54 protein-coding genes (2 of these 54 cut by a window edge) are annotated in these 57,671 nt (G+C 35.3%); 29 read left to right on the plus strand and 25 right to left on the minus strand.

The window, feature by feature from the left end:
* From AC6CHK_RS00255 to flxA, 3 genes are all read right to left on the minus strand, one after another.
* Positions 1-692: the 5' portion of a beta-ketoacyl-[acyl-carrier-protein] synthase family protein gene (locus tag AC6CHK_RS00255; RefSeq protein WP_498092441.1), read on the minus strand. 529 nt of this gene lie to the left of the window's left edge; 692 of the gene's 1,221 nt are visible here — the first part of the coding sequence; its start codon is at positions 690-692; the stop codon falls past the left edge of the window.
* A 72-nt stretch (positions 693-764) separates the two neighbouring features.
* Complete coding sequence (flxB, locus tag AC6CHK_RS00260; RefSeq protein ID WP_498092442.1) at positions 765-1,496, minus strand: flexirubin biosynthesis SDR family reductase FlxB; 732 nt, start codon at positions 1,494-1,496, stop codon at positions 765-767.
* 42 nt (positions 1,497-1,538) lie between these two features.
* Positions 1,539-3,059, minus strand: a complete 1,521-nt coding sequence (gene flxA, locus AC6CHK_RS00265) for a flexirubin biosynthesis tyrosine ammonia-lyase FlxA (RefSeq protein ID WP_498092444.1) — start codon at positions 3,057-3,059, stop codon at positions 1,539-1,541.
* 96 nt (positions 3,060-3,155) lie between these two features.
* On the opposite strand from flxA, the gene AC6CHK_RS00270 reads away from it, so the two are divergent.
* Positions 3,156-4,400 (plus strand): NAD(P)/FAD-dependent oxidoreductase, encoded by a 1,245-nt coding sequence (locus AC6CHK_RS00270; protein WP_498092446.1) that lies wholly within the window; start codon positions 3,156-3,158, stop codon positions 4,398-4,400.
* A 38-nt stretch (positions 4,401-4,438) separates the two neighbouring features.
* On the opposite strand, the gene AC6CHK_RS00275 is transcribed toward AC6CHK_RS00270, so the two are convergent.
* A complete protein-coding gene (locus AC6CHK_RS00275) occupies positions 4,439-5,047 on the minus strand; it encodes a hypothetical protein (protein WP_498092448.1) in 609 nt (202 codons plus the stop codon).
* Positions 5,048-5,087: 40 nt separating this feature from the next.
* A complete protein-coding gene (gene flxY, locus AC6CHK_RS00280; RefSeq protein WP_498092450.1) occupies positions 5,088-6,380 on the minus strand; it encodes a flexirubin biosynthesis putative acyl-CoA ligase FlxY in 1,293 nt (430 codons plus the stop codon).
* 220 nt (positions 6,381-6,600) lie between these two features.
* On the opposite strand from flxY, the gene ileS reads away from it, so the two are divergent.
* The 7 genes from ileS (at position 6,601) to trpS (ending at position 13,324) form a co-directional block, all read left to right on the plus strand.
* Complete coding sequence (gene ileS / locus AC6CHK_RS00285; protein WP_498092452.1) at positions 6,601-9,990, plus strand: isoleucine--tRNA ligase; 3,390 nt, start codon at positions 6,601-6,603, stop codon at positions 9,988-9,990.
* 59 nt (positions 9,991-10,049) lie between these two features.
* The gene (locus AC6CHK_RS00290; protein ID WP_498092454.1) at positions 10,050-10,430 is read left to right on the plus strand and encodes a TraR/DksA family transcriptional regulator; all 381 of its coding nucleotides are present in this window, start codon (positions 10,050-10,052) and stop codon (positions 10,428-10,430) included.
* An 86-nt stretch (positions 10,431-10,516) separates the two neighbouring features.
* On the plus strand, positions 10,517-10,750 hold the full coding sequence (locus AC6CHK_RS00295) for a DUF6576 domain-containing protein (RefSeq protein WP_498092456.1): 234 nt from the start codon (positions 10,517-10,519) through the stop codon (positions 10,748-10,750).
* A 15-nt stretch (positions 10,751-10,765) separates the two neighbouring features.
* Complete coding sequence (locus AC6CHK_RS00300) at positions 10,766-10,957, plus strand: DUF2683 family protein (RefSeq protein ID WP_498092458.1); 192 nt, start codon at positions 10,766-10,768, stop codon at positions 10,955-10,957.
* Complete coding sequence (locus tag AC6CHK_RS00305; protein WP_498092459.1) at positions 10,957-11,595, plus strand: lipoprotein signal peptidase; 639 nt, start codon at positions 10,957-10,959, stop codon at positions 11,593-11,595. Before AC6CHK_RS00300 ends, AC6CHK_RS00305 begins: the two co-directional genes overlap by 1 nt.
* Positions 11,596-11,608: 13 nt before the next feature.
* Positions 11,609-12,253, plus strand: coding sequence for a SanA/YdcF family protein (locus tag AC6CHK_RS00310; RefSeq protein ID WP_498092461.1), 645 nt, complete (start codon positions 11,609-11,611; stop codon positions 12,251-12,253).
* Between the two features lie 102 nt (positions 12,254-12,355).
* On the plus strand, positions 12,356-13,324 hold the full coding sequence (gene trpS / locus AC6CHK_RS00315; RefSeq protein ID WP_498092463.1) for a tryptophan--tRNA ligase: 969 nt from the start codon (positions 12,356-12,358) through the stop codon (positions 13,322-13,324).
* Positions 13,325-13,411: 87 nt separating this feature from the next.
* Here trpS and AC6CHK_RS00320 read toward each other — a convergent pair whose 3' ends face one another.
* The 5 genes from AC6CHK_RS00320 to AC6CHK_RS00340 all read right to left on the minus strand — a co-directional run bounded on the left by AC6CHK_RS00320 (position 13,412) and on the right by AC6CHK_RS00340 (position 18,119).
* Positions 13,412-14,107: a YjjG family noncanonical pyrimidine nucleotidase gene (locus AC6CHK_RS00320; protein WP_498092465.1), complete on the minus strand. Its 696-nt coding sequence runs from the start codon at positions 14,105-14,107 to the stop codon at positions 13,412-13,414.
* Positions 14,108-14,305: 198 nt separating this feature from the next.
* Positions 14,306-14,893: an RNA polymerase sigma factor gene (locus tag AC6CHK_RS00325; protein WP_498092467.1), complete on the minus strand. Its 588-nt coding sequence runs from the start codon at positions 14,891-14,893 to the stop codon at positions 14,306-14,308.
* Between the two features lie 186 nt (positions 14,894-15,079).
* On the minus strand, positions 15,080-15,571 hold the full coding sequence (locus AC6CHK_RS00330; protein ID WP_498092468.1) for a hypothetical protein: 492 nt from the start codon (positions 15,569-15,571) through the stop codon (positions 15,080-15,082).
* 83 nt (positions 15,572-15,654) lie between these two features.
* A complete protein-coding gene (gene metK / locus AC6CHK_RS00335) occupies positions 15,655-16,935 on the minus strand; it encodes a methionine adenosyltransferase (protein WP_498092470.1) in 1,281 nt (426 codons plus the stop codon).
* 233 nt (positions 16,936-17,168) lie between these two features.
* Positions 17,169-18,119: a LysR substrate-binding domain-containing protein gene (locus AC6CHK_RS00340; RefSeq protein ID WP_498092472.1), complete on the minus strand. Its 951-nt coding sequence runs from the start codon at positions 18,117-18,119 to the stop codon at positions 17,169-17,171.
* 128 nt (positions 18,120-18,247) lie between these two features.
* Between AC6CHK_RS00340 and AC6CHK_RS00345 the strand changes: the two genes are divergently transcribed.
* From AC6CHK_RS00345 to AC6CHK_RS00365, 5 genes are all read left to right on the plus strand, one after another.
* On the plus strand, positions 18,248-19,735 hold the full coding sequence (locus tag AC6CHK_RS00345; RefSeq protein WP_498092474.1) for a catalase: 1,488 nt from the start codon (positions 18,248-18,250) through the stop codon (positions 19,733-19,735).
* A gap of 102 nt (positions 19,736-19,837) precedes the next feature.
* On the plus strand, positions 19,838-20,605 hold the full coding sequence (locus tag AC6CHK_RS00350) for an enoyl-CoA hydratase-related protein (protein WP_498092475.1): 768 nt from the start codon (positions 19,838-19,840) through the stop codon (positions 20,603-20,605).
* A gap of 31 nt (positions 20,606-20,636) precedes the next feature.
* Positions 20,637-21,071: a deoxycytidylate deaminase gene (locus AC6CHK_RS00355; RefSeq protein WP_498092477.1), complete on the plus strand. Its 435-nt coding sequence runs from the start codon at positions 20,637-20,639 to the stop codon at positions 21,069-21,071.
* A 6-nt stretch (positions 21,072-21,077) separates the two neighbouring features.
* Positions 21,078-21,995, plus strand: coding sequence for a site-specific tyrosine recombinase XerD (gene xerD, locus AC6CHK_RS00360; RefSeq protein WP_498092479.1), 918 nt, complete (start codon positions 21,078-21,080; stop codon positions 21,993-21,995).
* Positions 21,992-22,507: an NUDIX hydrolase gene (locus AC6CHK_RS00365; RefSeq protein ID WP_498092481.1), complete on the plus strand. Its 516-nt coding sequence runs from the start codon at positions 21,992-21,994 to the stop codon at positions 22,505-22,507. The genes xerD and AC6CHK_RS00365 overlap by 4 nt, the downstream gene beginning before the upstream one ends.
* Positions 22,508-22,509: 2 nt before the next feature.
* On the opposite strand, the gene AC6CHK_RS00370 is transcribed toward AC6CHK_RS00365, so the two are convergent.
* The 8 genes from AC6CHK_RS00370 to AC6CHK_RS00405 all read right to left on the minus strand — a co-directional run bounded on the left by AC6CHK_RS00370 (position 22,510) and on the right by AC6CHK_RS00405 (position 31,533).
* Positions 22,510-22,968 (minus strand): heme-binding domain-containing protein, encoded by a 459-nt coding sequence (locus AC6CHK_RS00370; protein WP_498092482.1) that lies wholly within the window; start codon positions 22,966-22,968, stop codon positions 22,510-22,512.
* Positions 22,968-24,728 (minus strand): Ig-like domain-containing domain, encoded by a 1,761-nt coding sequence (locus AC6CHK_RS00375; RefSeq protein ID WP_498092483.1) that lies wholly within the window; start codon positions 24,726-24,728, stop codon positions 22,968-22,970. The genes AC6CHK_RS00370 and AC6CHK_RS00375 overlap by 1 nt, the downstream gene beginning before the upstream one ends.
* 25 nt (positions 24,729-24,753) lie before the next feature.
* Positions 24,754-26,016: a serine hydrolase domain-containing protein gene (locus AC6CHK_RS00380; RefSeq protein ID WP_498092484.1), complete on the minus strand. Its 1,263-nt coding sequence runs from the start codon at positions 26,014-26,016 to the stop codon at positions 24,754-24,756.
* A 93-nt stretch (positions 26,017-26,109) separates the two neighbouring features.
* The gene (locus AC6CHK_RS00385) at positions 26,110-27,060 is read right to left on the minus strand and encodes a 2-hydroxyacid dehydrogenase (protein WP_498092486.1); all 951 of its coding nucleotides are present in this window, start codon (positions 27,058-27,060) and stop codon (positions 26,110-26,112) included.
* 30 nt (positions 27,061-27,090) lie between these two features.
* Positions 27,091-27,612, minus strand: coding sequence for an acyl-CoA thioesterase (locus tag AC6CHK_RS00390; protein ID WP_498092488.1), 522 nt, complete (start codon positions 27,610-27,612; stop codon positions 27,091-27,093).
* Positions 27,600-28,358 carry a hypothetical protein gene (locus AC6CHK_RS00395; RefSeq protein ID WP_498092490.1) on the minus strand — a complete coding sequence of 253 codons (759 nt, stop codon included), beginning with the start codon at positions 28,356-28,358 and terminating at the stop codon, positions 27,600-27,602. Before AC6CHK_RS00395 ends, AC6CHK_RS00390 begins: the two co-directional genes overlap by 13 nt.
* 135 nt (positions 28,359-28,493) lie before the next feature.
* Positions 28,494-30,599: a TonB-dependent receptor gene (locus tag AC6CHK_RS00400; protein WP_498092491.1), complete on the minus strand. Its 2,106-nt coding sequence runs from the start codon at positions 30,597-30,599 to the stop codon at positions 28,494-28,496.
* A gap of 172 nt (positions 30,600-30,771) precedes the next feature.
* Positions 30,772-31,533, minus strand: coding sequence for a WG repeat-containing protein (locus AC6CHK_RS00405; RefSeq protein WP_498092493.1), 762 nt, complete (start codon positions 31,531-31,533; stop codon positions 30,772-30,774).
* A 152-nt stretch (positions 31,534-31,685) separates the two neighbouring features.
* On the opposite strand from AC6CHK_RS00405, the gene AC6CHK_RS00410 reads away from it, so the two are divergent.
* On the plus strand, positions 31,686-33,953 hold the full coding sequence (locus tag AC6CHK_RS00410; RefSeq protein WP_498092495.1) for an aconitate hydratase: 2,268 nt from the start codon (positions 31,686-31,688) through the stop codon (positions 33,951-33,953).
* Between the two features lie 116 nt (positions 33,954-34,069).
* Positions 34,070-36,292, plus strand: coding sequence for an outer membrane beta-barrel protein (locus AC6CHK_RS00415; RefSeq protein WP_498092497.1), 2,223 nt, complete (start codon positions 34,070-34,072; stop codon positions 36,290-36,292).
* Between the two features lie 69 nt (positions 36,293-36,361).
* Here AC6CHK_RS00415 and AC6CHK_RS00420 read toward each other — a convergent pair whose 3' ends face one another.
* The 6 genes from AC6CHK_RS00420 to AC6CHK_RS00445 form a co-directional block, all read right to left on the minus strand.
* A complete protein-coding gene (locus AC6CHK_RS00420) occupies positions 36,362-38,839 on the minus strand; it encodes a fibronectin type III domain-containing protein (RefSeq protein WP_498092499.1) in 2,478 nt (825 codons plus the stop codon).
* A gap of 241 nt (positions 38,840-39,080) precedes the next feature.
* Positions 39,081-41,186: an NIDO-like domain-containing protein gene (locus AC6CHK_RS00425; RefSeq protein ID WP_498092501.1), complete on the minus strand. Its 2,106-nt coding sequence runs from the start codon at positions 41,184-41,186 to the stop codon at positions 39,081-39,083.
* A 141-nt stretch (positions 41,187-41,327) separates the two neighbouring features.
* Entirely contained in the window at positions 41,328-42,014 is a 687-nt protein-coding gene (locus AC6CHK_RS00430) for an RluA family pseudouridine synthase (protein ID WP_498093863.1), read from the minus strand.
* Positions 42,014-42,340: a hypothetical protein gene (locus AC6CHK_RS00435; RefSeq protein ID WP_498092503.1), complete on the minus strand. Its 327-nt coding sequence runs from the start codon at positions 42,338-42,340 to the stop codon at positions 42,014-42,016. The genes AC6CHK_RS00430 and AC6CHK_RS00435 overlap by 1 nt, the downstream gene beginning before the upstream one ends.
* Positions 42,340-43,155: a 3-methyl-2-oxobutanoate hydroxymethyltransferase gene (gene panB / locus AC6CHK_RS00440; RefSeq protein WP_498092505.1), complete on the minus strand. Its 816-nt coding sequence runs from the start codon at positions 43,153-43,155 to the stop codon at positions 42,340-42,342. Before panB ends, AC6CHK_RS00435 begins: the two co-directional genes overlap by 1 nt.
* Before the next feature lie 58 nt (positions 43,156-43,213).
* Positions 43,214-43,927 carry a Crp/Fnr family transcriptional regulator gene (locus AC6CHK_RS00445; RefSeq protein WP_498092507.1) on the minus strand — a complete coding sequence of 238 codons (714 nt, stop codon included), beginning with the start codon at positions 43,925-43,927 and terminating at the stop codon, positions 43,214-43,216.
* Between the two features lie 90 nt (positions 43,928-44,017).
* On the opposite strand from AC6CHK_RS00445, the gene AC6CHK_RS00450 reads away from it, so the two are divergent.
* The 8 genes from AC6CHK_RS00450 (at position 44,018) to AC6CHK_RS00485 (ending at position 52,860) form a co-directional block, all read left to right on the plus strand.
* Positions 44,018-46,396, plus strand: coding sequence for a heavy metal translocating P-type ATPase (locus AC6CHK_RS00450; protein WP_498093865.1), 2,379 nt, complete (start codon positions 44,018-44,020; stop codon positions 46,394-46,396).
* Between the two features lie 109 nt (positions 46,397-46,505).
* The gene (ccoS, locus tag AC6CHK_RS00455) at positions 46,506-46,727 is read left to right on the plus strand and encodes a cbb3-type cytochrome oxidase assembly protein CcoS (RefSeq protein WP_498092509.1); all 222 of its coding nucleotides are present in this window, start codon (positions 46,506-46,508) and stop codon (positions 46,725-46,727) included.
* 5 nt (positions 46,728-46,732) lie between these two features.
* Complete coding sequence (ccoN, locus tag AC6CHK_RS00460; protein WP_498092511.1) at positions 46,733-48,994, plus strand: cytochrome-c oxidase, cbb3-type subunit I; 2,262 nt, start codon at positions 46,733-46,735, stop codon at positions 48,992-48,994.
* A 13-nt stretch (positions 48,995-49,007) separates the two neighbouring features.
* Entirely contained in the window at positions 49,008-49,205 is a 198-nt protein-coding gene (locus tag AC6CHK_RS00465; RefSeq protein WP_498092513.1) for a cbb3-type cytochrome oxidase subunit 3, read from the plus strand.
* Positions 49,206-49,215: 10 nt separating this feature from the next.
* The gene (locus AC6CHK_RS00470; RefSeq protein WP_498092515.1) at positions 49,216-50,094 is read left to right on the plus strand and encodes a c-type cytochrome; all 879 of its coding nucleotides are present in this window, start codon (positions 49,216-49,218) and stop codon (positions 50,092-50,094) included.
* Positions 50,095-50,187: 93 nt separating this feature from the next.
* Positions 50,188-51,642 carry a cytochrome c oxidase accessory protein CcoG gene (gene ccoG, locus AC6CHK_RS00475; protein ID WP_498092517.1) on the plus strand — a complete coding sequence of 485 codons (1,455 nt, stop codon included), beginning with the start codon at positions 50,188-50,190 and terminating at the stop codon, positions 51,640-51,642.
* A 10-nt stretch (positions 51,643-51,652) separates the two neighbouring features.
* Complete coding sequence (locus tag AC6CHK_RS00480; RefSeq protein ID WP_498092519.1) at positions 51,653-52,105, plus strand: FixH family protein; 453 nt, start codon at positions 51,653-51,655, stop codon at positions 52,103-52,105.
* Positions 52,096-52,860: a sulfite exporter TauE/SafE family protein gene (locus AC6CHK_RS00485; protein ID WP_498092521.1), complete on the plus strand. Its 765-nt coding sequence runs from the start codon at positions 52,096-52,098 to the stop codon at positions 52,858-52,860. Before AC6CHK_RS00480 ends, AC6CHK_RS00485 begins: the two co-directional genes overlap by 10 nt.
* A 384-nt stretch (positions 52,861-53,244) precedes the next feature.
* Here AC6CHK_RS00485 and AC6CHK_RS00490 read toward each other — a convergent pair whose 3' ends face one another.
* The gene (locus AC6CHK_RS00490) at positions 53,245-53,607 is read right to left on the minus strand and encodes a helix-turn-helix domain-containing protein (protein ID WP_498092523.1); all 363 of its coding nucleotides are present in this window, start codon (positions 53,605-53,607) and stop codon (positions 53,245-53,247) included.
* Positions 53,608-53,884: 277 nt separating this feature from the next.
* Here AC6CHK_RS00490 and AC6CHK_RS00495 point away from each other — a divergent pair, with 277 nt between their 5' ends.
* From AC6CHK_RS00495 to AC6CHK_RS00520, 6 genes are all read left to right on the plus strand, one after another.
* A complete protein-coding gene (locus AC6CHK_RS00495; protein ID WP_498092525.1) occupies positions 53,885-55,264 on the plus strand; it encodes a hypothetical protein in 1,380 nt (459 codons plus the stop codon).
* Between the two features lie 11 nt (positions 55,265-55,275).
* Positions 55,276-55,842 (plus strand): DUF6705 family protein, encoded by a 567-nt coding sequence (locus tag AC6CHK_RS00500; RefSeq protein WP_498092527.1) that lies wholly within the window; start codon positions 55,276-55,278, stop codon positions 55,840-55,842.
* A complete protein-coding gene (locus AC6CHK_RS00505; RefSeq protein WP_498092529.1) occupies positions 55,842-56,408 on the plus strand; it encodes a DUF6705 family protein in 567 nt (188 codons plus the stop codon). Before AC6CHK_RS00500 ends, AC6CHK_RS00505 begins: the two co-directional genes overlap by 1 nt.
* A complete protein-coding gene (locus AC6CHK_RS00510) occupies positions 56,408-56,971 on the plus strand; it encodes a DUF6705 family protein (protein WP_498092531.1) in 564 nt (187 codons plus the stop codon). Before AC6CHK_RS00505 ends, AC6CHK_RS00510 begins: the two co-directional genes overlap by 1 nt.
* A gap of 253 nt (positions 56,972-57,224) precedes the next feature.
* Complete coding sequence (locus AC6CHK_RS00515; RefSeq protein WP_498092533.1) at positions 57,225-57,425, plus strand: hypothetical protein; 201 nt, start codon at positions 57,225-57,227, stop codon at positions 57,423-57,425.
* A 14-nt stretch (positions 57,426-57,439) separates the two neighbouring features.
* Positions 57,440-57,671, plus strand: partial view of a hypothetical protein gene (locus AC6CHK_RS00520; RefSeq protein WP_498092535.1) — the beginning only. It continues 386 nt past the right edge of the window; 232 of the gene's 618 nt are visible here — the first part of the coding sequence; it begins with the start codon at positions 57,440-57,442; its stop codon lies beyond the right edge, outside the window.

Below are 57,671 nucleotides of genomic sequence, written 5' to 3' on the forward strand. Positions count from 1 at the left end.
CTGGGAATCAAGCCGTCTCTTTCAGAATCAAAAGGTCTTGATGCTTTTGACGGTTCATTTTCTCTTACCGAAAAAACACCTAAACCGTCAAAGCTCGCCATCGAATATTTATTGGTTTCTTGGGCGCCTCCGCAAACGATCATGTTTTGTAAACCACTTTTAATCATTATGTAAGCCAATCCTAAAGAATGAGATCCGCTTGCACAAGCTGCACTTATGGTTAAGTTGATTCCTCTTAATTTAAATATTGTTGAAAGATTCATGGTAACGGTAGAATTCATGGATTTGAAAATCGCTCCTGAACCCATTAAAGTCGTGTCTTTTTTTTCTCTCGCAATATCAATAGATTCTACAACTGCCTGAGAAACGCTGTCGTTACCGTATAAAATTCCGACTTCGTTATTATCTAAAAAATCCTGATCAACTTTTGCCTGCTTTAATGCATCAATGGTCGCAAGATAAGCGTATTCGCTTTCCTCACCCATGCTTACACGTTGTCTTCTGTTTAGATGGCTTTTCAGATCAGGTTTTGGAACAACGCCTGTGAGGCCGGATCTGAAACCGAAATCTTTTCTTTCCTGAACTAAAGCAATACCGGATTTACCTTGATACAGCGATTCTTTAACCTCATCTAAAGAAATCCCTATACAAGAATAAATTCCCATTCCGGTAATTACAACTCTGTTTTCCATTTAAATTTTAGGTTATAGGTTGCAGGTTTTAGGTTGCAGCTAATCACTGTTACCTATTATCTGCCACCTGATTTATGAATAGATTCCGCCGTTAATATTAATCACTTCTCCTGTAATGTAAGAAGATTTTCTGGAAGCCAAAAATGCAACCAAATCTGCAACTTCTTCCGCTTCACCAAATCTGTTTGCAGGAATCATTGCTTTTAATTCATCTTCGTTGAAAGCCTGCGTCATATCTGTTCTGATAAATCCCGGAGCAACCGCATTTACGGTAATATTTCTTTTTGCAACTTCCTGAGCCAGAGCTTTTGTTGCTCCAACCAAAGCACCTTTCGCAGCAGAATAATTCGTTTGTCCGGCAGTTCCTTTTACTCCGGAAACTGAAACCATATTGATAATTCTCCCATATTTATTACGCAACAATTTCTGAATAAAGAAATTGGTGACGTTGAAAAAACCATTTAAGCTTATATTGATTACAGAATTCCAGTCTTCGATCGGCATCCACATGAATAGTCCGTCTTTTGTAATTCCGGCGTTATTGACGATAATTTCAACAATTGCATTTGGATTATTTTCCTGCCATTCAGTTAGAACTTTTACCGTTTCTTCTGTATTCCCAACATCAAACTTCAGAATTTCACCTGTAGCTCCCAACTCTTCAACTTTTGCTAAAGTTTCCTTTGCTGCTGCTTCGTTTGAAGTATAATTAATTAAAATATGTTCAATTTTTTCTTCCGCCAGTTTTATACAGATCGCTCTTCCAATTCCACGGGAGCCGCCTGTTACAATTGCACATTTCATCTCTAAATGTTTATTTGAATGATTAACAACTCTGTAAAGTAATTACGTTGTCTTTAAATATTTTTTCACCTCTTCCAAATATGGATACATCACCATATCGTCTGAAAAAGCGGGTATTATCTTTCTTATTTCGTCGTACAATTCTCTTGTAGAAGTTGAAACTTTATCTTTAAAATCAAGAAATTCAATCGCCTGAATAATTGTGATGGCTTCAATGGCCAAAACTTCAAAAGCATTCTCGATCACTTTTCTGCAAATCACCGCAGAATTGGTTCCCATGCTTACAATATCCTGGTTATCATTATTATTAGGAATACTGTGAACATACATCGGGTTTGCCAGCATCTGGCTTTCCGCTGTTGTAGAAGTTGCCGTAAACTGCACACCCTGCATTCCGAAATTGAAACCCAATTTACCTAAATTTACAAAAGGAGGCAAAATTTCGTTGATTTTTGAATTTAAAAGATAATTCAATTGTCTTTCTGCCAGCATTGTGAGTTTTGTGACCACGATTTTCAGCTTATCCATTTCCAAAGAGACATAATCTCCGTGGAAGTTTCCGCCGTGATAAACGTGCTGATCTTCAACATTGATAATCGGATTATCATTCGCTGAATTGATCTCGTTTTCAAGAACTTTTTCCGTGAATTCCAACGTATCCAAAACAGGTCCCAAAATCTGCGGAACACATCTTAAAGAATAATATTCCTGAACTTTCTCCTTAAATACAATTTCCTGCTCCTCAAAGTGAGTATAAAGATGATCTTCTCTTTTTCTGATTAATTTGCTGTCAGCCAAATGCGTACGCATTCTTTCTGCAATTTTTTGTTGGCCGTAATGTCTTTTTGTTCCGTTTAGGGCTTCAGATAAATGATCGTCATAAGCCTGAACAATCTCGTTGATTGCACAGGATAACTTAATTGAAATTTCAGTTAATTGGCTGGCTTTGTAAGCATTAACAATACCAATTCCCGACATCACTGAAGTTCCGTTCATTAAACCAAGACCTTCACGGATCTCAACTTTTATAGGTTCTAAACCTTCCGTTTCAAAAACTTCTTTTGTAGATTTCCTTTCTCCTTTATAGAAAACTTCGCCTTCACCAATTAAAACTAAAGCCAAATGGGCAAGCTGCACCAAATCGCCACTCGCTCCTACTCCGCCGTGTTCAAAAATCAATGGTGTAACATCTCTGTTTATCAATTCCTTAAGCAAATTAATAACAGACACATGCACCCCGGAATTTCCTCTTGATAAAGTATTTAGTCTTGCCAACATACAGGCTTTAACTTCTTGTGGCGGAAGCGGATTTCCAATACCTGAAGAATGGCTTCTTATCAAATTATATTGTAACTGATGCGTATCTTCATCACTGATCTTGAATTGTGCCATTGGCCCAAAACCTGTATTGACACCATAAATCACTTTATTTTTTGAAAATTCTTTCAAAAACTGAAAACTAGCATTCACCCTTTCGAGAAGTACTTCGTCAAGCTCAATTTTTTGATTTTCTATAATGATCTTCTGAAAATCACTCAGTTTTAAAAAGTTATTTATTTTCATCAATTAAAGTAATAATATATAATTTTGTAAAATATAATTAATTGTCACTAATTTAGCAGCAAAGATATAAGTTATTCTTAAAATAAAAAATCAAAGATGAGCAAAGAATTTGTTGACGTTCTTGTAATCGGGGCCGGACCTTCCGGATGCGTATCTTCTTCATTCTTAAAGAAGAACAACGTCAACGTAAAAGTGGTTGAAAAAACACTTTTTCCAAGACTTGTGGTTGGCGAAAGCTTGATACCAAGAGTGATGGATCATTTTGATGAAGCCGGGCTTTTCCCTGCTTTGGACAAAATGGGCTTCGAAAAGAAATTGGGAGCGCGTTTTTTGAGAGGTGATGAAGTTTGTCTTTTTGACTTTAGTGATAAGTTCGGAGAAGGCTGGGACTGGACATGGCAGGTTCCCAGAGCAGACTTTGATGATGTTTTGGCTAAGGAAGTTAAAAATAAAGGCGTTGACCTTGAATTTGAAACAGAAGTGATTGACATCAAATTTAACGGAACAGATTCTGTCACGACTGTAAAAAATAAGAATGGCGAAACCAAGGAAATCCATGCAAAATTCGTGATCGATTCTAGCGGCTACGGAAGAGTTTTGCCAAGACTTTTAGATTTAGAAAAACCTTCAAAACTTTCCCCGCATTCTGCGATTTTTTCTCACGTTGCAGATATGAACAGAGAAGAAGGAACAGAAGGAACCCTGATTTCTTTTGATATTATTGAAACTGAAGTCTGGCTTTGGGTAATTCCTTTTTCCAACGGAAATACAAGTGTAGGAATTGTAGGCCCGACTGATTATATTGAAAAATTATCCGAAAACGGAGATACAACAGAAGCTTTGAAAAAGGCGATTTCTCTTTCTGAATATTATGTAAACCGTTTTGGTGATGTTGATTTTCTTTTTGAACCAAAACATTTGAAAGATTATTCATGCTCGGTTAAAAGATTGTTCGGTGACGGATTTGCATTAACAGGTAATGCTTCAGAATTCCTGGATCCTGTTTTTTCTTCGGGAATGGCTTTTGCAACAGAATCCGGAATGTTGGCCGCAAAATTAGCTTTAAGACAATTAAATGGCGAAACAATCGATTGGCAAAAGGAATATTCAGATTATATTCTATACGGAGTTGATGTTTTCACAACTTATGTAAAAGAATGGTACACCGGAAATCTGCAGGAATTGTTTTTTCACAGGCCTGAAAATGAAGACGTAAAAAGAAAAATCTGTGCAGTTTTGGCTGGCTATGTCTGGAATAAAGAAAATCCTTTCGTAAAAAAACACGATACGGTTGTTAAAAACCTTGCAAATCTTATTAAAATGGAGAAGCAACAGTTATAAAAAAGCGGTCTGAATGATTCAGACTGCTTTTTCTTTTTTTATTTTAAAGCCTTTTTGATCTCTATACCTAATTTTTTACCTGTAACTTCATATGCGGCTGCGATTCTTCCGTATTCCCAAGCAAAATCTTTGTTCATCTTTTTTCCCTGAATTTTATCTGCTTGTAATTTCATAATTACATTTGAAGGATTATCCGTTTCTACAAATATAAGATTTGAAGTTAATTTTGCTTCTTGCGAACCAATCATTCCGCCGTACCAACCTGCATAAATCCATTTTGCATCGATGATTAAAGTATATTTTGCTTTTACATCGTTTTTAAAGTTCAGCTTTTTCAATTTACTGTTTATGCCTTTAAAGAAATACGTCAAGTATTCTGAAGTTTTAAAATTTTCCCATTGATAAGTCCAGTTTTGCCAAACTTTCTCGCCTTTTCTATTGGTAATATCTGCTTTTCTACCTTCAAGATATTGCGCTTCGGTCAAGTTTTTTTCCTGATAAACTGCATCATCGAACTTTAATTGAACATTTACTTCAGTTTGATCTTTCAGGAAATCAAAATTCCCGGATTCGAAATTAATTTTATCTTTTTGCGCAAAAACTGCCGTGGAAATTGCTAAAAATAGCATTAGAAATAATTTTCTCATAATTTGTTTAAATTTTTATCGCGTAAATATAGTTTTAAAATTATCTCAAATCAATAAATGTAATTGGTTTTCTACTGTTCGGATTATAAACTGTTTTAGACAAAATATCAAAATCTACGATATCAATTTTTGGGCTAACACGAAGTTTTGCCCTAAAATGATCTCTCACTTCTCCCTCAAAACTTTCATCATCTCTTTCTGTACTGATTTTAATGATAATTTCATCCAAACCAATTTCATCCGACTGAATAACGATTTGATAACATAAAATTCCATCAAAATCATTCAGAATATCATTCATTGCAGGCGGATACAAAGTCGTTCCTTTATATTTGATCATTTGTTGCTTTCTGCCAACAACAGGTCCCAGTCTCATCGTATTTCTTCCACATTTGCAAGGCTCGTAATGTGCTTTTACAATATCTCCCGTTTTGAATCTCAACAAAGGAAGTGCTTCAACACCTAAAGTAGTTATTGTTAATTCTCCACTTTCTCCATCTTTTACTGCATTTCCTTCGTCGTCGAGAATTTCTGTTATAATTAATTCCGGATGTTGATGACCACCAATTTGATGTTCACATTCAGTAAATGCAGTGCTCATTTCCGTGGAAGCATACGTCGAAAATAATTGAATATTCCACTTTTCCTTGATTTTTTGTGAAAGAATATTATCTGTAAAGTCTTGATTTTTGATGCTTTCACCAATACAAACAGCGCCGTAAACGCTCGAATTTTTATAATCAATCCCATGTTTTTCGGCGTAATCGATCATTTTTAAAAGAAAAGAAGGAACAGTAATCAGATATTTCGGTTTATATCTAAAAATAGAATCCCACTGAAGTTCAGGAATTCCAGGTCCCATCCTTACAACACTTGCCCCCATTTTTCTTAATCCTAAAAAATAAGCAAGCCCAGCCATAAATCTTTTATCAATCGTCGTAATCATCTGTACAACATCACCTTTCTGAATTCCTGCACAAGCGAAAGAAATCGCTTCATTGTAAGCCAGTCTTTCAAGATCGGCATCAGACAAACCGAAAGTTACAGGATCACCTAAAGTTCCGGAAGTCGTACTGTAATCAACGATTTGATTTTGTGGGATACAGAAAAAATCATCATTGTTTTGTTGAATATCATTTTTCGAGGTTGTTGGAATTTTCTTCAGATCTTCCAAAGTGCGGATGTCAGCAATATTGATATTATTCTCTTTAAATAATGTTTTATAAAAAGGCGAATGGTTTTGTAAATACGCCAAAAGTTTCTGAAGTTTTTGCTCCTGAAGTTTTTTTATTTCCTGAATACTTGATCTTTCGATGGTTGGGAAGAATTCCAATGATTATAAATTTAGAAGACAAATTTATTTAAATTAAAATTAAAAGATTGAAGCATTTAATAATTAAAAACCATCATTTATTATTTACTTTTCTTAACAAATCGTGCCCTTATTTTTGCTAACTTTTTAATAGATGCAATCAAAATAAAACATATATTATAACCCGACAAATTTTAGTAAATTTGCCAACTTGATTAATCAACAATATTGAGAAATTACAATGAGCCAATTTAAAGAATATAAAAACCTCAATCTTATAGACGTAGCCGACCATGTTTCGGAGTTCTGGAAAGCCAACAATACTTTTGAAAAAAGTGTTGAAACGCGTCAGGGAAACCCTGAGTTTGTGTTTTACGAAGGTCCGCCTTCGGCAAACGGAATGCCCGGAATTCACCACGTTATGGCAAGAGCGTTGAAAGATATTTTCTGTCGTTACCAGACGCAAAACGGGAAGCAGGTTTTCCGTAAAGCGGGTTGGGATACGCATGGACTTCCTGTAGAATTAGGAGTTGAAAAAGAACTTGGAATCACGAAGGAAGATATTGGTAAAAAAATTTCGATTGAAGATTACAACAAAGCTTGTCGTGAAGCGGTAATGCGTTACACCGATGTCTGGAATCACCTGACCGAGAAAATTGGATATTGGGTAGATTTGGAAGATCCGTATATCACGTACAAGTCAAAATATATGGAGACTGTTTGGTGGTTGCTAAAGCAATTGTACAGCAAAGAATTGTTGTATAAAGGCTATACAATCCAGCCTTATTCACCAAAAGCAGGAACCGGACTTTCTTCTCACGAATTGAATCAGCCTGGGACGTATCGTGATGTGACCGACACCACGATTGTTGCTCAGTTTAAGGTTAAAAAAGAATCTTCCGAATTATTCAACGATGTTGATGGAGATGTAAACGTTTTAGCTTGGACGACAACTCCCTGGACTTTGCCTTCAAACACAGCTTTGGCGGTAGGAAGAGATATTGAATACTATGTGGTAAAAACTTTCAACCAATATACTTTTGAACCTGTAACGGTTGTTTTGGCGAGAGTACTTTTAGAGAAGAATTTCGGTAAAAAATATGTTGAAGGAACTGATGAAGATTTGGCAAATTATACAGCAGACAGCAAAACGATTCCATATAAAGTTTTAAAAGAATTTACCGGAGAAAAATTAGCAGGAACGCAATACGAACAGTTAATTCCTTGGTTTAGCCCAAATGAAACTCCTGAAAAAGCATTCAAGGTAATCATCGGAGATTTTGTGACAACGGAAGACGGCACAGGTATTGTGCACATCGCTCCTACTTTTGGTGCGGATGATGCAAGAGTTGCGAAAGAAAACGGAGTTCCGCCAATGTTGGTGAAAGACGAAAATGATAATTTAGTTCCATTGGTTGATTTACAAGGTAAATTCATCAAAGGGGACAATGTTCCGGAAACTTTCTCGGGAAAATATATCAAAAACGAATATTACGACGAAGGCGCTGCTCCTGAAAAATCTTGGGATGTAGAATTGGCCATCGTTTTAAAAACAGAAAATAAAGCCTTTAAGGTTGAAAAATATGTTCACAGTTATCCTCATTGTTGGAGAACTGACAAACCTGTCTTATATTATCCGTTAGATTCTTGGTTTGTAAAAATGACGGCTGTAAAAGACCGTTTGGTAGATTTAAACAAAGAAATCAACTGGAAACCGAAAGCCACAGGAGAAGGCCGTTTTGCCAACTGGCTGGAAAATGTAAATGACTGGAATCTTTCCCGCTCAAGATATTGGGGAATTCCGTTGCCGATCTGGAGAACAGAAGATTTAAAAGAAGAAAAAATTATCGGTTCTGTAGAAGAATTATACAACGAAATTGAAAAATCAGTTGCTGCAGGATTAATGAAAGATAATCCGTTCAAAGGTTTTGAAATCGGAAATATGTCTGAAGATAATTATTCTTTGGTTGATTTGCACAAAAATGTAGTTGACAAAGTAGTTTTGGTTTCAGATTCAGGAAAAGCAATGAACCGTGAAAGTGACCTTATCGACGTTTGGTTTGATTCGGGAGCGATGCCTTACGCGCAGCTGCATTATCCTTTTGAAAATAAAGAATTGATTGACAATCATAAGGCTTTCCCGGCTGATTTCATCGCTGAAGGTGTTGACCAAACTCGCGGTTGGTTTTATACGCTTCACGCAATCGGAACGGCAGTTTTTGATTCGGTTGCTTATAAAAATGTGATGAGTAACGGACTTGTTTTGGATAAAAACGGTCAGAAAATGTCAAAACGTTTAGGAAATGCAGTTGATCCGTTTGAAACTTTAGCCATTTACGGTCCGGATGCGACACGTTGGTACATGATTTCAAATGCAAATCCTTGGGAAAATCTGAAATTTGACATCGAAGGAATTGATGAAGTGAGAAGAAAATTCTTCGGAACACTTTATAATACGTATTCTTTCTTTGCTTTATACGCGAATGTTGACGGATTTAGTTATTCTGAAAATAATATTGAAAACCGTCCGGAAATCGATCGCTGGATTTTATCAGAATTAAATCTTTTAATAAAAGAAGTAAAAGCATTCTACGAAGATTACGAGCCAACGAGAGTCGCAAGATCGATCAGCAATTTTGTAAATGACAACTTAAGTAACTGGTATGTAAGATTGTGCAGAAGACGTTTCTGGAAAGGAGATTATTCGGATGATAAAATCTCTGCTTACCAAACTTTATATACGTGTCTTGAAACCGTTGCCAAATTATCTGCGCCAATTGCTCCGTTCTTTATGGATCAATTGTATCAGGATTTGAATAAAGTAACAGGAAAAGATAAAAATGAATCTGTGCATTTAACAGATTTCCCGGTTGCTGATGAAAGTTTGATCGATCAGGATTTGGTTGAAAAGACCCATTTGGCACAAAATATTACAAGTATGGTTTTCTCTTTGAGAAAAAAAGAAAACGTAAAAGTTCGCCAGCCGTTACAAAAAGTGTTGATTCCTGTTTTAGATAAAAAAACGGAAGAGCAGATTTTGGCGGTTGCAGAATTAATTAAACAAGAAGTAAATGTTAAAGAATTGCAATTAATCAATGCTGAAGAAGCATCACATTTAATTGTAAAACAAATAAAACCAAACTTCAAAGCTTTAGGCTCCAGACTTGGAAAAGACATGAAAGTAGTTGGAAATGAGATCAATAATCTTTCATCTGAACAAATTTCATCTTTAGAAAAAGAAGGAAAAATTGAAATCCGGGGTTATGAAATTACATTGCATGATGTAGAAATTTCAACAAAGGATATCCCGGGATGGACAGTAACTTCCGACGGAAAAACAACTGTGGCATTAGATTTGAAGATGACAGATGAGTTGAAATCTGAAGGTATTGCAAGAGAATTTATCAACAGGATCCAAAACCTTAGAAAAGAGAAAGATTTTGAATTAACAGACAAAATAAGCATCTTTTTAGAAGATAAATCTCCGTTTTTGGAACAAATAAGACAAAATGAAGAATATATTTCATCTGAGGTCTTGTCAAATAAAATAGAAATTGTATCTTCACTTTCAAATTTTAGCGAAATCGACATAGATGACATCAATTTTAGGGTGAATATTGAAAAGAATTAATATATAGTTATTGTTTTTTCAAATCCCATTTCATAATTTTATTAAAAAGAAAAACAAACATGCAAGACGAAAGAGTAAGATATAACGATTCTGATTTACAAGAATTTAAGAAAATAATCAAAGAAAAAATAGAAAAGGCGGAAAGAGATCTGCAGCTGATCAGAGAAAGTTTCATCAATGACCAGAATAATGGTACAGATGATACTTCGCCAACTTTCAAAGCTTTTGAAGAGGGTGCAGAGACGCTGAGCAAGGAGCAAAACTCTATTTTAGCAGGAAGACAGGAAAAATTTGTGCGCGATCTTAAAAATGCTTTGATCAGAATTGAGAACAAAACATACGGTGTCTGCAGGGTAACAGGAAAGCTGATTCCGAAAGAAAGGCTTTTGGCTGTACCGCACGCCACATTGAGCATCGAAGCTAAAAACATGCAGAGATAATATTTTTTATCTTATTTTTGTAAATAATTATTGGGTTTATATGATGTTTCACGACATTTTATAAACCTAATTTTTAATTATATCTAATGAGCGAATATTTGATTTTAGCCGTTATCATTATTGCAGTAATTTGGTTTTTTAATAGAGATCGAATCAAACCCGACAAAGCTAAAAACCTTACGATTGATGATAAATTTAATTCCGATAAACGTGAAAGAGAAAAAGAAATTGACCGTTTGCTCAGTAAAATAGGCAAAAACGGAGTCAATGATCTATCCCCAAAAGACAGAAAAAGGCTGGATGAGCTTTCTAAGAAATAAATTTAAATTTACAAGATGGAATCAATTATAGTACATACCAAAAATTCAATGGAACTGAATGCATTAAAAAGCGTTTTAAAAGACATGAACATTGAGTTTGAAAAATTTCACACAAAAAATAATTTTCATAATCAAAAAACGATTAAAAAAGTTATTGATAAAAAAAACGAAAAAATAGGGAAACCATTTAAACCAAAAGGACAATAATGAAAAAGATTTTAGCTGTAACTTTTCTTATATTATTAATAGATCAGGCTTCAAAAATTTATATCAAAACGCATTTTAATCTTGATGACAGTATTTCTGTCTTTCCTGGATTCAAGCTTACTTTCGTAGAAAATCCGGGAATGGCTTACGGCCTGCATTTTGGAGGAGTTATCGGCAAATATTTTTTAGTGATCGTAAGGATATTTCTTATTGGCGGAATGGTTTATCTTTTCAAAAAATGGCTGCAGAGAGGTGAATCCAATTATCTTTTGATTCCAATGGCGATGATTTTTGCAGGAGCGATCGGAAACCTTATCGACGGAATGTTTTACGGATTAATTTTTGACAGCGGCACCGTTTATGATTCAAGCATCGACCGATGGATCGGCTATGGCGGAGTTTCTAAGCTTGTTCCTTTTGGGGAAGGCTATTCGCATTTCATGAAAGGCTGCGTTGTTGATATGCTTCATTTTCCTTTGGTAGACTGGACAGTTCCTGAAAGTTGGCCGTTAATCGGCGGGAAACATCTCGAATTTTTTAAATATATTTTCAATGTTGCAGATTCTGCGATTACTGTAGGAGCAGCATTATTATTGATTTTCAGGAAGAAAGCATTTCCAAACGGACTTGAGTTTTAGATAATTTACACAAATGAAAAAACTAATTAAAACTTTATTTAAAATTTTCCTGCTTCTATTTGTTGCAGGAATTATTTTTATTGTCTTTGCCAATTTCAGCATCAAAAAAGAAAGTGATCCGTTTTTGTTTAATGAAACATCCGAAATTCCTGAAACTAAAACCGCAATTCTTTTAGGGACAAGCAAAACTTTAAACAACGGAATGCCAAATGCATATTTCGAAAACAGAATAAAAGCTGCGGTAGATTTGTATAAAAGCGGAAAAATAAAATACATTATCGTAAGCGGTGACAACAGCAGAAAAGATTACAACGAGCCGGAAGATATGCAACTCACTTTAATGCAGCACGGAATTCCTGAAGATAAAATTTTCCTTGATTTTGCAGGGTTCAGGACTTTAGATTCTGTGGTAAGAGCGAAGGAAATTTTCGGACAAAACAAATTAATTGTCATTTCTCAGGAATTTCACAACGAAAGGGCTGTGTTTTTAGCACGACAAAACGGAATTGAAGCGTATGGATATAATGCAGCAGACGTTAATAAATATGCCGGCTTCAAAACCAATCTTCGTGAATATTTAGCAAAAACAAAAGCATATTGGGATTTGCTTTTTGGTGTTGAACCGAAATTTGGAGGAGATAAAGTTTTAATTCCTTAACGCCATTTTTATCGTTCCTTATTAATTTTCTTTACTTAATTAAACTTTAAATAGTTTCGCTAAATTTGCGATTCATTAATTTTTTATAAACAATTTAAACAAATGTCAAGAATTCTTACCGGCATTCAAGCCACCGGAACCCCGCATCTTGGAAATTTATTAGGTGCCATTATTCCTGCAATTGAGCTGTCAAAACAGCCAGGAAACGAATCATTTTTATTTATTGCAAACCTGCATTCTTTAACGCAGATCAAAGATTCAAAAGAACTGAAACGAAACACCTACGAAATTGCTGCGGCTTGGCTTGCTTGCGGATTAGATACTGAAAAAACATTTTTTTACAGACAAAGCGACATTCCTGAAACATGCGAACTTTCTTGGCATTTATCATGTTTTTTTCCTTATCAGAGACTTACTTTGGCACATTCGTTTAAAGATAAAGCAGATCGCTTGCAAGACGTAAATGCAGGTTTGTTTACTTATCCTATTTTGATGGCTGCAGATATCTTGTTGTATGATGCGGAAATTGTACCTGTAGGAAAAGATCAGCTTCAGCATTTGGAAATTGCCCGTGATGTAGCTTCAAGATTCAATAATCAGATGGGTGAAGTTTTGGTTTTGCCTCAAGCCGAGCTTCAGGAAAATACAAAATATGTTCCCGGAATTGACGGACAGAAAATGTCTAAATCAAGAGGAAATATCATCAATATTTTCTTACCTGAAAAGGAATTGAAAAAACAGGTCATGAGCATCGAAACAGATTCTAAATCTTTGGAAGAACCAAAAGATCCGGGAACTGATAAAGTATTTGCTATTTATGAATTGATTGCAACTTCTGAACAAACGGAAGAATTAAGAACGAAATACCTGGCCGGAAACTTCGGTTACGGACATGCTAAAAAAGAGCTTTTGGATTTGATTCTGAAACGTTTTGCTAAAGAAAGAGAGTTGTTTTCTTATTATATGAATAATCTTGATGAGCTGGAATCTAAACTTCAGGAAGGCGCTGCAAAAACAAGAGTGATTGCTACAGAAACTATAAAAAGAGTTAGAGAAAGTTTAGGAATATAACATTTCGCTTATCAAAATAAAATAAGTTTCGGCGGCACCTTTGGTGCCGCCGAAACTATTAAAAATAATTTATTGATAAAGCATTTATTACAAATATTCCTTAATCTGAAAAAGGTGTTTAATTACCTTCAAATCCTTTTGCTTCGGATTTTCATTTAAAACATCAAAGAAAATTACGTCTATACCAAAATTTTGTGATCCCACAATATCCGCGATCCAGTCATCACCAATCAGAATACTTTCCTCTTTTTTTGCGTCAGAAAGTCCCAAGGAATAATCAAAAATAGCAGGATTTGGCTTTCGGACGCCGACAGAATCTGCGCTTGTAATCGTATTGAAATAATGCGCTATTCCGGATAATATACATTTCCGTTCCGTAACTTCCTGAAATCCATTGGAAATAATGTGCAGAGTATAATTTTTAGTTTTTAAATAATCAAGTATATATTCCGCACCTTCCACCAAATAATTATAATTTAATATTTTATCAAGGAAATGCTCTTCAAAAAACATTGCAAGTTGCTCATCATCAACGTTAAAATGCTTAAATGTATCGTAAAAACGATGTTTCCTTAAATACTCTTTATCAATAAGACCATCCCGTATTTTTTCCCAAAGCCTTTCATTGATTTCATGATAAACTGCATGGAATTCTTCAAAATCTATTTTATAATTTAAAGTAATTTCATGCTTTTCAAAAAGGTCTTTAATGGTAAGATAAGCGTTTTTACGGTGGTCCCAAAGTGTATTGTCGAGGTCAAAAAAAATGTGCTGAATTTTCATACAGCACAAAATTAATAATTAATTTTTTGAAAGATGACAATGATGATTTTTAATCTTCACGACATTAAGATTTTTTGAAAAATTAAGCAAAAAATCAATAGTTTGTTTTTTAGGTTTCAAACTTTTCGTTTTTAAAGAATCGTTATTTTTCATAGGCGAAAAATGTTTTTTCTTTAAAACGCAAATACTATGCAAATATTATCTCGTCAGAATAATATTATTTTCTTCCATAATTTTTCTCAGATTAATCAAAGCATACCGCACTCGTCCTAATGTCGTATTGATGCTCATTTCCGTATGATCTGCAATTTCCTTAAAGCTCAATCCGTCAAAAAACCTGAGTTTTATCACCTCCTGCTGATTTTGAGGTAGAAACTGTAACATTTTAAGCAAATCTTCCTGAATTTGATTGCTTACAAGTTGATCTTCAATATTTTCTGAAGGTTCTCTGATCAAATCAAAAATAGAAAATTCATCATTGTCAAATGTAGTTTCCGAGACTTTTATATTTTTAGATTTTGCCCTAAAATGATCGATAATAAGATTCTGCGCAATTCTTTTTGCCCAAAGAATGAATTTTCCTTCTTCATTATATCTTCCTTCTTTCAGCATGATAATGATTTTAATAAAAGTATCCTGAAAAACATCATTCGCAAGATCCTGATCATTTATTTTATAAAGAATAAATGAAAACAGCTCTTTCTGATGACGATGGATAAGGGTTGACAATGCTTCTTCGTCTCCTTTTTGATAAAGAGAAATTAATAGACTATCCGTTGATTTCATAACTTTTCTTCTCTGTATATATTAGTAGCCAACATTTTCCCGGTATTTTACAAGGTTTTTCTTTTGCTACAAATTGTTGTAAAGTAAAGTCTGATCAATAAGCATTAATTTATGCTGTAAATATAAATAAAATTTTAATAAGTGTTAACTATTTATTAAATAATTCAAAGAAATATGTAAAAAAAATTACTTAAACATATCATGTAAGAACGTTGTAGGAATATTTAATGTGAAATTTATATTTAGTCCTTTCAATTGTTTTCCATTGATTTCGGCGTCTCCGATGGGAAATGCATAGCCTCCTGTAAGATCCAGAATACCGAATAAGCTCATTCCGATTTTTGGAGCGACATATTTATTGGTACCTTCAACTCCTGCAAGAAAATAATAAGAATGATAGAAATCTACATTTTTCTCAAAGTTGAGTAAAAAATCAGCACTTACTTTCGGCATTATGGCAAATTCAGAATTTGCAGAACCCATCAGCGCCGAAGCTCCCAATCTGTAAATAACATCATCACTTTTCAAAAACAACAGTTTTCCGCCAACTTCTCCAAAGCTCTGATTTTGATAAGTATAACCTAAAGTTACCATTTTGTGCACGGTAAGCTGAGCATTTGCAAATGTGCTTAGAAAAAATACCGATAATATTGTAATTGCAAATCTAAAATTCATCATCTTTTAAGTTTTAAGTTGTAAAATTAAAAAAAACTGCCTTACCTGAAAGATAAAGCAGTTATTTATTATTTATAAGAAAAATATTAAATTCCGAAAGCGGATTTAATTTCTTCTACTTTGTCAAGCTTTTCCCAGGTAAAAAACTCTAAACCTATAAGCGTTAATTCGTTTTTCTGACCTTTATTAAACGTTTTATCAGCAACATAATGCTCTCTTCCCATGTGTCCGTAAGAAGCTGTTTCCTGATAAATAGGATTTCTCAATTTCAAATTCTGCTCAATAGCGTAAGGCCTTAAGTCGAAAATTGTAGAAACTTTTTTAGCAATGTCGCCGTCGTGAAGATCTACTTTTGAAGTTCCGTAAGTATTGATGTATAAACCGCAAGGCTCAGCAACACCGATAGCGTAAGAAACCTGCACCAAAACCTCATCAGCAATACCGGCTGCAACTAAATTTTTAGCAATATGTCTTGTCGCATATGCCGCACTTCTGTCAACTTTTGAAGGATCTTTTCCTGAAAAAGCACCGCCTCCGTGAGCACCTTTTCCACCGTAAGTATCAACGATGATTTTTCTTCCTGTCAAACCTGTATCTCCGTGAGGACCACCGATTACGAATTTTCCTGTCGGGTTAATGTGATATTTGATTTGATCGTTGAATAAAGCTTTGATTTCTTCAGTCTGCAAAGCCACAACTCTAGGAATCAAAATATTTTTGATGTCTTCACGGATTTTATTCAGCATTTCTTCTTCACCCCCAAAATCATCATGCTGAGTTGAAACTACAATAGAATCTATTCTTACCGGCTTGTGATCGTCAGAATATTCAATCGTAACCTGGCTTTTTGCATCAGGACGAAGATATTTAATTTCAGAATTTTCTCTTCTTATTGCAGAAAGTTCTTTAAGAATTGTGTGCGCCAAATCTAAAGCCAAAGGCATATAATTTGAAGTTTCGTTAGTTGCATATCCAAACATCATCCCCTGATCTCCTGCGCCTTGTGCATTTGCTTTAGCATCGAAAGATTCATCACTTACAGCGCGATCAACACCTTGATTAATGTCCGGAGACTGCTCATGAATTGCAGATATCACTCCACAAGAATCTCCGTTGAACATATATTCACCTTTCGTGTAGCCGATTCCGTTGATTACTTCTCTTGCGATCGTCTGTACATCAAGATAAGCGTCAGACTTCACTTCTCCTGCCAAAACAACCTGCCCTGTGGTAACCAAAGTTTCACAAGCTACTTTTGAAGTTTTATCGTAAGCTAAAAAATTATCGATTAGCGCATCAGAAATCTGGTCGGCAATTTTATCCGGATGTCCTTCTGAAACTGATTCAGACGTAAATAAATAAGACATATAATTCTTTTATTTTTTAAATTAAAATAGATGAAGAAAAAAATGAAAATTGCCAGAAAAGCTAAAAAGAATATACTGTTTTAGCATTTTTTTAGAGAGGTTGCAATCAGGTCAAATTTTTCCTCGTTAATAAACGTCAGCAAATTTAAGTACTATTTTTTTAATACTCAAAACTTTTATCTGATAATTATAATTTTCTTGAAATTAATGATTTATGTCATTATGAAGCCCAATTACTGTGGCTTTATACTTACAAAATCTTTTGGATTTTCGTTGTAATTAAGCTTTTTGGAAAGTGAGGCTTTAATGGAAGAACCAAGTTCATCAATGATTTTTTGCTTGAAAGTCGGTTTGTAATAAATAATGCTGATTTCTCTATAAGGGAAAGGTTTTTTAAACCTGAAAACTTTGCTTTTTTGCTCTTCAGAAAGTTGGTTTAAAGCCAATTCCGGCAAAATACTGATCCCTCCAACTTTATCAACCATATGAACTAATGTCTGAATATTGGAAGCCAGGAAATCCAGATTTTTAGGTTTTAATCTGTTTTCTTTAAGATGACAAATATTTTCAAACTGATTTCTTAAGCAGTTTCCTTCTTCCAAAAGCCATACTTTTTCTACATTCAGCTCATCCGGAACTATAAATGTATTTTTTTTGTTGGCTTCTGTGTCGGAACTATAAATCATCAGTTCTTCATTAAATAGAAAATCCTGATAAAACTCGTTGGCATTATCATAAGGAGTCGAAATGATTCCCGCATCCAGTTCGCCCGATTTCAAAGATTTGATAATATTATCGGTTGTCATTTCCTTCACATTCATCTGAATTTTAGGATTTTCTTCAAGAAAATGGAAAATCTCCGTTGGTAAAATAAACGAAGAAACCGTTGGTATAATTCCTAAGTTGATTGTTCCGCCTAAAATATTATTCAACAGATTGGCCTTATTCCTAAGCTCATTCACCGCATCGATAATTACTTTTGCCTGATCAATTATTTGAAGACCAACATCAGTTGTGCGAATCGGGTGAGTTGTTCGGTCAAAAACCTTTACATCCAGCTCATCTTCAAACTTTTGTATCATTGCACTTAAAGTCGGCTGGGTTATAAAACAGGCTTGAGCAGCTTTACCAAAATGTTTATACTTATCTACAGCGATAAGATATTCCAATTGCTGAATGTTCATTTGATTAATATTATCTATGACAAAGATATGATGTTTTTGCCATAACGCATTAAAAATTCAACTAAATTTGATAATTATTACCTTATAATTCTATCATAAACTTAATAAAAATAAACAACTACAAATATATGGATTCTAAAAAATTAACGTCTAGCAGCGGCGCTCCGTATTTCGAGCATCAAGATTCTCAAACAGTGGGTGCTAGAGGCCCGGTCTTATTACAAGATTTTATTCTTCAGGAAAACCTTGCCCATTTTGTGAGGGAAAGAATTCCGGAAAGAATCGTTCATGCTAAAGGAAGTGGCGCTTACGGAAAATTTACTGTAACACACGATATTACAAAATATACCAAAGCTAAATTATTTTCCCAAATAGGAAATTCATGTAAAATGTTTGCTCGCTTTTCTACCGTTGGCGGAGAAAAAGGAAGCGCAGACACCGCAAGAGATCCGCGAGGTTTTGCTTTAAAATTTTATACCGAAGATGGAAACTGGGATTTGGTAGGGAACAATACTCCTGTTTTCTTTATTAAGGATGCAAAAAAATTCCCGGATTTTATTCATACCCAGAAAAGAGTTCCTAAAACCAATTTGAAAAGCGCAACCATGATGTGGGATTTTTGGAGCTTAAATCCGGAATCGCTTCATCAGGTTCTTATTTTAATGTCAGATCGTGGCACGCCTTTCGGCTACAGACATATGCACGGTTTCGGATCGCATACTTTTTCAATGATTAATGCTAATAATGAAAGAGTCTGGGTGAAATTTCATTTTAAAACAAAACAAGGAATAAAAAATTTCAGTAACGAAGATGCAATAAAAATGGCAGGTGAAAATCCTGATTTTGCGCAGGAAGATCTTTGTAATTCAATTGAAAATGGCGATTTTCCGAAATGGACGATGTATATTCAGGTCATGACGGAAGAGCAGGCAAAAGAATTCAGATGGAATCCTTTTGATATAACTAAAGTATGGTTTCAGGGAGATTTTCCGCTTATTGAAGTTGGCGAGATGGAACTGAATGAAGTTCCTGTCAATTATTTCGCACATGTGGAGCAGTCTATTTTTTCTCCGAGTAATTTGATCAACGGAATTAGCTTTTCGCCTGATAAGATGCTTCAGGGAAGATTATTTTCATATCCGGACGCACATCGATATAGAGTTGGAGTGAATGCACATCATCTTGAAGTAAACAGATGCCCTTTTGCTATTAATAATTATCAAAGAGATGGTTTTATGGCAGATTCGAGTCAATATCAAGACAAGCCCAACTATCATCCGAACAGTTTTGATGACATTCAGCCGGATCCATCATATAAAAATTTCGAATATGACTTAGACAGCACACAAGTTGCCAACTTTAATCGTAATGAAAATGATGACGATCACTTTACCCAACCCGGATTATTATATACAAAAGCGATGAACCAAGAAGACAGAGAGCATCTTGTGCATAACATTGTAGAAAGCATGAAAGGAATCGACGGACCCAAAAGAGATGAGATAATCAACCGTCAATTATGTCACTTTTTTCGAGCAAACATCGAGCTTGGCATGAAAGTGGCATCAGCATTAAGCATCAATATTGATTCAAACATGATGAATCATTCAAAGTAATATTATTAAAAATAAACTCTGAAAGGGAAAAAAAATTACTTTTTTTCCCTTTTTTTCATATTTTTTTTATAATTTGCGAATATTAAAGATAAAATATGCGTAATGGTTTACGAAAATGTAATATTTAATAAAGAAGGCAAGACAGCATTAATTATAATAAACAGACCTGAAAGTTTAAATGCATTAAATGCAAAAACGATTAAAGAGATCAGTTCTGTATTAGACGAAATAGTGTCCGACAATGAAGTAAGAGTAATTATATTAACCGGAAGCGGAGAAAAATCATTCGTTGCAGGAGCAGATATTAAAGAATTCAGCGATTTTAATCAGGAAAAAGCTGAAGAATTGGCAAGAAACGGACAGAATATTCTTTTTAATAAAATAGAAAATCTTTCTAAACCTGTAATAGCTGCAATCAACGGCTTTGCATTAGGCGGCGGATTAGAACTCGCAATGGCTTGCCACATAAGATACGCTTCTGAAAATGCAAAACTGGGTCTTCCTGAAGTTACTTTAGGATTGATCCCGGGATACGGAGGAACTCAAAGGCTTCCGAAATTGGTAGGAAAAGGAATAGCAAATGAAATTATATTTTCAGCTAAAATGATTCCTGCACAAAAGGCAAAAGAAATAGGTCTGGTAAATGAAGTTTATCCTATTGAAGAATTAATTGACAAGACAAAAGATTTGGCAAAAATCATTGCAAACAATTCTCCGATGGCTATTTCTAAAGCAATACAAGCAACCAATCTGTCTGACACTGATAAAGGTTTTGAAATCGAAATAAAGAATTTCGGAGAGCTTTTTGACATGGCAGACAAAAAAGAAGGAGTTTCAGCTTTTCTGGAAAAAAGAAAGCCCAACTTCTAATATCATATCACAAATTATTTCGAAAAAACCGATGCAGAAGTATAATAAGTTTGACAAAGCTTATCTAAAGATGGCTCAGGAGTGGGCAAAACTATCCTACTGTAAAAGAAAGCAGGTAGGAGCTCTTATCGTAAAAGATAGGATGATTATTTCGGATGGCTATAATGGCACTCCTTCAGGATCTGAGAACTGTTGTGAAGACGAAGAAACCGGCAAAACACACTGGTACGTTTTACATGCAGAAGCCAACGCGATTTTGAAACTGGCAGGCTCTACACAATCAGCCCGAGGCGCAACGTTGTATTTAACGCTGTCGCCATGCAGAGAATGCAGCAAGCTGATTTTACAGGCAGGCATTTCAAGACTCGTTTATATCAACGCTTACTCTGATGAAGAAGGAATATCATTTTTAAGAAACCATCATATCGAAATAATACAAGTTTCTGAAAGTGAATTAAAAAAATAAAACACAATGACTTGGAATGAAAAAATTAAGGATTTTGAGATTTTTCTTCGATTCGAAAGAAATTTTTCAGAAAACACACTCGACGCGTACGTTCGCGACATCAAAAAATTAAAAGAATACGCTGAAGAAGATCTGGACAATGTAACGCCGGATGTGATTTCGTATGACAACCTGCAGGAATACATCTTCAGGCTCTCGAAACAAAAGTTCAGTGAAAGATCACAAGCAAGGTGGATCTCTTCCATAAAAGCTTTCTTTAAGTTTCTTTTAGAAGATGAAATACGCAAAGACAATCCGTCTGCTATGCTTGAAGGTCCAAAATTGGGGCTTTACCTGCCAGATACTTTAAGTCTTTCCGACATCAACAGGATTATCAATGCAATTGAAGTGCACACCGATCTTGGAAGACGAAATCAATGTATTGTTGAAGTTCTTTACGGATGCGGTCTCCGCGTTTCGGAATTGATTGATGTAAAGATTTCGAATATCAATTTTAAAGAAAATTACATCAAAGTAGTCGGCAAAGGCAACAAAACACGTTTTGTACCTTTAGCACATTACACGGCAAACCTGCTGCAAATGTATATTAAGGAAATAAGATCAAAAAACAAGATCAATAAAAAGCATGAAGATACTTTATTCTTAAACAGCAGAGGAACTTCAATGTCACGAGTGATCGTATTTCTTATTATTAAAGAACTTACCGATAAAGCGGGCGTGAGCAAGAAAATATCACCTCACACATTCAGACATTCTTTTGCAACACATTTATTACAAAATGGTGCAGATTTGCGATACATTCAGGAAATGCTGGGACATTCAAGTATTACCACAACAGGAATTTATACGCACCTGAAAACGGAAGAACTTCGGGAAGTAATTTTAAATTACCATCCGAGGAATAAAACGAATACTATTGAATGAAAATATTAAAATTTTGCCCTGATTGCGGCAAAGAAACATTGCAATGGGACGGCGAAAAAAAATGGAGCTGTCCCAATTGCAGTTTTACCTTATATAACAATGTTGCAGGCGCAGTGGCAGTTGTCATCCGCAGCGGTGACGAAATATATCTTACCCGAAGAAATCAGGACCCAAAAAAAGGAAAGCTAGATTTGGCAGGAGGCTTCGTAGACCCTAAAGAAAGCGCCGAAAACACTTGCAAAAGAGAGCTTTTTGAAGAATTAAAATTAGAAATAGATGTTTCTAATTTGAAATATTTAACGAGTCTTCCAAACACTTATCATTACAAGAATATTGATTACAATACAATCGATTTGTTTTTTGAATATAGCGTTTCAGAAAAATTTGAGGTTGAAATTGAGCTTTCTGAAATATCAGAAACACAATGGATTCCAATCAGTCAAATTAATTTAGATGATATTGCTTTTGATTCTCAGAAGAAATTTTTTAAAGAATATCTGAAGTCATTTTAAACTTAATAGTTTTTTGACGCCAGTATTTCTTGGAAATAATTGATCAGCAAAGTTCTTTCAGCTTCGGATAAATTAGACTTTTCATGATAAATAATGTATGCCGGCAAGGGCATCGTCTTATTTTGTAATGTCTGAATAGATTTCTTAAGCATGTTTTCTTTCAGATCATTATTATACGTTTTCCAGACAGAGAAATTAAGATGTTCTCTTCCTTCATTCACATGACTTTTTACAGACCATGAAAAAGGGGCAATATATGCATATTTCGGATAAACCGTTTCATCGGAATGGCAATCGTAACACGCATTTTTAAGCAACTCAGCAACTTTGGGAGGAGACTTTTTTACATCAATAAAATTAATTGATTTATTGATCGGTTTATTGATTTTATTTGTCGGAAAAAACTGTATCAAAGCAAAAAAAACAAGACTCCAGAAAACTACTTTTTTGAATACTTTCATTATCTGTTTCGTTGAAGTTGTCCTGTATTATTCAATCTTGATGGATTATTAAGATTCGAATTTGTATCATTCAGAAGCGTGTTGTTCTCAATATCTTCTGTTTGGCTTGGCTTGGCTTTAGCTTTTATTCCTTCAAACGTTCTGGTATCTTTCAGATCCCAATCTTCTTTGGTTTCCCACAAAGGCCTTGCAATAACCATTTTATAATAGACATAAGAATCTTCGGCAAAGGTCTGATTTACAAAATCTGCTTCATCCCAATGTTTATTGTCGTTGTTATCCACCAAAATTCTTACAATATATTCACCCGGTTTTACAATATCAAATTCCACATTGTTTCCGCTTGCATATTTTTGATAAACCGCTTTTTCAGATGAATCAAGCAATTGAAGCCAATATTTTGTTTCAGGCGCGTTGAGAAGTGTAAATTTTAAACTTCCATAATTTTCAACTTTATCAACTTCAAAATCAAAACGCTTTGATTGCGCATTTTGTGCATAATAAGATGAAACCGTCTCTTTTGGAACCGTCAACTGATATTTTTTTCCAACAATAAAATCTGAATTTACCAATATTTGATAAGGATTTGTTTCAGAAATTTTAGCGGTAAACTCCTGAGTTGTCAAGCTATCGCTTTTTAAAGTCCATTTTTCAGGATTTATTTTATCTATAATATAGTTGGAAGTTATTCTAAAATCAGTTTTTGGAGGAAGCATATTTCCGCCGTTATCGGCATTAATATCCATCGCATTTTTTGTATTGTATTTATAAAATATCGATGTTGAATCTTTTCTGTTGTCGGCTTCATAACCAAATCTTAAGTTTTCAGTTACCGTTTGCCCGATATTGCTTTTCACAGCATCAAACCAAATACTTACAGAATCTGATTTTGGACGGTGCGTCACTTTATAATCCTGCAGTTTTTCGTTTAACGAAGATACTTTTACTTCAGAAGGATTTCCCTCAAAAGCCATGAGAATTCCGCCGGGAATTTCTTTCAATTCAGGTTTTTTAAATGGTTTTTTCGACGGATATAGTTTCAAATTCAAACCTGAAATCGATTTTTCAACATTTACCGTATCTTTTTGAAAGCCTATTTTCTCTTTTCCCGGATCATAAATTGAATTTTCATTATCATCATCAAAAGCAATGATTTTATATTTTCCCGGAGCTAGATAATTGAGCTCATAATATCCATCATCATCTACTTTGGTGATATAATATGGCTTCTGCTTATAATCCATCGTATCTTTCAGCTGATACAATCCGACTACCATTTTATTTTCGTTGCTGTTTTGTTTTACGATAGCCAATGCATCTTTTACTTCGCCACTTATGTATAAATCGTCTAGCTTTTCGCCTGTAGAAAAAGCAAAATTAAAATATCTTAAAATATTTGATTCGCTGTTATCTGCAATAGAATTTCCAAAATTAAAGTTGTACGTCGTATTGGCCTGAAGCGTGTCAGACCATTGAATAATCAGATATTTATTGGCAATATTTGAAGGAAGAATTCTTTTGATATTCTTTATTGGCGGAGAAATATTCAGGTTTTTATAGACGTCTTTCAATGTGATATATTCATCAAAATCAATTCTTAATTCTTTGATATCTCTTCTCACATTTACTCTTGTAGTGTCAATATTTGAGCTTAAAAACTTCGGCGCCAAAGTATCTTTCGGACCACCGACGGGCGAACCTACTCTTGCACAAGACTGAACAAGAAATCCGATAATGAATAGAATAAAAAATCTTTTCATGAAAATATTTGAGCAAAAATAAACATTATTCTCCAAAAACTTCATGTCCACCTTTCAAAGAGTCCTGATTATCATTCATTACGCTATGCAATTTATCTTTTTGAGAAGGAAAATCTTCAAACAATCCGGATAAAGCCAGTGCCGTATAAACACGTCCCGAATATTTGTTTCCAATGGCCACGATCGTCACTTTTGATTTTAAAAGATGTGCAAAAACAGAATTCGTTCCATGCCACCAACCATTATGATAAGTCAGTTTTTCACCATTATCAAAAATTTTCATCCGGAAGCCTAAGCCATAATTGTTCTGTCCTGCTTTTTCATTGCTGTATGGAGTGAAAACCATATCCATTAATTCCGGTTTTAAAAAGTTTTTTGAAAACATTGCTTTTGAAAAATTGTAAAGATCCCTTGGCGTGGTATACACATTTTTATCACCATAAATAAGATCTAATCTGTCTAAAGGATAAAGCTTGTTTCCACGATAAAAAAAAGATTGAGCCGCTGTCGGAATATCTTTTTCCTGAAAAATGTAAGTATTATTCATTTTCAGAGGCGTAAAAATCATTTCGTTCATCGCTTGTGGAAAAGGTGTTTTAGTAACTTTTTCGATCAGCAAAGCCAAAAGAGCGTAATTTGTATTGCAATACATAAAGCCGGTATCGGTTTCCCGTGCAAGATCAGGTTTATATTTAATGATCATATTGAGAACATCCTGATTCGTAATATAAGTCTTTGAAAGTTCCGCCGGCTCAGGCTTGATTTTATTGATAAAGTATTCATATTTCGGAAGTCCGCTTCTTTGATCCAATAAGGTTTGAACCGTCACATCAGGATAAGGAAATCCAGTAAAATATTGTGTCAGACGATCTGAAAGTTTTATTTTACCTGCTTCTACCAACTTCATCATCGCCATTGCCGTTAATGTTTTCGAAACGGAAGCTACATGCAAAGGTGTATTTTTATCAATCGCCATTTGGCTACCTTCCCGGGCAAAACCTCTGTAATTTTCGTACAAAATCTGATTGCCTTTTGCTATTAAAATTCCCCCGCTAAGGTCACTTCTTTCCCAAACTTTTTTGTAATACTGATCGATATAATTGATGATAAAGTCTTTATTTGAAAGATTACCGTCAGCAGGTGAAAATACTTTACCCAAATCTACATTTCCGTAGTTGGGAAGATTGGTTGTGTTTTCTGTGACAGATTCTTTGTTTTCGGCTTTGTTTTTACAGGAAAAAAGAAATAAAAAAAAGGTTGTAATCAATACAAAAGTAAGCTTCTTCATGAGTTTCAAAAATGACTGGCAATTTAATAAAACTCAAAATAAATCGGGAAATATGTTTATAAATTATGAATTATTTAACACAATTGTAAAATTTTAGGTGAAAGAATGAATAATTTTATCTACAATTACCTGCGCCAGCTTTTCTTTGCTTTGATGCGTCCAACCTGCAATGTGAGGTGTTACGATTACTTTTTCGGAGTTTAAAAGATACTTTAAATATTCATTTTCTTTTATGCTGAGCGAAGTCGAAGTATCAAGATTTTCAAAAGATGGCTTTTCATATTCTAAAACATCCAGACAAGCGCCTTTTATTTTTCCTTCTTCTAAAGCTTCAACTAAACTTTTCGTTTCCACATTTTTTCCTCTTGCTGTGTTGACGAAATAAAAGTTGTTTTTCATTTCCGAAATGAATTTTGCATCAATTAAATAATGCGTTTCAGCAGTTAAAGGAATATGTAAACTTAGAATTTCAGCTTTTTCTTTTAATTCTTCTAAAGAAACCTGCGTTGCAAACTCATCAGAAAGATCAGGCAAAATATCATGGAAAATCACTTTACAGCCAAAGCCTGAAAATCTTTTTGCGGTTGCTTTTCCCATGTTTCCGTAACCGATAAGACCGATGGTTTTTCCTAATAATTCGTCACCGCGATTTTCTTCGCGCAGCCAAATGCCATTTTTTACTTCTTTTGACGCAATAAAAAGTCGATTCATCAAAATCAAAAGCATTCCGACAACATGCTCGGCAACAGAATCCCGGTTTCCTTCCGGAGAATTGATAAGCTGAATACCTAATTTTTCGGCAATAGGAATATCAATATTTTCCATTCCCGCTCCAACTCTTGCGATAAACTTCAGGTTTTTTCCTTTCTCTAAAAAATTTTCATCTAAAGGAATTCTGCTTCTGATAATCACGCCGTCGTAATTTTCAATCTTATCACAAACCTCATCATAAGGAGAAGTAAAATCTTCTTCCAAAATAAAATTTTGTGCTAAAAGCTGTTCGGTAATGAGAGGATGATTTTTATCTAAAAGGAGAATCTTCATAAAGCAGAAGTTTTGGCTAATTATGAAACTCTAAGAAGGCTCTTGGAAAAGCTTTTTCAGTTCCACAGATTCCTGAGGTTTCATCCTTCCGGAAAGAATTAATGAAAGCTCTTTTCTTCTCAAAGCTGCATCATATCTTTCTTTTTCAAGCTCTGTTTCAGGCTCCATTTCAGGAATTGGGATCGGTCTGTTGAATTCGTCAACCGCCACAAAAGTATAAATTCCTTTATTGGTCTGTATTTTTTTATGATTAATAGGATCATCCAACCAAACATCCACATAAATCTCCATAGAAGTTGAAAATGCGCGGGAAACTTTAGATTCCATTACCACAATTCCGCCTTCGGGAATAGGATGATCAAACGAAACATGATTTACAGAAGCCGTTACAACTCTTCTTTCGCAATGTCTTGTTGCAGAAATCGAAGCGCAACGATCCATTCTTGCCAGCAATTCGCCTCCAAAAAGGTTCCTCAACTGATTGGTATCATTGGGAAGAACGATATTCGTCATTATCGTAAGAGATTCTGACGCTTTTTTTATTTTTGCCATTTTGATTTTGATTTTTGAGTTGCCTTTGGTTTGGCAAGTGTTTTAGACGATCTTATGATCGAATCTTTTCTTAAGGAATCCGTTTTTACAGAATCTGAAACTTTTATCTGAGCAGAATCTGTCTTTACAGGAATTTTGTTCTCAATTCTTTTTGTTTTCGTCTGCACCGATACATCATCAAAAGATTTTTTTCCGAAAAGAATTTCTTTTTGTGTATAAGCCAAATAAAGCATTCCCAAAACCGGAACAATAAAAAGGAAGATCCAAAGAATAGATTTGTTGAATTTATAGTCTTTTTCAGAATTTTCGGGACTTTCTATTTTTTCACCTTTATTAATATCCGAAAAGCGAATTTCTTCCAGTCCGTAAAAATCCGGATGATCAGATTCGAGACGGTTTCCTTTGAAATGAAGATTTCCGTCCTCAATAAAAATGGCTCCAATATTCTGGATTTCCAGATGCTGATCCGCCTGAAGTTTTTTCTTCCAAAAATCAGTTTGTATCTGCAATTCGTTTTCTGCGGCTTCTTTTGAAACTCCTTTCCTGTCGCTTATAAAATTGACCAAATCATCTGATAAAACCTGATAATCAGAATGAAAGACAATTTTTGTAGAAGGCGGAAGTATGCTTCCGTTTTCGGAATTGATGACGGCTTTAGAATTTTCCAGGGAAAACACACCAAACATTGGAACGGCAGCCGTTCCAAATTGTTTCAGATAATCTAAAATGTAAGCTGAAATATTCATTTGGTGGCAAATTTATAACTTTTTCATGACTTTTTGAGACATTTATTTCAACGAAAAAGACTGCCGAAACAGTCTTCAAAAATTTAATTCAACATTTTACGATAATATGGTTTAGGTAAAATATTCTGATGATAATTACTGAATTTTCCAGCTGATTCCAAACATAAAGTTGGTCCCTGCCTGAGAAAAGTAAATCGGATTTGCATCATAAACATATCCGTTGTTTATATATTTCTGATTAAAAATATTATTGACCAAAAGCTTCAAAGCAACATCATGTTTAGCAATTTTAAATTGATATTGCGCATTAAAATCGGTCAGAAGATAATCTTTCAGTTGCAAGTTTTCAGTTTCTGTATTGTCTAAATATTGTTTTCCGACGTATTGATTCATTAAAGCGAACTGGAAATTTTTTGTAGGATTAAATTTCAGGCTCAAATTGGCAATTACGTTTGGTGAGAAAGAGATTTCGGTATTTCCCAATTCATTAATTCCTTCTTCATTTTCAATTCTAAAATCGAGGTTTCTGTTTTGGCTTAAACTTACGTTTCCGGAAATTTCCCACTGTTTTGAAAGTTTTGCCAAAGCACCAACTTCAACACCTCTTCTGTAGCTCTTTCCGGAATTTGTTCTGATAAATTCTCCGATATTACTTATCTGTCCGTTTAAAACCAACTGATTCAGATAATACATATAATAAAGATTGGCCGTAAAAGCCATTTTACCAAATTGCTTTTCTATTCCTGCTTCAAAATCGTGGAGTTTTTCAGATTTTACATCATTATTAGCGATTAAATCGTCACGATTCGGCTCGCGTTGCGCGTGCGCATAAGACACAAATACTTTTCCGCTTCCGATTTTGTAATTGATTCCTGCTTTCGGATTAAAAAACAACCAGTTTTTCTTAAGATTTGCACCTTCATCATCTCCTTCCATCAAGATTTTTGTATCGTAATCGATATTTCTTAATTGTAAATCTCCAAAGAATTCGAAATCATTTACTTTAACTAAAGCTTTAGCAAATCCTGCAACTTCATTTTTCACCGAACGGTTTCTGTAATATTCGTGCTGCGGAATTTGAGGCACAAAAACATCTTTTACATTTCCGTAATGTCTTCCGTAATATTGATTTCCGACAACTCCGAAATTCAGATCCAGATTTTCAAATTTTCCGTATAAAGTTGACACAATTCCGTAGAAATCGTTGTTCAGCCATTTTTTTCTGATAAAATCTGAATATTCTTCACCATTAAAATCTGGCAAATTATATCTTGAATACGGATCGCCTTGCTTATAATTTTCGTAATATCCTCTTCCTTTTGTGTAATGCAAAGTGGTTTCTAAGTTCCATTTTTCATTTAAGCCTTGTTCCCAAAGCAATTGATAATGGTTTTGTCTGTAGTTATCGGTTTCATTATCATAAAATCCGACAATATTTTCCCAGTTTGCATCATAAATTGCTCCTGACAAATTGGTTTTCGGACTTGTTTCCCAGGTTTGTCTGTCAATTCCGTTCCAGGCTTGATACGTTTTTTCTTTTCCGCCAAAAGCCATTAAGCGAAGTTTCGTTTTACCTTCTTCAAATAAAGCGGTGAAATTATAAGAATTTAAATCTGAAAAAGCTCTGTCAATATATCCGTCTGAATGAATATTGGTATATCTTCCCATTACAGAAAGTCGGTTTTTCCAGAATTTTCCGGAACCAACTTCTGCTGAATATTTGTAAGTGTTAAAAGATCCGTAACTGTCATCTGTTTTGAAATAAAACTTTTCTTCAGGTTCTTTTGAAATCACATTGATGCTCGCTCCAAAAGCAGAAACTCCATTATTGGAAGTTCCGACTCCTCTTTGGATCACAATTTGTGATGCCGAGCTCGTCAAATCCGGAACATTGACAAAAAAAGTTCCCTGACTTTCAGAATCATTGAACGGGACGCCATTCATCATCACATTAATTCCTCTTCCGGCAACACCACGAATTCTAAATCCCGTGTATCCAACACCATTTCCGGCATCAGAAGTCGAAATAATAGAAGTTTGATTTTTTAAAAGAATCGGTAAATCCTGCCCGAGATTTCTGCTGTCAAGATCTTTCTGTACATTGATGATCTCTTTGGCAACAGGCAATCTTTTGGTAAAGTTGACAGCTTCAATTTCTCTGATTTTCAGAGAATCTGCGTTTTGAGTTTGCGCAAAACCCAAGGAACTTGCGGTAAGTCCTAAAAAAAATAATCCTTTCATTCTTATAAATTTTTAAAATTTAATGGAATAAAAGGGGATCGATAAGATATTATGATACAACATCCCTAAACAGCATTACCCGTTCCAGGTTCATTGGGTATAATCTCAGCCCCCATTGGAGCACCCCTTTAATTTCAGCGCGAAATTACAAAAATTAAATGATCCGCCAAACTTAATACGCTTTGTTGTTTGAATCAATATAATAATAGCTTTTGTCGTCTTTTGTTACTTCAAACATATTGGCTATTTTCCAGCTGAAGTTTCTTTTAATATCAGAATATTCAAACGGAATTATAATATTATTATTAACGTCAATCACCCCAAATTTGTCTTTGTACGAAGCAATAATCATGGGATTTGATAAGTCATTACCCTCCAGAATATGCAAATATTCATATTGCGGATAAATTTTGTATTGCTTGTAATCTGCCGGGTTTTCGAATTTTTCGTCTTCAATAATTCCGTAATGTCCATCTAATATATAAGCATGGAACAGCTGTTTTTTAAATTCTGTTTTACACTTTCCAAGATCCGAACTTTTATATTGATAAACTCTTTTACCGGATTTATTGATTCTGTAAGAAATATTATTCTTTTCCACGGTGGCAAAATCGGCTGTCCCGAATTTCCTTGCTTTTGGATTTGGAGAATTTAAAAGATTGCAATCTTGAGCAAAAAACATCGCAATATGATATTCCGGTTCGATGATAAATTCTCCCGCCTGATTAATATATCCAAATTTATCCGTCAGTTTTTGAGGAATCAGCAAAGGCACATCTTCATTAAGAATAATTAAATCATTTCCTTTTTCCTGTTTTACAGCTTGCTTCGGAAGACTTTTTTTAATATTTAACGTATTATTTTTCAAACTTTTAACTTGAGAAAATAGTATTGCCGATAAAAGGATAAAAATAAAACCAAAAACTTTCTTCATATTTACTTGCGTTCAAAATATCTGCCAAAAATAGAAAATATAAAATTCATATTTATAAAGAATCTAAATAATTTAGGCTTGAAAAAATATTAAAAATTCGTAATTTTGAGGACATTTTTAACTGTTTGATAATTTTAAAACGTTTTGGAGATATGACATTTGATATTGATATGATCAAAAAAGTGTACGAGCGTTATCCCGAAAGAGTCGCTGCGGCAAGACAAATTGTAGGGAAGCCTCTTACATTATCAGAAAAAATACTATACACTCACCTTTGGGGGGGCAATGCTACACAGGAGTATGAAAGAGGAAATTCTTATGTGGATTTTGCTCCGGACAGAGTAGCAATGCAGGATGCAACTGCACAAATGGCACTTTTACAATTTATGCAGGCTGGAAGAGCAAAAGTAGCTGTTCCGTCAACTGCACACGCGGATCACTTGATTCAGGCGAAAGTAGGTGCCGATAAAGATTTACAGGAAGGAATCAATAAAAACTCTGAAGTTTTCAGCTTTTTAAGTTCTGTTTGCGATAAATATGGAATCGGTTTCTGGAAACCAGGAGCTGGTATCATTCACCAGGTTGTACTTGAAAATTATGCTTTCCCGGGAGGGATGATGATCGGAACCGACTCTCACACAGTAAATGCAGGAGGATTGGGAATGGTTGCTATCGGTGTCGGAGGTGCTGATGCGGTAGACGTAATGGCAGGAATGGCTTGGGAACTTAAAATGCCAAAATTAATCGGTGTAAAACTAACCGGTAAAATGAGCGGCTGGACTTCTGCAAAAGACGTTATCCTGAAAGTTGCAGGTATCCTTACCGTAAAAGGCGGAACAGGATGCATAGTAGAATATTTCGGAGAAGGAGCAGAATCTCTTTCAGCAACAGGTAAAGGAACAATCTGTAACATGGGTGCTGAAGTAGGAGCTACAACTTCTACTTTCGGATATGATGATTCAATGAGAAGATATCTGGCGGCAACCGGAAGACAAGACGTAGTAGATGCTGCGGATAAAGTTGCTGAACATTTAACAGGTGATGCTGAAGTATATGCAAACCCGGAACAATATTTTGATCAGGTAATTGAAATTAACCTTTCAGAATTGGCTCCGCACCTTAACGGACCTTTCACTCCGGATTTGGCAACGCCAGTTTCAGAATTCAAAGCTAAGGCAGAAGCAAACGGATGGCCTATTGAAGTAGAATGGGCTTTGATCGGATCTTGCACCAACTCTTCTTACGAGGACTTGTCAAGAGCAGCTTCTATCGTTGAAGATGCAGTAGCAAAAGGAGTAAAACCTAAAGCTATTTTAGGAATCAACCCAGGATCTGAGCAGGTAAAATTCACGGCAGAAAGAGACGGTTTTTTAGATTCTTTCAGAAAATTTGAAAACGCAAGAATTTTCACTAATGCTTGTGGACCTTGTATCGGACAATGGGATAGAGAAGGCGCTGAAAAAGGTGAGAAAAACTCTATCATCCACTCTTTCAACAGAAACTTTGCTAAAAGAGCAGATGGTAACCCAAATACTCATGCATTCGTAGCTTCTCCGGAAATGGTAGCTGCAGTTGCAATTTCGGGAAGGTTAGACTTTAACCCGATTACAGATACATTAACAGCCGAAAATGGCGAACAGGTAAGATTAAACGAGCCTCAAGGTTCTGAATTACCTGCAAGAGGTTTTGCTGTTGAAGATGCAGGATATCAAGCACCTTCTGAAGACGGATCTATTGTTCAGGTAAATGTAAGCCCTACTTCGGACAGACTTCAGCTATTAGAAGAATTCCCGGCTTGGGATGGTAAAAATATTACGGGAGCCAAACTTTTGATCAAAGCTTTCGGAAAGTGTACTACCGACCATATTTCAATGGCTGGGCCTTGGTTGAAATACAGAGGTCACCTTGATAATATTTCAAACAACATGTTGATCGGAGCTGTAAATGCTTTCAACATGGAAACCAATAACGTGAAAAACGTATTTACCGGAGAACACGGTGAAGTACCTTCTGTACAAAGAGCTTACAAAGCCGCTGGAGTACCTACAATTGTTGTGGGTGATCAAAACTACGGTGAAGGTTCTTCAAGAGAGCACGCTGCAATGGAGCCGAGACATCTTGGTGTAAAAGCAGTATTGGTAAAATCATTTGCAAGAATCCATGAAACTAACCTGAAAAAGCAAGGTATGTTGGGATTGACTTTTGCCAATGAAGAAGATTACGATAAAATTTTAGAAGATGATACGATCAACTTCTTAGATTTGGATCAGTTTGCTCCGGGAAAACAGTTGACTTTAGAATTTGTACATGCTGACGGAACCAAAGACATCATCATGGCAAACCATACTTACAATGCTCAACAGATTGACTGGTTTAAGGCAGGATCTGCTTTGAACTTAATTAAGCAACAGGAAAACTAAGATTAGATATTTTTTATATCTATTATAAATAAGCAAAAGCCTCACATTCGTGAGGCTTTTTTTGTAACAAAGTCTGTTTTTAAGCGTCTAACCGAATATTAGTAATAAAACCATTTATGAAAAAAACTATATTAGCGTTGTCTGTTTTAGGTTCAGTAATGACTTTTTCGCAGGAAAAAAACAATAATCAGGTAAAAGAAAAAGAAATTGAAGGTGTTGTCATTACCAAAACCAAAAAAGCTGTTGAACAGAAAGCAGACCGCACGATTTTTGACTTTTCGGAGCAGCCGCACCTCAACAACGGAAATGTTTTAGAAGGAATTAAAAAACTTCCGGGTTTGGTTTCTACAGACATTGCAGGAATGATGTATCAAGGGAAAATTTTGGACGTTTTCCTCAACGGAAGACCTTTAAATATTACTTCAAACGAGCTAAATTCTTTCTTGGAAGGAATGCCCGCAAATTCAGTTGACAGAATCGAAGTGATTACCCAACCCGGCGCAGAATTTCCTGCGACTTCGGGAGGCGCAATTATGAATATTATTACGAATAAAAACGCTAATAAATATTTAACTGCAACTTATTCAGGTAATTACAATTTTTCTAATGAAGATAAACTGAGAAACAGAACAAGCCACTCTTTAAACCTGAATGCAAGAAATAAATTGTTCGGATGGCAATTGAGCGTGGGACAAAATTACCGCGAAAGTAATCTTAATTCTAACCAGGACAATCTGATGTTTGCCAATACGGACAGAATCGGAAGAGGATATTTTGCAAAATCCGGTCTGACGTTTGATTTAGGAGAAGATCGATTGCTTTTGAATTATGATATTTACCATAATAAAAATGATAATTACACTTCGAGCAATGGTTTAGCTGATATTTTGGCAGAGATAAATCCTGACGTTTACAGAGAAGTACGTTTTGACGCTTATGACGCAGCAGAAACTAATAATCTTCGACAGGAAGGCGTAATAACTTATCAAAAACGTTTTGCTAATGACAAGTCAAAAAAACTTGATTTTCAATTTGGATATACGAAATCAGACAGCAAATTTGGACAGGATAATATTTTCAGGAAAGGTGTATTTACTGACAACAATCTAGGAGAAACTTATGATTTCAGCGCAGGAAGCGTTTTGGAAAACAGTTCAGATATGCGAATTGCCAACTTTAAAGTAGATTATTCTCAACCTTTAAAAATTCTTGATGAAGGAAAAGTAAGTTTTGGAGGTTTATATGAAAAGCAGAATTTTGACACCAAAAGCAAAGGCTTAACCAATCTGGAATATCAAAGACAAACGGCTTCCACTTATCTGGAGCTTCAGGCAAAACTAAAGAAATTTGATTTTATTGCCGGAGCAAGAGCTGAAAATTATGACATTTCGGGAGTTACAAGACGAGATAGTGCGAATGTAATTCTTCAGGATAATCTAATTCCTTTTAATAAGTTTAAAATTTTCCCGAATGCAAGCGTGCAGTACAATCTGATGAATCAGGTTTATGCAATGGTGAATTATAACAAAAAAATCAACCTTCCGAGCATTTCTGCACTGAATCCGAATAACAATACATTTCAGGGTCCAAATACTCAGGTGACAGGAAATCCTTTTCTTCAGCCAACAATATTTGATAATTATGAAGTGAAAATTTCTGCTTTTGATTATGCATTTATTGGCTACAGCGTGAGCAATGCAAAAAATCAGGTGGCGCAAATCATCAGAAGGGAAGGAAAAAATATCTTCAATGAGCAGGTGAATATTTCGAATCTGAAAATCCATAATTTCAATGTAGGATTGCCGATTCCGTTTATGGTTTTCACAAAACCATTGAGCGAAATCATGAAGTTTGATTTTAATCCTGACAAGATCAATTTTATGTATCTGTATGCAGGTTATCAGAAACACGATATCAATAACCTGAAAAACAATGGCTTTTGGATTTTTAATATTATGACGCAGATTTTATTACCTAAAGACATAAAACTGACCGCCAATTACAGCTATTTGACGCCAAGAGCGGGATATTTTTACTTTACTGCAGAAAAACCATTTAATAATTCTGTCGACATTACTTTAACTAAAAAGTTTTTGGATAATCGTTTAACAGTTTCCATCTTCGGAAATGACATTTTAAACGGGCAGGTGATGCAGATAAGAACGAATAATCCGACAGGCGGAGAAAGTCTGTTTATCCGCACAAAATATGACAGCAGAAACTTTGGGCTTTCTGTAAATTATAAAATTCCTACTAAAAATAAACTTGCCAAAGAAGACCCGAATATTCTTAAAAGCACCAAAAAAGAAGACGGAGGTTTGGTACCGCAAGTACAATAAACTTCTGCTAAATATAAAACAAAACCGACTCTGGACAACAGAGTCGGTTTTATATTAAATTAATAAATTTTACTTTTTAATCACTTTAATTGATTGTTGTAAACCGTTTTTCATATCCAAAATTAAAATATACATTCCTTGAGAAAGATCCTGTAATTGTAAAGCTGATTCCGGTTGATTGATATTTCTGATCAGTTTTCCTGAAGCATCCATAACTTTTATAGATTTTACCATTTCAGGTTTGCTGATATTTATTAATTCAGAGAATGGGTTTGGATAAGCTTTTACTATATCCTTTGCAATAGCTTCTGAAGTCGACAGTGTTTTTAATTCATAAGCTAAATTATCAATTGACAAACTGTTTGCCGGTGTTCCCGGGTTTCTTATTGCTAACTGTGTTACTCCTACAGGTAATACTGGGATATCAAATGAAAAAGGGGTAATAGTGTTCACTGCCGCAACACTAAATGTAGTTAGTTGCACAAAAGTATTTGTCGTATCTAAATAACCTATTTCTAGTATTCCACCCGCAGTTACCGAAGCTAAGGCATCAAATTTTAATCTGTAATTACCCGATTGTAATGTACTCATTTGAGGTAATGCAACATACGCAATCCTAGTCCCTGAAGTCCATAAATACAAAGTATTATTACCTGTAATGGTTGTACTACTTGAAATATGCCCTCCGTTGTTAGTTCCTAAGTTAGTCCAACAAGTTGGTAACACTCCTGCACTACCATTAGAAACCCCTGTATAAGCCTCAAAACCTTCAAAATACTCCCCTGGAAGTGCTGCACAATTTGTAGTAAAGCTGACAGCAGGAGTCCAACTGCTCTTATCCGTAGAACTACATACAGACCTTACCCATACAAAATAAGTACTAGCAGGTTGTAGCACACCCGATGGAGTAGATAAACCAGTAACAATCAAACTTGGAGTAGTAGCAGAAGTCGGCGCAACATTAGAAATTGAATAATAAACATCATAACCATTTGCAGGAGAAGATGATGAAGCACTCCATTGAATCATTGCAGATGTAGTTGTAATATTGCTAACAGATACATTGCTAGGTGGCAAACATGTAGGCATTACTTCCCAATATATATCATCCCAATAATGATTTGCGGTTGTAGCACCATTGTTTCTTATTGCTAATCTAGCATTAGATGGTACTGTTGCCGGAATACTAACTGTATATTCAGAGTTAAGGGCGGTATAACTTGTATTTGTAATATTAACTGTTTGGACATTTATAAATGTTGACGCATCTGTAGTATTAGTGACATATCCAACATCTAAAGCTCCAGTTCCAGAATTAACTCTAGCTTTGAACCTCAACCAATGAGTTCCTGCATTTACATTACTAAATTCCGGAAGTACAACGACAGTAGCATTAGCAGATGTAGATGTTGTCTGTAAAATATGTCTTGTTCCTGATGCCGGACTTGTTGAGCTGATACTTTGTGCAGTATTAGAGCCACCAACAATTCTTGTCCAACAATCGGGCACTATATTCCCTGTGGAATAGCTGTCAAAATTTTCAAACATTGAAGTCATTGGTCCACATAATGTTTTAAATGTATAAGGCCCTTTCCATACACTATTTCCATTAGCTCCTCCACAAACCGCTCTTATATAAAATTCATAATTTGTATTTGATGTAAGTGTGGTTGGGTTTAAAATATTGGTAGTAGTATTGCTGAATGTTGTGGGTAGTCCGCTTCCTGCTGGTTGAACAGCATAATCCCAAGACGTTTCAACACCTCCCGCTGTCCAACTGATGTTTACTCCATTTTGAGTAATTCCGGTAGTTGCTACATTAGTTGGTGCAGGACACAATACAGCATGATCAAACCCAATATAGGGTCTTCTTGAATTTCTTGAGGCTAATGAAGCAGGTAAAGTTCCTGTTGTATTGTTACTGTATTTGGTTTCTTCACCTGAAGTAGATCCACTTACACAAGGACTGGTATATTCATAAGACCAGGTAATTGCATTACTAGCTGTAGGATTGTTATATTCTAGAAAAACAGCTAAATTCTGAGTTCCGGAATAGGTAAAATTAGTAGTAAAAGGAATTTGCTTCCATCCTCCGCCTGTACCAATTAGAGGTGCCGGGTTCCCATCAAAAACCAATGTTGCACCTGTAGAAGCAGTTACCCAATCTAATGCTCCAGATCCCCAATCTGAATTGGAGACCTCCTTGAGATATACCTTGAGATTAGGAGTGCCCAATATACCAGTGCCATGCCCGGCTCCTGTGTGAAAATAAATGCTTGTGAGCGTTTGAGATGCTATCCCGGTAAGTTGGGTTGAAGGATAAATTGATGTAAGTCTGTTGGTAGCATTCGCGGTCGCAACTGTATACATCGGTCCGTAAGTATTACTTTGCGTTGTGCTAGGTAGATTTGAGCATACGCCAATTGTCCAAACTTGAGCTTTCATAGCTGCATGTCCTGCGGTCAGAAATGTGATTCCTAAAGCCAAATTCCTTAAGTGGGAATTAATTTTTTTAGGTACAGAAAAAAAATTGTAGAATTGTTTCATTTGTTTCTAGTTTTGAATGTAACAAATATAATATTTTTTTTAAATAAACAAACATATATTAATTACGCAGTAAAAATATCAAAAATACACGTTTCTAAAAAGATTATTTGTAACAAAAACAAACAATGATTAAAATTAACACAATGAGAATTTATACTGACTTTTTTATTTTTCAACTAACAACTCTAAAAACAAAGACCGACCTTAATAACAAGGCCGGTCTTATAAGTATTACAAAAATTTATTTTTTAATCACTTTAATTGATTGCTGTGAGTCGTTTTTCATTTCTAAAATCAAAATGTACATTCCTTGAGAAAGATCTTGTAATCTTAAAGTTGATTCCGGTTGATTGATATTTCTGATCAATTTTCCTGAAACATCCATAACTTTTATAGATTTTACCATTTCAGGCTTGCTGATATTTATTAATTCAGAGAATGGGTTTGGATAAACCTTGATTGTATCTTTAGTAACAGCCTCAGAAGTAGATAAACAAGCTACATCAACCGTAGCGGTTACCGTAGTTCTTGCAGATTCGCATCTTGTAGAGATTTTCCAATCATAGAAATAGTAATACAAATCATTACGTGGAGTATTATTAGGTGTAGAAGTTGTTGTACTGGTATTGATAGTTAGAACATTTGGAACCGTAAACGGATATGCATACCCTCCAGCCGGAACATTTGCAGAAGGATCAAAAAGCAGGCCGCTGATTCCTGTGAAACTTCTCATACGCAGTTTGTAGTTTGTTTCAGGAAAAATTCCAAAATCAAGATTTACAATATGAGGAACGGGCGATGAACTGTGAGAACCAACCACATTTTCTGTTTTTGTATGTAATATGTTCCCGTTACCATCTATTACATCTATAGTTACAGTTCCGGAAGCACCTGTGGCGCTTGTAGGATATATAGTCACGCTCTGTAATCTGAAAAAAGACAGGGCATCAAAAACCAATCCCATATTCGTTGTTCCTGATCCGTTTGACGGAGAATTATTAAATATATCTTTTCCTGTTGTAATATCAGCTTCTCCTGTAGACGCACTTACATAATAGTCGGTAGTCGTCGCTAAAGCAGGAGTTGTGTAAGAATTACCTGTATTGAGCAAATTACCTCCTGTTTGTGAATCATACCAATTTAAGGTAATTCCAGTAGCAGCAGTAACATTCAATGTTGCAGGCTGACCCGGACATACTGTAACGCCTGTCGTGGACAAAACAGGAGAAGGCGTGCACAAAGTTGTAAATTCTACAGGGTTCAATATCCAGATACTTTCATTACCAGCACCACAATTTGATCTTACCCAAACATAATATTTAGTCAATGCAGCCAACTGATCGATCATATAAGAAGTTCCCTGCACGTTCTGATAAGAAGGTGCGGTTGTAGAAGTTGGCGGCGTATTGCTTGTGCTGTAATAAATATCATATCCTGTGGGATTTGACGAAGATAAAGGCCAAGATATTGAAGCAGTATTGGTTGTGTAAGAATCTATACTAAGGCCTTTTGGTGTATAACAGTTCGGCGGAGTCCATGTGTAGGTGAAACCTGCCCCAGGCATTCCAGGTAAGGCATTCACAGTGTTGTACGCTTGCTGGCTGTTATTTGCTGTTCCTGGAGTCGAATTAGTAAAAGCAGTAGCTATGGTATTAACTCTATTATTATAATCTAAATTGTTGCTTCCCCTTAATCCAACCTGAGCAGTTAAACCTATAGCAGTATTTCCTACAAGATAAGTTCCACTGTCATAAACAACTTTTATAGTATTTGATGTTTCCTGCAGTCTGATCTGGAACGAGAAAACGTAAATATTTGTTGTTGAAGGTGTAGAATTTGGCCTGAAATTTTTCCATTGAATTACTATTTCTCTATTAGGCGCAACACCCAAAGTTTCCCAGCTTATTTCTCCTGTTGCTCCGTTAATATCAAAGACAGAATTAATATTCCTTCCCCATGCGGCAACGGCGCCATCATAAGATGTAGTTCCGGAAATAGGCAATGTATATGTCGTTGCAGGCGCATTTGTTCCAAACGTTATAAACCCGTTGGTAGATACATTAATAGTATTTTGTGGAATTTCGTTAAAAATAAAGTTAAAAGGCAAAGTAACAGGATAAATATCACTGTCGAGATTGCCGCTTGCGTCATTTCCCGAAGCCAATCCTAAAACCGTCCCCGTAGTAATTGGAATATAAGTTCCTGCTGATTGTACAAAACTGTAAGCACTTACTTGTGCATTAAAAGATTGTTGCCATCCTAAGAAAAAAGCAAAATATAAAGCTGCATTTTTCAAATCGTTTGTAAACTTTCTGTTTTTAAAAAGAAGTTTGTAAAATTGTTTCATTCATAAAGATTTAATGCTGACAATTTTACAATTTATTCCCAATAAATAATGATTTATAAGTTTACAATATTATTGGTGTGTGTTTTATATGTGCTAGTTCATTAATAATATGTGGCACATAATAAAATAATGAAAAAAAATCTATGTTTTATCTTCACAAGCTTTCCAGATTGGATCATTTTTTGGGACGGCTGCTGTAATCTCGATATTTTCCTTGGTGACAGGATGTATAAATTCCAGCTTTCTTGCATGAAGGTTAATTCCGCCATCGGGATTAGATCGCGGTGCACCATATTTAAGATCTCCTTTTATAGGAATTCCGGTTTTTGATAATTGGGCACGTATTTGATGATGCCTTCCTGTTTCAAGATCTATTTCTAAAAGCAGATAATTATCTAAAGTTTTAATAACATGATAAGTAAGGATTGCTTCTTTTGCACCTTCAGTTGCTTTTGGGAAAACAATTGCCTTATTATTTTTTTCATTTTTCTTTAAATAATGAATCAATCTTTGGCTTTGAGGAATCATTTCTTTAGCAACAACCGCCCAATATGTTTTCTTAACTTCCCTGTTTTTTACCATTTGTGTCAAACGGGAAAGAGCCTTTGAAGTTTTAGCATAAATCACTAATCCTGAAGTTGGCCGATCGATACGATGTACCAAGCCAAGAAAAACATTTCCCGGCTTAGCATCTCTTTTTTTTATAAAATTTTTAATAGAATCCAGCAACGATTCATCACCGGTTTTATCTCCCTGCACCAACTGCCCTACTTTTTTGTTGATAACTAAAAGATGGTTATCTTCATAGACAATCTGTTCTTCCATAATTACTTACGAAAACTTGGCCTGTTCGAAAACGAAATTATAACTCCCGCAAGCAAACCAATCGTTTTAATTGCCGAAAACTTAGAATCTATTGGTAAAAAAGCACCAACGATGCACAAACCTGCGGCCGCATACATCGGATAAATAAATTTGGGATTAGACAATAAAGGCGCCTGCAAAACAAAGCTTAAACCTATTAAAATATAAAATAACTTCCTGGAAAGCAGCTCATTAATCTCTGCTGAAAAAAAATCAAACCATCCTGCAAGCAAACATATAATTGCAAGAACGGATATAATACCTTGTGCTGTCTGTAAATTTTGTCTCATTAATAACTTTCATTTTGGTTAGGAAAATCTGCGCTTTTTACATCTTTCACATATTGAGCAACAGCTCCTGTGATTTCTGTATAAAGGTCAAGATATCTTCTTAAAAATTTTGGTGAAAAGCCTTTATTCATTCCCACCATATCGTGATAAACCAAAACCTGGCCGTCGCAATTGGGTCCTGCCCCGATTCCGATAGTTGGAATTGAAATACTTTCGGTTACTTTTTTTGCAAGCTCTGCAGGAATTTTTTCTAAAACAATCGAAAAACAACCTAATTCTTCCAAAAGTTGAGCATCGCTGATCAGTTTTTCGGCTTCTGCTTCATCTTTAGCTCTCACTTTATAGGTTCCGAACTGGTAAATCGATTGAGGCGTCAATCCCAAATGTCCCATCACCGGAATTCCCGCATTGATCATTTTTTTTATCGATTTTGAAATTTCCTTTCCGCCTTCAATTTTAACGGCGTGAGCGCCACCTTCTTTCATCATTCTTACGGCAGATTCCAATGCTTTGTCCGGATTGCTCTGATATGTCCCGAAAGGAAGATCCGCAACCACCAAAGCTCTTTCTATTCCTCGTACCACACTTTGAGTATGGTAAATCATCTGATCCAAAGTAATAGGCAATGTCGTTTCGAAGCCGGCCATTACATTGGCAGCAGAATCTCCGATCAAAACCGCATCTACTCCTCCCGCATCTACCATTTTTGCAGTCGTAAAATCGTAGGCAGTAAGCATCGTTATTTTTTCCTTATCGAATTTCATTTTTCGCAAGGTTTCAGTCGTTACTTTTTTAATTTCAGAGTGAACAGACATAATGTATGTGATTATTATAAGTTAAAAAGTCGGCTTTCGCCGACTTGTATTGTATGGTTTATAAAACTACGTGACCTAGTTTCATGAGTTTATCGTGATTCAGAATTTTGATATTTCTACCATCAACTTCGATAAGATTGTCCTGTTTAAATTCAGAAATTAATCTGATTGCACTTTCTGTAGCAGTTCCTATAATATTGGCAATTTCTTCTCTTGTTAAAGATATTTTAATAAAACCTTCCGGATCCGTTCCCAATTTTTGTTCTAAAAGAATTAAGATTTCAGCAAGTCTTTCTCTTACTGTTTTTTGTGCCAAAAAAGTAATCGTATTTGAAGACTCGCCAAGCTCGTAAGATATCTTCTGAAGCATGACAAATGACATTTGTGAATCTACTTCAAGCAAGTACATAAAAATCTCTGCAGGCAGAAAAATACATTCTACATCGGTCATTGCTTCAGCTTTAGCCTGAAAGTTTTCACCACAAAGCAAAGATCTGTAGCCAATGATATCTCCTTCCTTGATAAACCTTAAAATCTGGTCTTTTCCAAATGCTCCGGACTTAGAAAGTTTTGCTGCGCCCTTTTCTATAAAGTATATTCCTTTAGGCGTTTCTCCATCTTCAAAAATGACATCATGTTTTTGAAAGCTAAGCTTCTTTTTAGCATTCATGTATCTTTCAAAATCTGTATTGGAAAGCCTTTCCTTAAAGGATTTATCGTTAAAAACCCTGGCAAATCTTTCTTCAATGGCAATCTGTTGTTCCTGCGACATTTTAATATGACATTTATCACAAAAATAGAACATTTTAAATCGATAAACAAAAAAAATTGTTATAATTTTGTAAGTCAATAATTTATGAAGGTGAGCGAGAACTGTTTTCATTGTGGGCAAGACATAGAAAAGGAACGAATTCCTTTTGACGAAAAGATTTTCTGTTGCAATGGCTGCAAATCTGTCTACGAAATCCTGAATATCAACAATCTAAGTAATTTTTACGAACTCAATAAAACTGCAGGAATTCGCCCAAGCGACGAAAATTCTTCCCAGTTTGATTATCTCGATACACCCGAAATTTTTGACAAAATCACAGATTTTTCCGAAGGAAATACAAGTCTTGTGACCTTTAAAATTCCGGTGATTCACTGCTCATCATGTATTTGGCTTCTCGAAAGTCTGCATACCCTTCACAAAGACATCAATTATTCTCAAGTCAACTTTACACGCAAGAATCTGCAGATTTCTTTCAATCATAAAGATTTAAAATTAAGCGAATTAGCTAAATTCTTAACAAATCTCGGCTACAAACCCGCAATAAGTCTTGAAACAGCTGATAAAAACGAAGATCATTTAGACAAATCCCTGATCGTAAAATTGGCAATCGCCGGATTTGCGTTTGGAAACGGAATGTTCCTCGCCTTTCCAGAATATATTGGCGGTGAAGATGTTTGGATGCAAAACTACAAAGGTCTCTTCAGAACCTTGATGTTTCTTTTGGCTATTCCGGTTGTATTTTATTCAGCTTCAGATTATTACAAATCTGCATGGTACGGTTTGAAAAATAAAATCGTCAACATTGATGTTCCGATTGTTTTAGGAATTTTCGTTCTGTTTGGAAGAAGTGTTTATGAAGTTGTAACTGATTATGGACCAGGATATTTCGACACTTTATGTGGCCTTTTATTCTTTATGCTTTTGGGGAAAATATTCCAAAAAAGGACATACAGCTCGCTTTCATACGACAGAGATTACAAATCATTTTACCCGATTGCCGTAACTAAAGTTGATTTTAACGGAAAACAAAACAATATTTTACTTTCTGAAATCAAAATCGGTGACAGAATTTTAGTAAGAAATCAGGAAATCATTCCTGTGGATGCAATTTTGATTAATGGTGAAGGAAATATTGACAACAGCTTTATCACCGGAGAAAGTGAAAGCATCAGCAAGCAACCCGGCGATAAAATCTTTGCGGGTGGAAAGCAAATCGGCTCATCTCTGGAATTAGAAGTCATCAAAAATGTAGATCAGAGTTACCTGACGCAACTTTGGAACAAGGAAGCTTTTAAAAAACATGAAACCGGACTCGATACTTTAATCAATAATATCAGCAAATATTTTACATTTATCATCTTGGGAATTGCTCTGATTTCAGGGATTTATTGGTCATTTTTCGATCTGGAAAAAATGTTTCAGGTGATTTCGGCAATTCTGATTATAGCGTGTCCTTGCGCGCTGGCGCTTTCTTCGCCGTTTACTTTTGGTCATATTATGAGGATTTTAGGTCGAAATAAATTTTACGTAAAAGATACTTTAACCATTGAAAAAATCTCAAAAGTAGACGCTTTGGTTTTTGATAAAACCGGTACGATTACCCAAAGAAAAAAAACGAACATAAAATACGAAGGATCTGAAATTCAGGAATTTGACTTAATGAATATCAAAACTTTATTAAAAAACTCAAATCATCCGCTTTCAAAATCTTTGTATGAATTCATTGAGATTAATGACGATTATTTCCCGGTTGAAAATTTTGTTGAGATTTCAGGAAAAGGATATGAAGCCAGCGTTCGCGGAAATATATATAAAATCGGCTCGGCAAAATACAACGATCAAGTTTCAAAAAACCTTGAAACCGCTGTTTATGTCAGTAAAAACAATGAGTTTTTAGGAAAATTCATCTTTAAAAATGAATACCGCGAAAACCTTAAAAATCTTTTCAATAAACTGATTCATTATAAAATTTTCATTCTCAGCGGAGACAATTCGTCGGAAGAAAATCAATTAAAAGAAATCATTCCGAATGTAAGTTCAATGGCTTTCAACCAAAGCCCGGAAGACAAGCTGAATTATATTAAAAACCTTCAGGACGACGGCTTGAAAGTCATCATGCTTGGAGACGGCCTGAATGATGCCGGAGCTTTAAAGCAAAGCAATGTCGGAATTGCTATTTCAGATGATTCCAACTCGTTTACGCCATCTTCTGACGTCATCATGAACGGTGAAAAAGTAGCCCAGCTAGACAGTTATCTGAATGTTTGTAAAGGTTCTATGACGATTGTTAAATTAACATTCGCAATCAGTTTCCTTTACAATATTGTAGGTTTAAGCTTTGCAGTTACCGGGCATATGTCACCATTGTTTGCCGCGATTCTGATGCCGTTAAGTTCTATCACGGTGATTTCTTTCACTACCGTTTCGACCTGGATTTTGGGTCGGAAATATTTCAGAAAACAGGCGTAAAAGCCCTTATTTAGACTTATTTTAAATTAGCTGAAAGGCCTATTTCGTGATTAATGTCATTATTTTTCATTAAATTTGAACCCCGAAAATAGGTTAATTTTGTTGTCAAATGGATATTCTATATTTAATGATCCTGTGCAGTGTTTCTTTGGCTGCTGTTTTCCTGATTGTTTTTATAGTAAACGCCAGAAAAGGGCAGTTTGAAGATGATGAATCTCCGGCTGTAAGGATACTTTTTGAAGATGAAATAAAAGAGAAAAAAGATTCTGGCAACAAAGACAAACAAGAAGAAAAAGGAGAAAATAATAAAATTGAAGAAAAAAGTGAATAGTTGATATGGAGACACAAAAGTTTAGTTATGACAACAGTATTGTTCGGGCATTCCTTTATGCGACCGTAGTTTTCGCAATCATAGGGTTTTTGTTTGGGCTTACAGCTGCATTAATGCTTTTTTACCCAGAGCTTCCGGAATTTTTATTCGGAACCGATGACACTACGATTCAGAGTTTGAAAAGTGGTAATATTCAGGGGCTGATCAATACGAACGGTGCATTTGGGTTTGGTAGAATAAGAATGCTGCACACTACGACTGTTATTTTTGCTTTCGTATGTAACAGCGTATTTGTAGGAGTATATTACTCTTTACAAAGGCTATTAAAATCAAGAATGTACAGCGATACATTGTCATGGATCCATTTCTGGACATGGCAGATTATGATCATCGCTTCATATATTACGTTCTTTATGGGAATCAATACCTCTAAAGAATACGCAGAACATGAATGGCCTATTGATATTTTGATCGCATTCTCATGGATCGTTTTCGGTATCAATATGTTCTTAACAATTGCGAAGAGAAGAGTAAGACATTTATATGTGGCAATCTGGTTCTACATCGGTACTTGGATTGCAGTAGCAATGCTACACATTTTCAACAACCTTGAAGTTCCGTTAACTTTTACAGGCTGGAAATCTTATTCTGCATATGCAGGAGTAAAAGATGCCATCGTACAATGGTGGTATGGGCATAATGCAGTAGCATTTATCCTTACAACTCCGGTTTTAGGTTTGATGTATTACTTCTTACCAAAAGCGGCAGACAGACCGGTTTTCTCATACAAGCTATCTATTATTCACTTCTGGTCATTGATCTTTGTATATATCTGGGCTGGCCCTCACCACCTTCAGTATACAGCACTTCCGGCATGGGCTCAGGCAGTAGGAACAGGTTTCTCTATCATGCTTATTGCACCATCTTGGGGAGGTATGCTAAACGGTCTTCTTACCTTGAGAGGAGCTTGGGATAAAGTAAGAGAAAATCCGATTCTTAAGTTTTTCGTGGTTGCCGTTACCTGTTATGGTATGGCGACTTTTGAAGGTCCGCTTTTAGCAACAAAAAATATCAACAAAATCGGTCACTTTACTGACTGGGTTATTGGACACGTACATTTAGGTGCATTAGGATGGAATGGCTTTATGGCATTTGGGGTTATCTATTATTTGATCCCAATTCTTTGGAGAACCAAACTTTGGTCTGTAAAATTGGCTAACTGGCATTTCTGGTTGGGTACTTTAGGTATTATTTTCTATGCCGTGCCAATGTATATTTCAGGATTTACTCAGGGATTGATGTGGAAACAATTCAATCCGGACGGTACTCTATTGTGGAAAAACTGGCTGGATACCGTGACTGCAATTATTCCTTACTTTAAAATGAGATTCTTAGGAGGATTATTTTATCTGGCAGGAGGTATTTTGATGGTCGTAAACCTTGTAGCTACAGCAAGAAAAGGATCATTCCAAAGTGAAGTTCCGGCAGAAGCACCAGCTTTAGCAAATATCAGCAACAAACGTAAAGAAGGAGAAGGTACTCACCTTTGGCTTGAAAGAATGCCAATGTTATTGGGTATCCTTGCATTCATCACTATATCTATTGGTAGTTCAGTTGAAATTATCCCAACATTATCTCTTAAGAAAAGTGTACCTACCATTTCAGCGGTAAAACCATATTCTCCATTGGAGTTAGAAGGTAGAGATCTTTACATCCGTGAAGGCTGTAATGCCTGCCACTCTCAGATGGTAAGACCGTTCAGAGATGAGATTGTAAGGTTTAACGGTAAAAACGGACAATACTCAAAAGCAGGAGAGTTTGTCTATGACAGACCATTCCTTTGGGGATCAAAAAGAACAGGACCGGATTTGCACAGAGAAGGTGGCAAAAACCCAAGTTCTTGGCATTACAAGCACATGTATAACCCAAGATCTACATCGGCAGGTTCTATCATGCCTCGTTATCCTTGGCTGATTGCCAATAATCTTGACAGATCTCAAATGGTTGACAAAATGGTATTGATGAAAAAAGCTTTCGATGTACCTTATACAAAAGCTGAAATTGATTCTGCAGATAAATGGGCCGATAATCAGGCTTCGAAAATCGTAAAAGATATCTACTTTGAAGCAGCCGATTTGAAAGAGGCTTATGCTAAAAGACCGGCTGGCGAACTTGAGAAAAAAGAGATCATAGCACTTATCGCTTATCTTCAGAGATTGGGTACGGATATCAAAACGACAGAAATAAAAACAGCTAGTAATAACTAAACATTAAAAGCTCATGATTCCTCAGAACTTTAAAGATATAATATCCAATACCGAAAATGCAGGTTTGTATCAAACTTTGGCTCTGATTTTCTTTATGCTGTTCTTTGTTGCTTTGATTATTTATGTATTTAGCAGGCCTAAAAAATATTACAAAGAAGAAGAGCATGCACCTCTTGAGGATGATGAAGACGATTTTAATTTAAAAAATTAAACTATTTATTATGAAACAAAGAACACCGGTTTTTGTAAACATTTTAATAATAATAGGACTTCTTATAGTTTTTTATTATTTGTTTGTTCAAACCTACACGTTTTTAGCTTCACCGTATTTCTGGGGAACTGTTGTGATCAGTGCAATCTTGGCATACATCCACAGTGCAATCGGAGATCTGGTTGAAAACAATAAATTTAAAAAACTGTCTGCAGAAGAAAAGGCTGCATATTTATCGGAAAAGAAAATTCCGTATCTCAAGAGATTATATGATGCTGCGTTTAAGAAGCAATCTGAAACGGAAGAAAAAGATATCCTTATCGATCACGGTTTCGACGGTATCATGGAGCTTGATAATCAATTGCCAAAATGGTGGGTGGGATTATTCTGGTTCGGAACAGTATTTTGTATAGTTTATATTTGTGCATACTCTTTTACAGATTTTGCACATCCTATCAACGAATACGAAGTAGAATACAAAGAGCAAACGGCGGCTATTGCAAAATATCTTGAAGATCAGCCACCGGTAACTATAGAATCTGCAGTATTCTCTGAAGACAATATTGCGGCTGGTGAAGAAATCTTCAAAAGCAACTGTGTATCTTGTCATTCAGATGGAGGTAAAGGAGGTATCGGACCAAACTTAACAGATAATTTCTGGCACAATCAACCTGAGAAAACATTATTCAAAAACGTATTCCATATTGTTGAAAATGGTGTTACAGGTACAGCAATGCAGGCTTGGGGTAAAAATGGCGTATTAACAGGCACAGACATCCAAAATGTTGCAGCCTATGTATACCACATCAACCAGGAACTGCCACCAATCACTCCTGCTAAAGGCGGCGCACCGGCATACGGTGATGAAGCAAAGTGGGAAAAACAGTAAGTAAAAAATTAAAAAATATATGATTAAACATAATTTGTTATTAGATAAAAATAGTAACGGATTATGTTTTTTCTTTTTTAAACCAACTAAAAAATGTCAAAAATAGAAGACGGTATTACACGCGGCGGACAGGGGCAGGTTTTAGATCCTGAGACTTATAGAGATTCTATAGGTACAATGGAAAAATCCGGAAAGAGAAAGTGGGTTTTTCCTAAGAAACCAAAAGGTAAATACACCAATTACAGAGATATAGTCAGCTATCTTTTATTGATTATATATTTTGCAGTTCCATTTATTAAGATCAACGGAAACCCGTTCTTATTATTCAATGTGATCGATAGAGAGTTCTTCATCGTAGGACAGCCTTTCTATCCGCAGGATTTCTTTATCCTTACTTTAGGAGCTATTGCTTCCTTGATATTCATTATCATTTTTACGATTGCATTCGGAAGAATTTTCTGCGGGTGGATATGCCCTCAGACAATTTTTATGGAATCTATATTTCGTAAAATAGAATATTTGATTGAAGGAGACAGAAACAAGCAAATGAGGCTGGACAGACAAGAATGGAACAGCGAAAAGATCTGGAAGCGAAGTCTTAAATGGTCCATTTATGTAGTGATTTCTTTAATCATTACCCACTTCATGTTTATGTACATTGTAGGCTACGAGCAGGTAATAGAGATTGTATCCGACGGGCCATTTGCCCATCCCACCAATTTTATGGTGATGATTCTCTTTACGGCGGCATTCTATTTTGTGTTTGCGTGGTTCAGGGAGCAGGTTTGTACGCTGGTTTGCCCATACGGAAGATTGCAGGGTGTTTTGATTGATAAAGAAACCATCAATGTATTTTACGATTACAACCGTGGCGAAAACAGATCAAAGTGGCGAAAAGGTGAAGACCGGAAGGCCGCAGGAAAAGGAGACTGTATCGATTGTGACCAGTGTGTTGTCGTTTGTCCGACAGGGATTGACATCAGAGACGGACAACAGCTGGAATGCATCAACTGTACAGCCTGTATCGATGCCTGCGATGAAGTAATGGAAAAGGTAGGTTTACCAAAAGGACTTATCAGATATGCTTCTGAAAAGGAGATTGAAGAAAAGGCGACTTTTAAGTTTACCGGAAGAATGAAAGGTTTTGCTATAGTTTTAGTTCTCTTGGCAGCGTTTTTAGGATTCCTTCTTTCCAGCCGAGGCGAAATGGAAGCTAAGTTTATTAAGCCTGCGGGAAGCACATTCTTTGTAAGGGAAGGGAAAATCACCAATACCTACAATTATACTTTCCTGAATAAGACCAACGACAAGAAGATCGTTACCATCAAAGTAATGGAGCCCGCAAAAGGGGAAATAAGCTACAGTGCATCAAGCAAAATCATTGTGGAAAGAGACAAAATCACCAAAGGAACCGTGAATATCAGTTTCCCTGAAGATGCAATGAAGCTCTCAAAGCAAAATATCACTATAGGCGTTTATGATATGAAGGGGAAACTTGTAGACTCTTATCAGACCTATTTTGAAGGGCCATTTAAATTACAATTTTAATTTATTTATTATGAAAAATTTCACTTGGGGGCACGGCATTTTTTTAGCATTAGCCTCATTTATTATATTTATCTTATCGATGTTGTTCCTATTTCCAAACGGACAAAAAAACTCCGAAATGGTAACTGAAAACTATTACGAAGAAGAGCTGGAATATCAGTCTGTAATCGATGCCAAGAAAAGAGCAGATACATTACAGGAAAAACCGGCGTATTCTCAGAATGCAAGCGGGATGACACTTACTTTCCCAAAAAGCATCAACAATGCCAACTCAAATGTAAAGTTTGTGCTGAACAGATCAGACGATCAAAATCTTGATATAAAGAAATCTGTACAGCTGGATGCCAACCAATCATTTACCATTCCGGCAAATGTTCTGACGAAAGGAAACTATACCTTGCGCCTGATGTGGACTAAAGATAAAACAGACTACCGTCTCGACTATGATGTGATATGGAAATAGCACTTATTGTATCGGCAATTGCTTTAGGTTTTGCTTCCGGTTTTCACTGTATCGGAATGTGCGGCCCTATTGCCTTGTCGATGGGATTGACCAAGAAGCAGGCTACCAACTTTTACCTTCAGAATCTTACGTATCAGTTTGGAAGAATCTTTACTTATGCTTTTCTGGGCGGGATATTAGGAATCATAGGTGAAGGCTTCGAAATGGCAGGTTTTCAGCAATATCTAACGATTGCTGTCGGAGTTCTTTTAATTGTAATGGCTGTTTTTTCTTTTGGAGGAAAAGATTTTGCTTCAAAAATACCTTTCTTTTCTAAGTTTTTGTTCTCCGTAAAAATGAATTTAGGAAAGCTTTTGCAAAAAGCAGATTACCGCTCAAGATTCACGACAGGGCTTCTCAATGGTTTTTTACCTTGCGGCATGGTGTATATGGCTCTCACAGCAAGTCTGGCAAGCGGCGGCATCTGGCAGGGAGCTTTATATATGGCTTTGTTCGGATTGGGAACCCTTCCATTTATGTTTGCGGTTGTTTTGGTCGGAAATCTGATGAATCAGGCATTCAGAGTAAAGGTTTTGAAGGCCATTCCTGTCGTGATGATCATTCTTGGCGGATTGTTTGTCATGAGAGGCTTAGAACTCGGCATTCCCTATATTTCGCCACGAGCTGAAGCGATGACGATCTCTAAAGACAACAACGGCGAATGTCATTTGCCGGGAGATCACAGCACGCATCCACATAATGCGAACTGCCACTGATTAATTTTCGAAGGTACGCTTGAAGTACATACCCTTCAACCTAATATCCAACCTTACAGGTTTCCAAAATCTGTTAGGTTTAGTTTAATTAGCAAGAAAAATATACTACACTAGATAGAAGACCGAGTATACTAAAGCAAAAATGTACTAGACTAGACAAAAGACCAACTATACTATACTTAAAATGTACTAAACTAGCTAAAAGACCGAGTATACTAGAGTAAAGATGTACTACAATAGATAAAAGAACAACTACATTAGACTAAAAATGTACTATACTAAACAAAAGACCAACTATACTAGGCTAAAAATGTAGTATACTGTAAAGAAAATGTAAATCTACTCGAAGGACGCTGTCTTTTCAACAGAGTTTTACGGCTGAGATTATTTCTGAGATCTTAAAAGACGTATTTCCTCTTTCAGCTCCTGAAGCTGCCCCTTTAATTCTTTGATGCGCTCTTCGTATTGCTCGATAAGCTTTTCAGAAGCATTAATTGCTGCATAATTCTGTGCAACTGCTATTTCGTTGTTATTTTGATTTATGGTAATATTATCACCGGACAAAAAATCAAGAACACTTACGTCCAACACTTTTGCAATATCTTCTACCTGTTGAAGATCGGGCTTGCTTTTATCATTTTCAAAATTGGAGTATGTTTCTTGAGATACACTCAGCACTTCAGCAAGATATTCCTGCGTAAAGTTTTTGGTCATCCTCGCTTTTTTCAGCTTTTCCCCTAATGTCATATTACAAAAGTATTTTTATCAAAAATACATACTTTTTTTTCTTTAGGAAAATAATACCAAAACAAGTAAATTATTACTGTATTGTATCTGAATGAATTAAATATATTTACAAAACAATAAATAAACCATTATTTAAATTCTAAAAACACAGCTTACTATTGAAAAAATTTATTGAAACTATGAATAAGGCATCGAAAAATTTCGGTGCCTTATTATATATAAACATTTAATAAATAAAAAAAACGTATATTTAGTTTCTAACTAACACAAAAAAATTATGAGAAAAAAAATTACTCTCGGGCTTTGCCTGCTCACGGCTATACTGCTGTCAATCTACTCCTGTCGTACAGACGAAGACTATCTCAAAAACAAAGATGCTGCTGCTCAATCTAAAAAGTTTTCGGTATTCACCTCCAAAGACAACCAGCCCGTCAACTATGCAGACGGCTTCAGAACGCTTCTCGAGCGACATGATGAGATCAATGGAGAGCAGCATACCGTAAAAGCCATGAAAAACGCATTGTCAAAGTCTTCTGATGTGAGCGGCGAGTATGCAGAGTTCAACATCCGCTCTCAGGATATCATCGTTCATGAAAATGACCGATATATTCTTTTTCCTTTTATTAAAAACTACAAGGTAGAAGGCATTGTAGCTGCTATTCTAAAAGATGATGAAACAAAAGTAGATTTTGTAAAAGTAGACCTACAAAGTGATTATTATCAAAAGATACTGGAACAGTTCAGGGAACAATATCAGAAAAGCACTTCACAAAATAAATCTGCCAATAAAGGTGTAGACGGTCCTTGTGGGTTTCCCGGAGCTCCGCCATGTGATATTGACGTTGTGATCATTACCATTGGCAATCCTCCGAATCCGAACGATGGTAGCGGATGGGACGGTTTTCCACCGGGTGGAAGCATTTCGTCGGGAGAGTGCAGCAAATTTCAGGACTGTCTTCATAATGATTTTCTAAACGGTGGTGGAACAAATAATCCTACGGATTCTACGCAGACTCCTAAAACACCATGTGAGAAAACAAAAGCAATAGTAAATAAACCACAAATACAAGATTCTCTTACTTCTTTCAAAAATCACGCACAAACTAATTCAAAGAACGAAAAAGGCTTTCAGGAATTGAAAAGTGGAACTTTACAGCCAGGCTCTGTAAGTGACAATAATCAGATTTTCTTTGGGATAGGCTCTAATTCTTTAGGAACCGTACATACACATCAGCCTGAAACAATTGGTATTTTTGCACCAAGAGACATTATGACTTTTTTAGATATTGTGAGAGAACAAGATGCTAATGCACTTGAGAATGCCTACAGTGGCACTGTTTCTTCTACTGGAACTTATTTTATTAACTTTACAGGAATGGTATCTGATTTGCCTCCTGAAATGGCGGAAGCTCAGCAAGAAGCTTATGTAAGCAATTTGGTAACAGATTATAAAGATCTATGTAACTTATTATTACAAGCAGAAGGAAAAAAAATAAATCAGCAATTATCAAATCAAGGTTTGGAAAAACTTTTTAATTATTTAATAAACACAATGGGATTAAATGGTAAAATAACTCTCATCAAAGAAGAAAATGGAAATACTTCCACAATAGAATTTAATCCGGATGGAAGTCCAAAAATCCCAAATCCTTGTTAAAACAAAACATTATGAAAAATAACGCATTCTTATACTTACTAATTTTATTATTTTCAATTAGTTGTAAAGCACAACAGTATCCATTAAATACAAACTACAGAACAATTCCTGATAATTCTTACATAAAGGATGTAAATAATGAGTATAATAAATTTATTGGAACTTGGAAAACTATTATCAATAACAAAGAAATAGATTTATCCATAAGTAAAGAAGAAAATAGAAGTATAACATTATTTAATAGACATTTTTACAAAGATGTTTTATTAATTAGATATAAAGTTTTAGTAAATGATCAAATTGTTGAAAATACAATGAACTATTCAAATGATGTTGTCAATACAATTAGTATGGGGACACAGATTGATGGTTCGGTTCTCTTTGATTACAAAGGATTAAAATGTTTAGTAGGAAATGGTTTTATTAATCTTGAATATATTGATTCCACACATTTAAAATGGAATTATCAACCTCAATCTACGGTAATTACAAATAAAAACTGTTCTGATTACCCGGCTGGAGGTATAAAAATAAATTTACCAGATGAGCCTGAAGATATAATTTTCACTAAACAGTAATGAAAAATAAAGCATTCTTATACTTATCAATTATTTTAATTTCAATGAGTTGCAAATCACAGCAATATCCATTAAATGTAGATTTTACAACAATTCCAAATGGTTCTTACATAAAAGATACAAACAATGAATATAATAAATTTGTTGGAAATTGGAAAGCATCTATCGGAAATAAAGAAGTCTATCTATATATCACAAAACAAGAAAATAAACCAACAAATCGTATTACTAAGACATTTTTTAAAGATGTTTTGCTACTTAAATATAAGGTTTTGGTCAGTAATCAATTAATGGAAAGTACGCTTGATCTTTCTAATGATAACATTAACATTGTTAGCCTTAGAGTAGGCATTGACGGTTCAGTTTCCTTTAGTTATACAGGAGGAAAATGTGGTGTAGGATGGGGTACAATTAATATAGCCTATATTGATTCCTCGCATTTGAAATGGAATTATCAACCACAATCTTCAATGTTAACTAATAAAAACTGTCCTGATTATCCTGCCGGAGGTATAAAAATAAATCTACCTGATGAACCAAATGATATAATCTTTACAAAACAATAGTGAGAGGTTTACTAAAAATTTTAGGAATTTTTGTTGTGTTTTCTTGTAACGCACAACAAATTTACCCGCTGAAAACGGATCATACAGAAATTCCTCAAAATTCTTATCTAAAAGATTTAAATAATGAGCTTATTCCTTATGAAGGAACATGGAAAGGAACATGGGACAACAAAACAATTTTTATCTATTTTAAAAGGATAAAAAAATATTTGGATCACAAAGAAAATAATCCATATTATAAAGACCTCCTAATCGGAAAGTTTAAAGTTTTAGACTCATCAGGAAATATATTATTTGACAATACTGGCTTACCTGATAATGACACTAAAATTGAAGGTGGAGGATTTATTAAAAATACTGAAAAATATCTTTCACATTATAATGATTTTGATATTTGTGGGTTGAATGGATCTATAAGAATTAATTTTACAGATACGACCAAAACAAAATTAAATTGGCAATTTTCGGATATGACAGATATTATCACTCCTGATTGTCTCTATTATAATGCAAATCCATTTCCGCAACCGTTGCCTGCAAATATTGTTTTGTTAAAACAATAACAAAAAACCTCCAATTGGAGGTTTTTTAAGTTAATGCTTATTAAATATTAAAGGTTGAACGCATTGTAGCCTCCATTCTAAAAGATAAAAAGTAGATTTTGTAAAAGTAGACCTGCAAGGTGATTATTATCAAAAAATACTGGAACAGTTCAAAGAACAATATCAGAAAAGCACTTCACAAAATAAATCTGCCAATAAAGGTGTAGACGGTCCTTGTGGGTTTCCCGGAGCTCCGCCATGTGATATTGACGTTGTGATCATTACCATTGGCAATCCTCCGAATCCGGACGATGGTAGCGGATGGGACGGTTTTCCACCGGGTGGAAGCATTTCGTCGGGAGAGTGCAGCAAATTTCAGGACTGTCTTCATAATGATTTTCTAAACGGTGGTGGAACAAATAATCCTACGGATTCTACGCAGACTAAAACACCGTGTGAGAAACAAAAGCAATAGTAAATGATCCTCAATTGAGATCAAAAATTGACAGTTTAAAAGAATTCTCGCTGACAGCAGAGGATGATGAAAAAGGCTTTCAACAGGATAAATCCGGAAGTGTGAAGCCTGCATACGTCAACGGAAAGCATCACGTAAAATTTATTGTTGATCAAAATTCTTTGGGAGGCATCCACAGCCATACTCTAAATGGAGAGCATATGTTTTCTCCGAGAGATATCATAAGCTTCCTGAGTTTTGCGCGGG

The organism is Chryseobacterium sp. GQ58, from assembly GCF_059758895.1.

Coding starts and splice junctions, on each gene's coding strand:
- flxB (WP_498092442.1), bottom strand. CDS start 1,496: ATGAAATGTGCAATTGTAACAGGCGGCTCCCGTGGAATTGGAAGAGCG.
- flxA (WP_498092444.1), bottom strand. CDS start 3,059: ATGAAAATAAATAACTTTTTAAAACTGAGTGATTTTCAGAAGATCATT.
- AC6CHK_RS00270 (WP_498092446.1), top strand. CDS start 3,156: ATGAGCAAAGAATTTGTTGACGTTCTTGTAATCGGGGCCGGACCTTCC.
- AC6CHK_RS00275 (WP_498092448.1), bottom strand. CDS start 5,047: ATGAGAAAATTATTTCTAATGCTATTTTTAGCAATTTCCACGGCAGTT.
- ileS (WP_498092452.1), top strand. CDS start 6,601: ATGAGCCAATTTAAAGAATATAAAAACCTCAATCTTATAGACGTAGCC.
- AC6CHK_RS00290 (WP_498092454.1), top strand. CDS start 10,050: ATGCAAGACGAAAGAGTAAGATATAACGATTCTGATTTACAAGAATTT.
- AC6CHK_RS00295 (WP_498092456.1), top strand. CDS start 10,517: ATGAGCGAATATTTGATTTTAGCCGTTATCATTATTGCAGTAATTTGG.
- AC6CHK_RS00300 (WP_498092458.1), top strand. CDS start 10,766: ATGGAATCAATTATAGTACATACCAAAAATTCAATGGAACTGAATGCA.
- AC6CHK_RS00305 (WP_498092459.1), top strand. CDS start 10,957: ATGAAAAAGATTTTAGCTGTAACTTTTCTTATATTATTAATAGATCAG.
- AC6CHK_RS00310 (WP_498092461.1), top strand. CDS start 11,609: ATGAAAAAACTAATTAAAACTTTATTTAAAATTTTCCTGCTTCTATTT.
- trpS (WP_498092463.1), top strand. CDS start 12,356: ATGTCAAGAATTCTTACCGGCATTCAAGCCACCGGAACCCCGCATCTT.
- AC6CHK_RS00320 (WP_498092465.1), bottom strand. CDS start 14,107: ATGAAAATTCAGCACATTTTTTTTGACCTCGACAATACACTTTGGGAC.
- AC6CHK_RS00325 (WP_498092467.1), bottom strand. CDS start 14,893: ATGAAATCAACGGATAGTCTATTAATTTCTCTTTATCAAAAAGGAGAC.
- AC6CHK_RS00330 (WP_498092468.1), bottom strand. CDS start 15,571: ATGATGAATTTTAGATTTGCAATTACAATATTATCGGTATTTTTTCTA.
- metK (WP_498092470.1), bottom strand. CDS start 16,935: ATGTCTTATTTATTTACGTCTGAATCAGTTTCAGAAGGACATCCGGAT.
- AC6CHK_RS00340 (WP_498092472.1), bottom strand. CDS start 18,119: ATGAACATTCAGCAATTGGAATATCTTATCGCTGTAGATAAGTATAAA.
- AC6CHK_RS00345 (WP_498092474.1), top strand. CDS start 18,248: ATGGATTCTAAAAAATTAACGTCTAGCAGCGGCGCTCCGTATTTCGAG.
- AC6CHK_RS00350 (WP_498092475.1), top strand. CDS start 19,838: ATGGTTTACGAAAATGTAATATTTAATAAAGAAGGCAAGACAGCATTA.
- AC6CHK_RS00355 (WP_498092477.1), top strand. CDS start 20,637: ATGCAGAAGTATAATAAGTTTGACAAAGCTTATCTAAAGATGGCTCAG.
- xerD (WP_498092479.1), top strand. CDS start 21,078: ATGACTTGGAATGAAAAAATTAAGGATTTTGAGATTTTTCTTCGATTC.
- AC6CHK_RS00365 (WP_498092481.1), top strand. CDS start 21,992: ATGAAAATATTAAAATTTTGCCCTGATTGCGGCAAAGAAACATTGCAA.
- AC6CHK_RS00370 (WP_498092482.1), bottom strand. CDS start 22,968: ATGAAAGTATTCAAAAAAGTAGTTTTCTGGAGTCTTGTTTTTTTTGCT.
- AC6CHK_RS00375 (WP_498092483.1), bottom strand. CDS start 24,728: ATGAAAAGATTTTTTATTCTATTCATTATCGGATTTCTTGTTCAGTCT.
- AC6CHK_RS00380 (WP_498092484.1), bottom strand. CDS start 26,016: ATGAAGAAGCTTACTTTTGTATTGATTACAACCTTTTTTTTATTTCTT.
- AC6CHK_RS00385 (WP_498092486.1), bottom strand. CDS start 27,060: ATGAAGATTCTCCTTTTAGATAAAAATCATCCTCTCATTACCGAACAG.
- AC6CHK_RS00390 (WP_498092488.1), bottom strand. CDS start 27,612: ATGGCAAAAATAAAAAAAGCGTCAGAATCTCTTACGATAATGACGAAT.
- AC6CHK_RS00395 (WP_498092490.1), bottom strand. CDS start 28,358: ATGAATATTTCAGCTTACATTTTAGATTATCTGAAACAATTTGGAACG.
- AC6CHK_RS00400 (WP_498092491.1), bottom strand. CDS start 30,599: ATGAAAGGATTATTTTTTTTAGGACTTACCGCAAGTTCCTTGGGTTTT.
- AC6CHK_RS00405 (WP_498092493.1), bottom strand. CDS start 31,533: ATGAAGAAAGTTTTTGGTTTTATTTTTATCCTTTTATCGGCAATACTA.
- AC6CHK_RS00410 (WP_498092495.1), top strand. CDS start 31,686: ATGACATTTGATATTGATATGATCAAAAAAGTGTACGAGCGTTATCCC.
- AC6CHK_RS00415 (WP_498092497.1), top strand. CDS start 34,070: ATGAAAAAAACTATATTAGCGTTGTCTGTTTTAGGTTCAGTAATGACT.
- AC6CHK_RS00420 (WP_498092499.1), bottom strand. CDS start 38,839: ATGAAACAATTCTACAATTTTTTTTCTGTACCTAAAAAAATTAATTCC.
- AC6CHK_RS00425 (WP_498092501.1), bottom strand. CDS start 41,186: ATGAAACAATTTTACAAACTTCTTTTTAAAAACAGAAAGTTTACAAAC.
- AC6CHK_RS00435 (WP_498092503.1), bottom strand. CDS start 42,340: ATGAGACAAAATTTACAGACAGCACAAGGTATTATATCCGTTCTTGCA.
- panB (WP_498092505.1), bottom strand. CDS start 43,155: ATGTCTGTTCACTCTGAAATTAAAAAAGTAACGACTGAAACCTTGCGA.
- AC6CHK_RS00445 (WP_498092507.1), bottom strand. CDS start 43,927: ATGTCGCAGGAACAACAGATTGCCATTGAAGAAAGATTTGCCAGGGTT.
- ccoS (WP_498092509.1), top strand. CDS start 46,506: ATGGATATTCTATATTTAATGATCCTGTGCAGTGTTTCTTTGGCTGCT.
- ccoN (WP_498092511.1), top strand. CDS start 46,733: ATGGAGACACAAAAGTTTAGTTATGACAACAGTATTGTTCGGGCATTC.
- AC6CHK_RS00465 (WP_498092513.1), top strand. CDS start 49,008: ATGATTCCTCAGAACTTTAAAGATATAATATCCAATACCGAAAATGCA.
- AC6CHK_RS00470 (WP_498092515.1), top strand. CDS start 49,216: ATGAAACAAAGAACACCGGTTTTTGTAAACATTTTAATAATAATAGGA.
- ccoG (WP_498092517.1), top strand. CDS start 50,188: ATGTCAAAAATAGAAGACGGTATTACACGCGGCGGACAGGGGCAGGTT.
- AC6CHK_RS00480 (WP_498092519.1), top strand. CDS start 51,653: ATGAAAAATTTCACTTGGGGGCACGGCATTTTTTTAGCATTAGCCTCA.
- AC6CHK_RS00485 (WP_498092521.1), top strand. CDS start 52,096: ATGGAAATAGCACTTATTGTATCGGCAATTGCTTTAGGTTTTGCTTCC.
- AC6CHK_RS00490 (WP_498092523.1), bottom strand. CDS start 53,607: ATGACATTAGGGGAAAAGCTGAAAAAAGCGAGGATGACCAAAAACTTT.
- AC6CHK_RS00495 (WP_498092525.1), top strand. CDS start 53,885: ATGAGAAAAAAAATTACTCTCGGGCTTTGCCTGCTCACGGCTATACTG.
- AC6CHK_RS00500 (WP_498092527.1), top strand. CDS start 55,276: ATGAAAAATAACGCATTCTTATACTTACTAATTTTATTATTTTCAATT.
- AC6CHK_RS00505 (WP_498092529.1), top strand. CDS start 55,842: ATGAAAAATAAAGCATTCTTATACTTATCAATTATTTTAATTTCAATG.